Consider the following 55,970-nt stretch of genomic DNA (forward strand, 5'->3'; position numbering starts at 1 on the left):
TGTGCACGAGAACCAACTCATGCACCTGCCACGACACGGGTTCAATGGCAATTCCTTCCACGGCGCGATCGTCGTACATCAGCGTGACGTGAGGCGTGAAGCTGCTCTTCGCCCAGCGGTTCAGCGTGCTTCTCTTCATGGCTTCGCCGACCGTGCGCTGGAACGCGATGAGTGGCTCGACGCCCTCTCGCCCGCGCAGCACAAAGGGTCGGTTGCGAGGCTGGCTCGCAAAGCTTGACGCGTGATCGAACGTCACCTCGAAAGGCTCAGCTGCGATGCCAGCGGCCACCTCTGCGGCGGCCGTCACAATGTCTTGCCGCAGACCCACATGGTCGCCCAAGTGATGCAAGGTGACGTGCAACCGTTCCTTCTGGATCAGCTTGCCCTTCAGGCCCTGCTCACCGCGCAAACGCAACCCAAGTTGTGTGATCTTCTCGGCAGCCGCCTCGGTCGGAAAGACGGCCAAAAATAACCGATCCGTCGGCTCCACCGCGGGGTCAAAACCTTCGAGAGAGGCCTGTTCCATGACCGGGTTCATGCGTTCATTCCCACTCGATCGTGGCCGGTGGTTTGCTCGACACGTCGTAAGTCACACGGTTGATCCCGCGCACCTCGTTGATGATGCGGCCCGACACCTTCTTCAAGAGGCTGTAGGGCAGCTCGGCCCAATCAGCCGTCATGAAATCGCTGGTCTGCACCGCGCGCAGCGCCACCACATAGTCGTAAGTGCGGCCATCGCCCATCACGCCCACGCTCTTGACGGGCAAGAACACCGCAAAGGCCTGGCTGGTCAGGTCGTACCAGCTCTTGCCGCTGGCTTCGTCGCGCGTGTTGCGCAGCTCTTCGATGAAGATGGCGTCAGCACTGCGCAGCAGGTCGGCGTATTCCTGCTTCACCTCGCCCAAGATGCGCACGCCCAGGCCGGGGCCAGGGAACGGGTGGCGGTACACCATGTCATGTGGCAGGCCTAGCGCAATGCCCAGCTCGCGCACCTCATCTTTGAACAGCTCGCGCAGCGGCTCCAGAAGCTTGAGGCCCAGCGTCTCGGGCAGGCCACCCACGTTGTGGTGGCTCTTGATGGACGTGGCCTTCTTGGTCTTGGCACCGCCGCTTTCCACCACGTCGGGGTAGATCGTGCCCTGGGCCAGCCACTTGGCTTGCTTGAGCTTCTTGGCTTCGGCCTGGAAGATTTCAACGAACTCACGGCCAATGATCTTGCGCTTGGCTTCGGGGTCGGTCACGCCGGCCAGATGGCCGAGGAACTGTGCGCTGGCGTCCACACGAATTACCTTGGCATGCAGGCGCCCGGCAAACATGTCCATCACCATGTCGCCTTCGTTCAGACGCAGCAGGCCGTGGTCGACGAACACGCAGGTGAGCTGGTCGCCAATGGCGCGGTGAATGAGAGCCGCCGCCACGCTGGAGTCAACCCCGCCGCTCAAGCCCAGGATGACCTCTTCGCTGCCCACTTGCTCGCGAATGCGCGCCACCACCTCATCGACATAGTTGCCCATCACCCAGTCGGGCTTGGCGCCTGCGATGTCGAGCACGAAGCGGTTGAGCAGCTCGCGGCCCTTTACGGTGTGCGTGACCTCGGGGTGGAACTGCACCGCGTAGTAGCCGCGCGATTCGTCGGCCATGCCGGCGACGGGGCAGCTCGGCGTAGACGCCATCAGCTTGAAGCCTGGCGGCAGCTCGGTGACCTTGTCGCCGTGGCTCATCCAGACCTTGAGCATGCCGTGGCCTTCGGGCGTGGCGAAGTCTTCAATGCCTTTCAGCAGCTGGGTGTGCCCATGCGCCCTCACCTCGGCATAGCCAAATTCGCGGTGGGCGCTGGCCTCAACCTTGCCGCCCTGCTGCACGGCCATGGTGAACATGCCGTAGCAGATGCCCAGCACTGGCACGCCCAAGTCCCAAACCGCTTGCGGCGCGCGCAGGTCATGCTCCTCGTAGGTGCTGGCATGGCTGCCGGAAAGAATGATGCCCTTGGGCGCGAACTCGCGAATGAACGCATCGCTCACGTCATTGGGGTGGATCTCGCAGTACACATGGGCCTCGCGCACGCGGCGCGCAATCAGCTGGGTGACTTGGGAGCCGAAATCGAGAATGAGGATCTTGTCGTGCATGGTTCAGACTCTCGCGGCATCGGTGCCCGCGCCGGATTGAAGGGCAAGCCGCTCGTCGCGCTGCTTGCGGAAATGCGTCCAGGCCAGCGCCAGCGCGCACAGCTGCAACGCGGCACAGAAGTAGAACGGCGCGCCGATGCGCCAGTCGCCTTTGGGCAGGTTGGCCACCATGGCCAGCAGCGGCGCGCCAATCACCGGGGCCAGCACGGCCGCCATGCTGTTCACGCCGCTCACCGCGCCCATGGTCTGGCCCTGCGAGCTGGCGTCTGCCGCGCCGGAAATCAGGCTCTGGATGGCCGATGCAGCCGTGGAGCCGAGCAAACCGCAGATGATCACGGCGTACATCATCCAACCCTCGGTGACGGCGCCGAAAGCGAAGTACGACAGCGTGGAAGACGTGAGCCCTATCAGGGCCAGCCGCCTGGCGCCGAAGCGCTTGAGCAAGCGCCCCAGAAACACACCCTGCACCAACGCAGCCGACACGCCCACGGCAAACAATGACAGGCCGTTTTCCATTGGCCCCCAACCGAACTTGAAGGTGGTGTACAGCACCCAGCTCGTGTGCAACACGAACTGCGCAAGCCCAGAACATGCCACCACCGCCACCAGCCGACCCACACCGCGCAGCTGGCTCAACGCCGACAGCGCTGCCACCGGGTTGGCAGCGCGCCACCGAAAGGGCTTGCGGCGCTCAATGGGCAGCGATTCGGGCAGCACGAAGTAGCCGTAGAGCAGGTTTGCAATCGCCAACCCGCCGGCAACGAAGAACGGCAGGCGCAGATCGACGTGGCCCAACAGCCCACCCATCGACGGCCCGAGAATGAACCCCAGCCCGAACATTGCCCCCAGCATGCCAAAGCGCTTGGCGCGCATCTCAGGCTCGGTGATGTCGGCTACGTAGGCGTTGGCCACGGCCATGTTGGATTGCATCGCGCCGCTGAAGAGGCGCACCACGATCAGCATCCAGATGGCCGTGGCCAGGCCGGTGACGAAGAAGCTCAAAGCAAGGCCGCAAAAACCGACCAGCAGCACCGGCCTGCGCCCGTACTGGTCAGACAACGCGCCAATGATGGGCGAGCCGAAGAAGTTGGCAATGCCGAAGGCAAAACCGATGGCGCCCGTCCACAGCGCCTGCTCGGTCTGCGAACTCGTGAAGGTGCCGACCAGCACGGGCAGCACCGGGATGATCAAGCCTATCGACACCATGTCGATCAGCACCGTCAGCATGATGAAACGCATGGCGGCCTGACGCTCGGCCGGTGCTGCCACGGTGGTCACGACGGGCTCATTCGGCACGGTAGTTCGGCGCTTCCTTGGTGATCTGCACGTCGTGCACGTGGCTCTCGCGTATGCCGGCTGAGGTGATCTCGACGAACTCGGCCTTGTCGCGCATGTCGTCGATGCTGGCGCAGCCGCAGTAGCCCATGGAGGCGCGCAAGCCCCCCGCCATCTGGAACACGATGCTCACCAGCGAGCCCTTGTAAGGCACCCGACCTTCGATGCCTTCGGGTACCAGCTTGTCGGCGTTGGGGTTGGCGCCAGTGTTGTCTTGGAAATAGCGGTCAGCCGAGCCCTGCTGCATGGCACCAATCGACCCCATGCCGCGGTAGCTCTTGTAGCTGCGACCTTGGAACAACACGATCTCGCCAGGCGCCTCTTCGGTGCCGGCAAACATGCCGCCCATCATCACGGTGTTGGCACCCGCGGCGATGGCCTTGGCGATGTCGCCGGAGTAGCGCACGCCGCCATCAGCGATCAGGGGCACGCCGGTGCCGGCCAAGGCCTTGGCCACGTTGTCGATGGCGGTGATTTGAGGCACGCCCACGCCAGCCACGATGCGGGTGGTGCAGATCGAGCCGGGCCCGATGCCGACCTTCACGCCATCAGCGCCCACCTCGGCCAGTGCCAATGCTGCAGCGCCTGTGGCGATGTTGCCGCCGATCACGTCGACATGCGGGTAGTTTTGCTTGACCCAGCGCACACGCTCGATCACGCCGGCGCTGTGGCCGTGGGCCGTGTCGACCACCAGGGCGTCGACACCGGCTTTCACCAGCAAATCGACGCGCTCCTCGGTGCCTTCGCCCACGCCCACCGCCGCACCCACGCGCAGCTTGCCGTGAGCATCGCGTGCAGCGTTGGGGAAATTGGTTTGCTTGGTGATGTCTTTCACCGTGAACAGGCCGCGCAACTCGAAGGCCTCGTTGACGACGACCACGCGCTCCAGCTTGTGCTTGTGCATCAGCGCCTTGGCCTCAGCCAGCGTGGCGCCATCGCGCACGGTAATGAGCCGCTCGCGCGGTGTCATGATCTCGCGCACCGGGATGTCCATGCGCGTCTCAAAGCGCAGGTCTCGGCCTGTCACGATGCCCACCACCTTGCCGTCTTCCAGCACCGGGAAGCCCGAGATGCCGTGCTGGCGCGACAGGTTGATCACATCGCGCACCGGCACCCCGGGCGAGATGGTGATCGGGTCGCGCAGCACGCCCGACTCGTAGCGCTTGACGCGCGCCACCTCGGCAGCTTGCTGCTTGGGCGAGAGGTTTTTGTGGACGATCCCGATGCCACCCTCTTGCGCGATGGCGATGGCCAAGCGTGCCTCTGTGACCGTGTCCATGGCGGCAGACACCAGGGGCAGGTTCAGGCGGATGTTGCGGGAGAACTGGGTAGAAAGCGTGGTGTCGCGTGGCAACACCTGAGAGAAAGCCGGCACCAACAACACATCGTCGAAGGTGAGCGCTTTGCCTAGAAGGCGCATGAGAAAGCTCCTGACGCAAAAGCGAATTATACGGATGGCCGCGAAGTCGCCTTGTGCCTTCCTGACCCTCCGGGCCAGCCCTTTCAGAACACGCACTTGGTAACGTCTGCGGCAATAGTTCACGAAATGCGTTGGCGCATGCCCCCCAAGGGGCTCCAAAACCCCGACGAGCCCCTCTGGTGCTGCCCTGCAAGGCTCTCTCACGACTACACTTTCGGGATGAAATTCGCATGCAATCACCCCTCTGCGCGGCTGGCCGTTTTGGCACTCGGAGCCCTAGTGACATTCACCTTGAGCAACCCTGCGTTCGCTCAGTGGAAATGGAAGGACAAGAGCGGGCACGTGCAGTACAGCGACCTGCCACCGCCGCAAACGGTGAGCGATGCCGAAATCCTTCAGCGCCCAAGCGGAAGTTCTGGCAAGGCAGCCCCGGCATTCGCACCCAACAGTGCCCAGGCGGCGGCGGCCTCGATGGCAGCGTCTTCGGCTGCGGCAAGCGCCCCCTCTAAGGCCGCCGAGCCCGAGTTGGAAGCCAAACGCCGCAAAGCCGCAGATGAGGAAGGCGGCAAGCGCCGCGCAGACGAAGAGAAACAGAAGGCCGCCCAGGCTGACAATTGCCAACGTGCCAAGTCTCAGCTGCGCGCGCTCGAAGACGGCATGCGCATGGCGCGTGTCAACGCCAAGGGCGAGCGCGAAGTGCTCGACGACAAGGGTCGCGCCGACGAAAGCAAACGCGCTCGCGACATCATCGGCGCCGACTGCAAATAAGCTTCAGCGCCGGGCCTTGGCGCGGTGGCTTTGGTAGCGCTGGCGTCTGGCCTCTTTCGGGTCGACCAGCAGGGGGCGGTAGACCTCCACGCGGTCCTTGTTGCGCAGGGCGTCGCCCAGGGCGCACACCCTTCCCCACACCCCGACTGTCAGGCCCGGTAACGCCAAGCCTGGGTAAGCGGCTGCTAGCGCAGCCTGCACCGTGCTGCCCTGCGGCAGCTGCAACACCGCCTGATGGGTTACGCCCGGCGCCGGGCTGTACACCACCTCGACGCTCAGCTCAGCGGGCGCCATGCACTTGCTCGGCTCTCTTCACGAAGGCGTCGACAAAGGTGTTGGCAATGCGGTCGAACACGGGGCTCACCAGTACCTCAAGCGGCATGTTGGCAAACGCGTAACGCATTTCGAATTCGATCTTGCTGGCCGGCGCGTCGCCCGCGATTGCCAGCGGCAGGAAGCGCCATGAGCCCTCAAGCATGGAGAAGGGCCCGTCCACCAGCGAGACCAGCACGCTGCTGTCGGGCACATGGGTGTTGCGCGTGGTGAAGGCATGGCGCAGGCCGCCGTAGGCGAGCTGCAGCCGAGCCGTCATGCCCGATTCGTCCCGGCTCAGCACCTCGGCCCTTTCGCACCAGGGCAGGAACTGCGGATAGTCGGTCACCGCCGTGACCAAGGCGTACATCTCGTGCGCCGAATACGAGAGGAGAACTGACTTCTTGACGTGCTTCATACAATGCCCCAATTGTATTGAGCACTTTTCGCCTCATCTCCTTGACTATGTCGATTGCTGAAAACCGCCGCGCCCGCTTTGATTACCACCTCGAAGAGAAGTACGAGGCCGGCATGGTGCTGCAAGGCTGGGAGATCAAGGCCATACGCGCCGGCCAGGTGCAATTGACCGATGGCTACGTGGTGATCCGCAATGGCGAGCTGTATCTGATCGGCTGCCGCATCAACGCACTGCGCAGCGCCTCAACCCACATCAGCCCTGAAGCCGACCGCACCAAGAAGCTCTTGATGCACAAGGAAGAGATCAAGCGGCTGGTCGGCAAGGTGGAGCAGAAGGGCTTCACGCTGGTGCCCATCGACCTGCACTACAAGGACGGCCGCGTGAAGGCGGAAATCGCGCTCGCCAAGGGCAAGGCCGAACACGATAAGCGCAACACCGAAAAACAGCGCGATTGGGACCGGGAGAAAGGGCGACTGATGAGGCACAAGGTCTCATCAGGCCCCAAGGAATAGCTTACGGGCCTAGCGCGCTCAGGGCGTGCTGGCAATCGTGGATCAGATCAGCGGGAGCCTCAAGCCCCACCGAGAAGCGCACCACGGTGCCGCGGTACGCAGGCTCCGTCCGCATGCCGGCCAGGCTATACGGCACCACCAAGCTCACCGGCCCTGCCCATGAATAGCCAATTCGGAAGAGCTGCAACGCATCGATGAAGGCATACACCTGCTCAGCCGTGTAGCGCTCATTGAAAACGACCGAGAACAAGCCGGCCGCACGCGTGCACAGCTTCTTCCAGCACTCATGCCCTGGCGCGCCAGGCAGCGCAGGGTGCAGCACCTGGGTCACCTCGCGCCGCTGCGACCACCACGCGGCGAGCGTGCGCGCCGCAGCGTCGTGCGCGTCATAGCGCAAAGGAAGCGAGGGCAGCGAGCGCAGCACCAGCTCGGCATCGTTGGCACCTATGCCCCAGCCCATGCGCATGTGGCAAAACTTCAGCCTCAGGTGCAGCGCTTCATCTCTCGTGGTCACCGAGCCCATCAGCACGTCGGCGCCCCCCGAGGCGTACTTGGTCAGCGCCTGTACTGAGATGTCCACACCCAGTGAATCAGCACCCGGCGTCAGGTCGAAGGGGTTGAAGGCCAGCCCCGCTCCCCAGGTGTTGTCGAGCGCCGTGGTCACACCACGCTCGCGCGCCACCTTCACCAACGCCGGCAGGTTGGGAAACTCCATCGTCACCGAGCCTGCAGCCTCCAGCCACAGCAGCTTGGTCTGGGGGCCGATCAAGGCCGCCAGGCCGAGCGCGTCCATCGGGTCGTAAACCTTGTGGGTGATGCCCCAAGCGGCCAGCTCGTTGCGTGCGAACTCTTTGTTGGGGCCATAGGCGTTCTCGGGGATCAGCACCTCATCGCCCTGCTTCAGCAAGGCCATGTCGACCAGCGTGATGGTGGCCAGGCCGCTGGGCACCAGCAGGGTCTGCAGGCCGCCTTCGAGCGTGGCGATGCGCTCCTCAAGCGTGAACGACGTGGGCGTGCCGTGCAGCCCATAGGTGTAGCCGGCCTTGGACTTCCAACTGCGCGCCTGCAAGGCCGCCACCGTCGGAAACATGACCGTCGACGCCTTGTGCACCCCCGGCGCAACTGCGCCGAAACCGGCTGGCGGCACGTAGGCGTGATGGATCAGCTCGGTGCGCTTGTCGTGGCTCATAGATCAGATCGGTTGTGCCACCAGGTCGTGGCCTTGCGTGCCGACAATGCGCGCCTTGGTGAACTCGCCCACCTTCAGCGTCTTCGATGCTTTCTCGGGCGGCAGCAGCTTCACGCTGCCATCGATCTCGGGGGCATCAGCGTAGCTGCGCCCCACGCCGCCTTTGCGGCCAAGGGCGGGCGCTGAATCGATCAACACCTGCATGGTCGCGCCGATACGGCTGCGCAGCTTGGCGGCTGAGACCTCTTCGGCGACCGCCATGAAACGCGCCCTTCTCTCTTCGCGCAACTCGGCCGGCACCGGGTCGGCCAATGCATTGGCTGTCGCACCGTTCACCGGCGAGTAGGCGAAGCAGCCAGCACGGTCGATCTGCGCCTCGCGCATAAACCCGAGCAGATGCTCGAACTCGGTCTCGGTTTCGCCAGGGAAGCCCGCGATGAAGGTGCTGCGCACCACCAGCTCGGGGCAGATCTCGCGCCAGCGCTGCAGGCGGTCGAGGTTCTTCTCGCCATTGGCCGGGCGCTTCATGCGCTTGAGCACATCGGGGTGCGAGTGCTGGAAGGGCACATCGAGGTAAGGAAGAATCAAGCCCTGGGCCATCAACGGCAGCACCTCGTCCACATGCGGGTACGGGTAGACGTAGTGCATGCGAACCCAGGCACCATGCTGCGCGGCCAGCTCGCCCAGCTTCTCGCAGAGGTCGAGCATGCGGGTCTTGACGGGCTTGCCGTCCCAGAAACCGGTGCGGTACTTCACGTCAACGCCATAAGCGCTGGTGTCTTGACTGATCACGAGCAGCTCTTTCACGCCGGCCTCAAACAGGCGCTGTGCTTCGCTCAGCACGTCGCCAATCGGCCGCGAGACCAGATCACCGCGCATGCTGGGGATGATGCAAAAGCTGCAGCGGTGGTTGCAGCCTTCGCTGATCTTCAAATACGCGTAGTGGCGCGGCGTGAGCTTGACGCCTTGCGCAGGCACCAAGTCGACGAAGGGGTCATGCGGCTTGGGCACATGCAGGTGCACGGCGTCCATCACCTCTTGCGTGGCATGCGGACCAGTCACCGCGAGCACGCTGGGGTGCATCTGGCGCACCAGGTTGCCGCCGGCCTCGCCTGCCTTGGCGCCCAGGCAGCCGGTGACGATGACCTTGCCGTTTTCGGCCAGGGCTTCGCCGATGGTGTCCAGGCTTTCTTTCACCGCATCGTCGATGAAGCCGCAGGTGTTGACGATGACGAGGTCAGCGCCGGCAAAGGTCTTGGAGGTGTCGTAACCCTCGGCACGCAGCTGCGTGAGGATGAGTTCGGAGTCGGTCAGCGCCTTGGGACAACCCAGGGAGACGAAACCAATCTTGGGGGCCGAGCCCATGGTGGGGTTGGCCAGTGCGTCTTGTGTCATCCGGCGATTTTCGCCGGAAACGCTGCGCAGCCCTAACGTTTCGGCGGGCTGAAACCTGGCATGCCCGGAAACAGCGTCTCGGCCTGTTTGGCCATCTGCTCCTGCATCTGCGTGAACATGTTCCTCGACTGCTCCAGGTAGTTGCCCATCAAGCCTTGTACGGCCGGCGCCTGCCCGTTGAGGAACTGCGTCCACATCTCGGGGTTCATCACGTTCGGCTCCAGCAGCCCTTTGGACTGGTCGGCTAGCCGCTTCTGGATGTCGGTGAAGGTCTGGAGGTTCTTCTCAAGGTAAGAGCCCATCATGCCTTGCATGGCGTGGCCATAGAAGCGAATGATCTGCGCCAGCATTTGCGACGAAAACATCGGCCCGCCACCGGATTCTTCTTCCAGGATGATCTGAAGCAGGATGCTGCGCGTGAGGTCGTCACTGGTCTTGGCGTCGCGCACCACGAAGTCCTCGCCTTCGAGCACCATCTTCTTCACGTCGGCCAGCGTGATGTAGCTGCTGGTCTGGGTGTCGTACAGGCGCCGATTGGGGTACTTCTTGAGGATGCGCGTGCTGCTGTCGGCGCTGCCGTCGTCGGAAGTCGATGCGCGGCGGGTTTGTGCCATTCAGAAAGCTCCTGGTGAACCAGATGTGCAGGTGTACAAAAGATTCTAGAAGGCCACCCTGGCGTGCCGCGGAGGGTTTTCCCGCCTGCGCTCAAGCGTCGGGTGCACCGGAGGCTGGCGCCTCCGGGTCAAAGGGCTGCACCCCCAGGCGCTCAGCGGTTTGCGCGAGGTCCGCCGCCAGCTTGGCCACTTTTTTGCTCAAGCCTTGCCAGTTGCGTATGCATTCGTTGACCGGGTCCATCGGGTAGTAGACCTTGTGACCTTTGTCTTTGGCCGCCGACAGCGCGAAACGCACGAGGTCATTGAGCTCGAAGGCGTAGCCGGCCATCAGCGCATGCGTCTCGGCAACGTGGGCATCGATCATTTCCTGGCGACGCGGTGTCATGTGCATGTGAAAGCTCCCGAGCAATGAAAAAGAGCCTGCCCCTTGCGGGACAGGCTCTGGTTCGTCGACGTGTTTGGTGTGTAGCTGGTGGGCGGTGAGAGGGTCGAACTCCCGACATCCTCCACGTCAAAGAGGCGCTCTACCACTGAGCTAACCGCCCGAGCCCACGACTATAGCATCACCCGCCAACGGCAGGACCACATGCGAGCGCAGCGAAGCAGTCCTCGAGCAACGCCCTTGGATCTGGGTTTGCCGGTCCGATGGGCGGCGCCCTTGGGGGCCGAGCCAGGACAAGGCGGCAGCGAAGCGACTGAGGGGCCTCATTTCCGCCGCGCTCCGCGCACGCCGTCGATGCGTGACACGGCACTCAGCACCTGGCTCAGGCGCGCCGAGTCAGCCACTTCTATGGTGAAGGTCATCCAGGCGGTGCCGCCGCGAACATCTTTCACCGTCTGGGTGCTGACGCCGGTGACGTTCATCTTGTCCTTGGCAAACACTTCAGAGATGTCGCGCAACAGGCCCGACCGGTCGGCGGCTTCCACCAATACGTCGACCGGGTACAGCGCAGCCTTGTCGCCGCGTGGGGCACCCCAGGCCACGCCGATCACACGCTCAGCCGTGCGCGCAGCCATCTGCTTGAAGTTGCTGCAATCCACTCGGTGAATGGCCACCCCACGACCGCGCGTCACATAGCCGCCTATGGCATCGGGCGGCGCCGGGCGGCAGCAGCGTGACAAGCTCGTCAGCAGTGACTCCACGCCGACCACCAGCACGCCGCCCTTGGGCACGCCTTCATTGCTCGGCCGTCGCAGGGCAATGATGTCGTCGGGCTGCTGCACGGGCTCGGCCGGGCGCAGCAGTGTCTCGATGTTGCGCAGCGAAAACTCGTCTTTGCCCACCACCTCGAACAAAGCCTCGGCATTGCGAAAGCCCAGGCGCGTGGCCAGGTCGTCGAGCTTCAGAGCGGTCTTGCCTTCGCGCTGAAGCAGCTTCTCTACCGCCTCACGGCCTCGGGCGATGGTGTCTTGCTGCGCCAGCGCGTTGAACCACGCCCTCACCTTGGCCTTGGAACGCGCGCTCTGCAAGTAGCCCAGCTCCGGGTTCAGCCAATCGAGCGAGGGCCCGCCCTCCTTGATCGTGCTCACTTCAACGGTCTGGCCGCTCTTCAGCGGCGTGTTGAGCGGCACCATCGCGCCGTCGACCTTGGCGCCGCGACAGCGGTGGCCGAGCGTGGTGTGCACGGTGTAGGCGAAGTCGATGGGCGTGGCGCCCGCTGGCAGCTCGATCACCGCAGCCTGGGGCGTGAAGACATAGATGCGATCGTCGAACACGGGGCCGGCGGGTGCGGCCTCGTCATCTGACTCGACGAAGTCGCGCTCCCAGGCCAGCAGCTGGCGCAGCACGGCCTTGCGCGCTTCGGCCACCTGCGCATCGAAATCGCCTGCGGCGCTCACGCCGGCATAACCTTTGGTGCCCGCCTCTTTGTAGGCCCAGTGCGCCGCCACGCCGTGCTCCGCGTGCTCGTGCATCTGGCGCGTGCGTATCTGCACCTCGACAGGGCGTTCGTTGGCATCGAGCACCACCGTGTGCAGCGACTGGTAGCCATTGCCCTTGGGCCGCGCGATGTAGTCGTCGAACTCGCCGGGCACCGCTTGCCACAGCTCGTGCACGCGGCTGAGCACCGCATAGCACTCAGGCACGTCGCCCACGATGACCCGCACGGCGCGCACGTCGAACACGCGCGCAATGTCGATGCCCTTGCCGCGCATCTTTTTCCAGATGCTGTACAGGTGCTTGGGCCGACCTTGCACTTCAGCACGCACACTGCTGCGCGCTAGGTCATCGCTGAGCGCTTGGCGAAACGCCTCTACGCCCTGCTCTCGCTCGACACGTTTCTCGTCGAGCATGCGCGCGACAGTCTTGTATTGCTCAGGCTCCAGGAAGCGGAAGGCCAGGTCTTCCATCTCCCACTTCATCTGCCAGATGCCCAGGCGATTGGCCAGCGGCGCAAACACTTGCATCGACTCGCGCGCCAGCAAGGGCGGGCACGCCTGCTTGCTGGTGGCGTAGTGCCGCAACGTCTGCAGCCGCGAGGCCAGGCGCAACAGCACCACGCGCAGGTCGCGCGAGAACGCCAGCAGCATCTTGCGCACCCGCTCGGTCTGCTCGGCGCGCTTCTCGTCTTGCACCTGCGCTTCGCGCGCGGCACGCTGAATCTGCACCAGCTTGCGGGTGTGCATCACCAGCCCTGCATACGCCGGACCGAAAGCCTTGCTCACCACCTCGTCTGGCTTGCTGAGGTAGTCGCCTGCATAGACGAGGTAGGCCGCCGCACCCATCGACGGTGCTGCCCCTATGCCAAGAAGTATGTTGGCCACGCCCTCCGCATGGGCCAGGGCATGCTCGCCCGTGTCGAGCATCTGCCCCACCAGCAAGGGCTCGGCAAACGCACGGGCGCGCGCCAGCTGCGAGGCCTCGGCTTCGCGCGATTCTTCCGGGGCCACATCGGCCAGTTGGACTATGGCGGGAGCCGCAGAGCGGCTGTCCAGCGGGCCGGTCTTCATGCGCGCAGTAAAAACTCCCGCACCACTGCGATCTGGTCTGCGGAGGTGAGCATGGGCGCGTGGCCGACACCGGGGAACTGCCGCAGCTCAGCCTTGGGGCCGCGCGTCGTCATGGCCTGCGCGGTGTCGGGTGTCAGCAGGTCGGAGTCGGCACCGCGCAGCAGCAGTGTGGGGCAGCGCAGGCTGTCGTACATCGTCCACATGAGCGCTTCGCCCGCCTTGGCGACTTCGGGCGTGATGGCGCGGAATGGCGTGGCGATCTGCAAGTCATAGTGCGGAATGAAGCCGTCGCCATCGGGCTTGAGCATGGGCCGCGTGAGTGCCAACCACTGCTCGCGAGTGTGCGGGCCGAAGCCTTGCGAGATGGCCCACAACGCGTCGGCCGCTTCATCCACGCTCTTCCAGCGTGCAGGCAACCCGAGGTAGCTGCCGATGCGCACAAGCGAGCCGGGGTCGATGGCAGGCCCGACGTCGTTGAGCACCAGACGTTGCACCGGCGATTGCCTCAAAGCCGAGATCACGAGCCCGATCAAGCCGCCCATGGAAGTGCCCACCCAATGCACCGTGCTCGCGTGCAATCGCGCCAGCAGCGTCACCATGTCAGCCGCATAAGCCGGAATCTGGTAGCCCGCGGGGTCGGCCAGCCAGTCGGACTGGCCGCGGCCCACGACGTCGGGGCAAACCACGCGGTACTCGCCTTGCATGGCTTGAGCAAAGGTGTCGAAATCGCGACCCTGCCGCGAGAGGCCGTGCACGCACACCAGCACGCGCGGGTTCGCGGGGTCGCCCCACTCCCAGTAGGCCATGCGGTGCAAGCCTTGCGTGTCTAGGCATTGCACATGGTTCAGGCGTGGTTCGTGCATGGTCATTTCTCTCGTCGATAACGGACTGTATCAATCTGAAGCTTCGATCATGCTGAAAGGGAAACCCGCTCTCGTCACCGGCTCCACCAGTGGCATCGGCCATGGTGTGGCGCCATCTGCCCGGGCTGGGTGCTGACGCCGCTGGTGCAAAAGCAGATCGACGACCGCGCTACACGCGAGGGCATCACGTCGACCTGCTGAGCGAGAAGCAGCCTTCCCTTCAGTTCGTGACGCCCGAGCAGCCGGGCGAGTTGGCGGTCTTCATGTGCTCGCCGGCAGCAATGTGCGCGGCGTCGCCTGGAATGTCGACGGCGGCTGGGTCGCGCAGTAGTTCAAATGACCGCTCACCCTGAGCCTGTCGAACGGCCCCGTGCCCAGCGCCAGCTTCGACAGGCTCAGCCCGAACGGCGGAAATGCGGGCGCTCGATCACTTCGTCATCTGGACTGACCCGTTGACCGTCACGGTCACGGTTCCCTTGCCCAGCTCTACGGGCAACGACGATTCGGCATCAGCCGACTTGGTCGACATGCGCATCATCGGCGCCGAGGCGTAGGCCATAGGCTCGTTGCTGTTGATGTTGACCTCGCGCAGCGTGTAGCCGGTGAAGCCGAACTGCTTGGCGTAGTCGGCCGCCTTGGCGCGGTAGCGTGCAATGGCTTGCGCCGACACATCGCTCTCCACCTTCTCGCGCTGCTCGCGTGACAGGTTGGTGCCCACGCGGGCAATCGTCAGCGTGGTGATGCGGCCGGTGAGCTGCGCAATGCCAGGGATGTCACGGCCCTCCACCACCATTTCGGCCGTGCCTTGCCAGCCGGTGATCACGCCCTTGGTCGAGTAGCGGGGGAAGAGCGAGAAGTTGCCTGTCTGCACCTCGATCTGGTTGGGCTTGGCCACCTTCTTGGCTTCGACCAGCGCTGCGTCAAGCGCTTGCTTGAGGGCGGTCTGCACGCCGCCAGCATCAGTGCCGTCGCGGGTGGTTGACAGCGTCACGTTCAGCACGTCTTTCGTCACTTCGAGGCTGGCGCTGGCCTGCAGGCTCACCACGTTTTGCGGTGGCACATCAGCGGCCCACACCGGAGCGGCGGCAAGCAAAGTCAACAGGGCAAACGTGTTCTTCATTCGGTTCTCCTCAGGCATCAATAAAGGGCAGCAGGTCGAAGCGCCCCCGTACCACCGGCTCGGGGTCCAGCCCCCACCAGCGCCGGGCGATGGTCGCATAGACCTGTCGAAAATCGGCTGTATGCACAAGGTTCTGAGTGGCATCGAGGCGATCAAGTTCAGGCATGCTGCCGACGATGCCACCGCGCACCGCCCCGCCGAAAGCGAAGTGCGCTGCCGCCGTGCCGTGGTCGGTGCCACCACTCTGGTTCTGGCGCGCACGCCGGCCAAACTCGGAATAGGTGACGACGAGCGTGCGGTCCCACGCGCCCGCTTCCACCAAGCCTGCACGCAAGGCAGCCAGGCCTTCCGCCAGCTGCTTGAGCAGCGTGGCGTGCGTGCCGAGTTGCCCGCGGTGCGTGTCGAAGCTGCCATGCGTCAGGTGAAACACCGGCACGCCACCTCGGCCTTTCTGCCCGGCCACGATCTGGCAGGTAGCGCGCACAGCTTGGCCAAAGCCATGTGCAGGGAACTCTGTGGCGAGCGGCGAAGCGCCCTGCCCTCGCAAGCCTTCGGCGGCTTGCAGCACGCCGGCTTCCACACGCAACACATGCTCCAGCGCCGCGTTGCCACGCGCACTGGCCGGCTTCACCAGACGAGATTGGGTGACGAAGGCTTCGGTGTTGGTGAGCGACACCGCATTCGCACCGCTCAGCGCGCCCAAGCCGGCACTGCCGATCGCCACGCCCTCGGTGGTGAAGCGCGCGGCATCGCGCAGCCCGGCGGCCATGGCCCGCGCGACCCAGCCTTCGTCGAGGTATTCGGTGGAGCGAGAGGCCGTGTCCCAGATCTCGATGGAGCGAAAGTGCGACAGGTTGGGCTGCGGGTAGCCCAGCCCCAGCAGCAGCGCCATTTCGCGCCTCTCCCACAGCGGCAGCAGCGGCGCGAGCGAAGGGTGCAGGCCGATGGCCGAGTCGAGCTTCAGCACTTCGTCTGGCTTGATGGCAAGGCTGGGCCGCAGTTGCGCGTAAGCCGGGTTGGCAAAAGGCACAACGGTGTTGAGGCCATCGTTGCCACCCTTCAGCTCCACCAGCACGAGGATGCGGTCGGCCGCGCTGGCCGCACGCTGCGCCCAGGCCAGGGACGGAAGCCCAGGAAGAGCGAGGCCGCTCAGGCTCAACAGTTGACGACGGTCAATCATGGCGTTTCTCACTTGAGCTGAAAGGTAGGGTCTAGGCTCAGCGCCCGCAGGTACGACAGGCCAACCGTGCCGGCCGGCACCGGGTTCACAGGCGGCGCGGCCAGCACGGCTGCGACGATCTGGGCTTGTGCTGCGACATCGGGCTCGCGGTCAGGCCAGGCGCCTAGTGGCCGCAGCCAGGCTTCGGCGTCGAAGCGCATGCTGAAGCTCTGGCCGCCGCCTGCTTCCATGCGCGCCTGGCGCAATGCTCGGCGCTCGCGGCCACGGGCTTCCTGGATCATCTCGCGCACCATCGGCGTCGCGTTGGCCGCCATCGCACCGTCGTCGCCCACTTCGAGCGCTCGAAAGAGCCGCTCGGTGAAACGCTTGCGTTCAAGCAGGCTCGTGCTGTTGATCCAGTCGGTGTAGCCCGGCCAGCCTTTTACGTTGGGCGGCAGGAAGAGCATCTGGCCGAGGCGCGAAGTCACAGCAACCAGCGGCAAGGCGCCTTCGAGGCGTATGTCGAACTGCCGCAGCGTGCCCACGGTCAGCTCTACTGGCGACTTGATCAGCGCCGCACGCGATTCGGCCGCCCAGAACTCATCGCTCAGCAGCAGCTCGCGCAGCGCCGCGTCGGTGCGCCAGCCGCTGCTGCGCAAGCGTTGCGCGATGCGTTCAACGCTCTCGGCCTTCGGTGTAGGCGACACGAACTCGCGCCAAAGCTTGCCGGTGATGAAGCGCGCGGCCGCGGGTTGGTCGAGCATGGCGTCTAGCGCGCTCTCGGTGTCGAAACGCGCCGTGCGGCCAAACAGCGTCTTCGGCCCGTCATCGTGCTGACGCGGTCTCAGCTGGGCGCGCCAGCTTTCACGGTCGACCGACCATCCAGAGAAAGCGCGGGCCGCTTCCTTGATGTCGCGCTCACTGTATTGGCCCTCGCCCAAAGTGAACAGCTCCATCACCTCACGCGCAAAGTTTTCATTCGGCGCCTGCGCGCGGTTGGCCGCACCGTCGAGGTAGATCAGCATCGCCGGGTCACGCGCCACGCCGTGCAGCAGCTCGCGAAACGAGCCCGTTGCGTGCTGGCGAAACAGCTGGTGCTGGAAGAACATGCCCTGCGGCTGCTGCACCTTCTGCATCGAGGTGGCGAAGTGGTTGTGCCAGAAAAGCACCATGCGCTCGGCCAAGGGCGAGGGGCTTTCGCGCATCTCTTGCAGCCACCAGGCCGCGAGCGCGACGGTGTCGGCCCGCGCCTGCTGGCGCGCAGCCTTGCGGGCCTCGTCGTCGGCCAAGCGGCCATAGGGTGTTTGAATGGCGTCGCGGGTAAAGGCTGGCGCCGCATGCAACGGCGAGGCACGCCGGGCATCAGCCAGCAGCTTGTCGACAGCCGCCTGCGCCGACATGCCGACCCAGGGTGCTACTTCAGCAGGCGATGGTGCAAAGCCGGTGCGTGTGAGCAGGTGCCGCACATCAGGCGGTGTCAACGAAATGGGAGCGTTCATGGTGCCTGCGCCGAAGCGAAAGTCGATGCAAGCCTAACGGCTCGCCGCGCAAGGCCGCCGACACGACATCAGGGGCTTCACAAAGCTTCACCTGGACAGTTTTACCGTGAAGTCATAGATTTGTAACAAGTGGTCAGGTCTGCCGAAAACCCCGCTTGAACCTGCGCACAATCGCCGCTGTTACAAATGACGGAGAGGCCCGCATGACGCCCAACACCAACGCCCGCCCCGACCGAATCGTCGTGGTCGATGACGACGCCCGCATTCGCGACTTGCTGCGCCGCTACCTCACGCAAGAAGGCTTCGAGGTGCTGCTGGCAGAAGACTCGAAGGCATTGAACCGCGTGCTCACCCGCGAGACCGTCGACCTGATCGTGCTCGACCTGATGCTGCCCGGCGAAGACGGCCTGTCCATCTGCCGACGCCTGCGCGCTGCCAATGACGTGACGCCCATCATCATGCTCACCGCCAAGGTGGAAGACGTAGACCGCATCGTCGGCCTGGAAGTCGGCGCCGATGATTACCTGCCCAAGCCCTTTAACCCGCGTGAGCTGCTGGCGCGCATCCATGCCGTGCTGCGCCGCCGCCCGGCAATGGAAGCACCCGGCGCGCCGGCAAAAGACGCGCAGACCGTCACTTTCGGCCCTTTCGAATTCGACCTGGCGCTGCGCCGCCTCTCGAAAGACGGCGAGCAGATTGCGCTCACCACTGGTGAGTTTTCGATGTTGAAAGCCCTGGTGCGCCACCCGCGCCAGCCCCTGTCGCGCGACAAGCTGGCCCAGCTGGCCCGCGGCCGCGAGTTCGAGCCGTTCGACCGCAGCCTCGACGTGCAGATCTCGCGCCTGCGCAAGATGATCGAGCCCGACCCGGCACAGCCCCGCTACATCCAGACGGTATGGGGCGTCGGATACGTATTCGTACCTGATGGCGCGGCCTGATACCAAGAAACAGCGCAAGGGCCCCAAGCTGGGGCCTTTTTTTGCGCCGACGGTGCCCGACCCACTGCCCCCCGCCATGCCGCGCAAAGCCGTCGCGCTGAGTCTCTTTTGGCGTACCTTTTTTCTGCTGGCCATCTTGCTGGTCGGCGGTGTGTTCGCGTGGGTGCAGACCTTTCGCGCGCTCGAGTTCGAGCCGCGCGCCGTGCAGTCGGCCCAGCAGATCGCAAGCCTGGTGAACCTGTCGCGTGCGGCCATGAAGTACGCCGACGACATCAACCGCATCACGCTGGTGAAGACCATGGCGAACCAAGACACGGTGAAAGTGCTGCCGCGTGAGCCGGGCGACAAGTGGGAGCCGTTCGAGTCCGACCGCTTCTCTCGGGCCATCAGCGAAGAGCTGCACACACGCCTGGGCGCTGACACGCTGGTCGCCTCGGCGGTAAACGGGGTGCCGGGCTTGTGGGTGGGTTTCTCGGTCGAGAAAGACGCCTACTGGCTGCAAGCCGACCCCACCCGCGTGCGGCCCATGGCCGGCAGCAGCTGGCTGCTGTGGGTGACCATCGCATTGTTGGCCACCGTGATGGGCTCGGCCGCCATCGCGCGCCTGATCAACCAGCCGCTGCGCGACCTGTCGTTTGCCGCCAGCCGCATACGCGATGGCGAATATGAATCGCAGCTCGATGAAAACACGCTGACCAGCGAGATCCGCCAGGTCAACATGGGCTTCAACCGCATGGCGCGTGAGCTGGCCAAGGTGGAAGAAGACCGCGCCGTGATGCTGGCCGGCATCTCGCACGACCTGCGCACACCGCTCGCCCGCCTGCGGCTCGAAGCCGAGATGAGCGTGCACGATGAAGAGGCCAAGAAAAACATGGCGCTCGACATCGACCAGCTCGACGCCATCATCGACAAATTCATGGACTACGCCCGCCCCGGCGAGACCAAGCTGGTGCCCGTGCACGTGAGCAGCCTGGTCGAGCGCGAGATGCAGGGTTTTCGGGACCCGTCGCAAATTCGCATCAGCTCGCGCGTGGCCATAGACACCAAGGTCATGGCCGACGAGGTGGAGCTCGGCCGCGTATTTCAAAACCTGTTCGAAAATGCTCGCCGCTACGGCCGCTCTACCGACACCGGCATTGCGCGCGTGCAGGTGAGCTATGCGCGCACCGGGCCGTGGGTGATCTTGAGCGTGCGCGACTATGGCCAGGGCGTGGCGCCCGAGAAGCTCAAGCAGCTGACCACGCCATTCTTCCGCGGTGACGCGGCGCGCACGGCGGCCACCGGTGCCGGCCTGGGTCTGGCCATCGTCGAGAAATCAGTGCAGCGCATGGGTGGCAGCTTTGAGCTGGCCAACGCGATGGACGGTGGCCTGGTCGCGCATGTGCGACTAAAGAAAGCGCCGTGATCCGTTCGGGGCGAAGAAACACGCAAGACAACGCGCAAGACGACACCAGCGCGCCCCAGCGCGCGATGGTCGTCACTTTGTCGGCACTTGCCACGCTGTTCGCGCTGCTGGTCTGGAACGACACGCGCGAAGCCTGGTTCTCTCCGGGCTACGAGAAATACACCGTTGTCAGCCTGTGCATTTACTGGGGCTTGTGGACGGTGTGGCCTCTGATGGCTTGGCTGTCGTGGAAGGCGGCGCGCGCGCTGCGCGAGCGGCGGCTACTCGCCGGCATCACGATGCTCGTCGCACTTGCGCTGAGTGCTGCGCTGGCCTGGGCGCGCTTCATCGAGCCCACGCAATTGGTGGTGCGCGAAACCACTTTGGGCCAGCAGTGTGGCGTGCGTGTCGCGCTGATCTCTGACATTCACCTGGGTTTGTTCATGCGCGAGCCCGACCTGCAGCGACTGGTCGACCACCTCAATGCCTTGCCCGTCGATGCCGTACTGGTGGCCGGCGACTGGACCTACCAACCCCCACGCGACCTGGCCCGCGCTTTCGCCCCCTGGGCCGGGCTCAAGCACCCCACGCTCGCGGTCACCGGCAACCATGACGAAGAGATGCCGGGCCCGCCGCTCACCCAAGACCTGCGCGACGCCCTCACCGCCGTCGGCGTGAAGCTCATCGACGGTGAAGAATTGCCCCTGGGCCGGTGCGCGTTGATGGGTGCCGGCGACCTCTATGCCGGCTCGGCGCAGACCGATCTGGCCCACCTGCGCCTGCAGGCCTCTGCCCAGCCTGTGGCCAGGCGCGTGCTGCTGACCCACAACCCCGATGTGGCCAGCCTGCTGCCGCCTGGCACGGTTTCTTTCGTGCTCGCCGGCCACACGCATGGCGGGCAGGTGTGGCTGCCCTACTTCACAAAACTCATGCTGCGCAGAGCGACGCGCGGTGCTTTCGAGCAAGGCCTGTACACCCTGCCGCAGGTCAAACTCTTCGTCACGCCCGGAGTGGGCTTCAACCTGCTGCCGCTGCGCTTTCTGGTGCCGCCGACGATCGACGTGCTGACGCTCTGATCAGGCCTTCACCAACAGGCACACCGCCCGCGCCTCGATGGCCTCGCCGAGGCCAACCGGCCCCATGCCCTCGGCCGTCTTGGCCTTCACGTTGATCTGCTCCACCGGCACGCCCAGCGCAGTCGCCAAGCGCTGGCGCATGGCCGGAATGTGCGGCGCCATCTTCGGTGCCTGCGCCACGATCGTGCTGTCGACGTTGCCGATGATCCAGCCCGCCGCACGCACGCGCCGTGCCGTTTCGGTCAGCAGCGCCAAGGAGTCGGCTCCTTGGTACTGCGGGTCGGTGTCGGGAAAGTGGCGGCCGATGTCGCCCATGGCCGCAGCGCCAAACAGCGCATCGGTGATGGCATGGCACAGCGCATCGGCGTCCGAGTGACCTTTCAAACCATGCGTGTGGGCGATCTCTACACCACCCAGGATGAGCTTGCGCCCGGTCACCAGAGCGTGTGTGTCCCAGCCCTCGCCGATGCGCCAGCGTGGCACTTGCGGTTTCAACATGTGCGTGTCCTCAACAAACGCTCGGCGAGCGCAAAGTCACCGGGGTAGGTGACCTTGAAATTTTCAAGCCAGCCCGGCACGAGCCGAGGCGCACGGCCGGTGGCCTCGATGGCGCTCGCTTCATCGGTGACAGCACTGGCGCCCGCCAGCGCTTGCTGCAAGTCAGCCAGGCGAAACATCTGCGGCGTTTGCGCCTGCCACTTGTGCGCACGATCGACAGTGGCCGCCACACGCCCGCCGGCCTCATGCTTGAGCGTGTCGGCCAGCGGCAGCGCCAGCAGGCCGCCCACGTCGTCATTCAGGCAAGCGTCGATCAAGGCGTCGACCCACTCGGGGCGCAACAGGCAGCGCGCGGCATCGTGCACCAGCACCCAATCCTGCGGCTGCGCACCGCGGCGGGCGAGCTCGCCCAGGCCGTTGGCGACCGATTCGGCGCGGCTCGCGCCACCGACACGGGCCGCCCAACCGGTGAAACCGGCTGCATGCGATTCGAAGGCGTCGTCATTCGGGCTCAACACCACCAGGGTCTGCTGCAGCCGTTTCACCTGCGACAAGGCGAGCAAGGTGTGCGACACCAGGCTGCGGCCCGCCAGCGCGGCGTACTGCTTGGGCCCTTCGGCGCCCGCACGCTCACCCACACCGGCACAGGGCACAAGAGCGTAGAGGTGGGCGGGGAATGTGGCAGTCATCAGCGCGAACAGAGGGCCGAATTCTATAATTCAGCCAATTCATCGCCCCGGAGGAAAACGCCTCACCGGGGCTGTTTTATTTTTGCCTGCCCTCCATGCAACTGCCAGCCCTCGCTCCCGGTAAGCGCTACACCCTGCCGCGCCCCATCGGTTCTGCCGATGCCCTGCTGCTGGCGCGCTTCGCGCAGGCGCAGAAAGCGCAGAGCAGGCTCACTGCCATCATCAGCGCCGAGCCAGCCGACACGCAGCGCCTGGAAGGCGAGCTCGCCTTCTTTGCGCCCGAGCTGCGCATTGCCGTTTTCCCCGACTGGGAAACACTGCCCTACGACACCTTCTCGCCCCACCAAGACCTGATCTCTGAGCGGCTGGCCACGCTGTGGCGCATCCAGCAAGGCGAGGTCGACGTGGTGCTGATGCCCGCGTCAACCGCCCTGGTGCGCCTGGCACCGCCGAGCTTTCTTGCCGGCTACACCTTTCACTTCAAGCAAAAGGCCAAGCTCAACGAAGCCGCACTGAAAGCGCAGCTCACACTGGCCGGCTACACGCACGTCAGCCAAGTGGTGTCGCCCGGCGAATACGCGGTGCGCGGCGGGCTGATTGATCTCTTCCCCATGGGCTCGCTGGTGCCCTATCGGGTCGACCTGTTTGGCGACGAGGTCGACAGCATCCGCACCTTCGACCCCGACAGCCAGCGCAGCCTGTACCCTGTGCCCGAGGTGCGACTCTTGCCTGGCCGCGAATTTCCGATGGACGAAGAGGCTCGCACCGCCTTTCGCGCACGCTGGCGCGAGAAGATGGAAGGCGACCCGACCAAGGTGCGCTTGTACAAAGACATAGGCAGCGGCATCGCCACCGCCGGCATCGAGTACTACCTGCCGATGTTTTTCGACAGCACGGCCACGATCTTCGAATACCTGTCTCCCTCCCCCGTGGGTGCGGCTCTCGTCTTGCACGGTGACATCGACGAATCACTCAAGCGCTTCTGGACCGACACGCGCGAGCGCCACCGCTTCTTGCAGCACGACCGCGAGCGGCCCATCCTTCCACCGGAAGACCTGTTCCTGCGGCCCGAAGATTTCTTCACGCTTGCCAACGCGCATGCCACGCTGGTGGTGCGCGGCAAGGAGCCGGTCGAATGGGCCCGCCCCCTGCCCGACCTCAGCGTTGACCGCGGCGCACCCGACCCGCTGAAGCGGTTGCAGCTGCATCTTGGCGCCACACCGCACCGCGTGCTGGTCATGGCCGAGAGCCAGGGCCGCCGTGAAAGCCTGCTCGAACTTTTGCGCGACAACCGCATCGAGCCGCCGAGCGTGGCCAGCCTGGCCGAGTTCGAAGCCGGCGACGAGCGCTATGCCATTGCGGTAGCGCCCATGGCCGAAGGCTTCTTCTGGACCGAGCCCGAATCCGCCAAAGCGATCCAGTTCATCACCGAGACCGAGCTCTTCGCCACCAGCCCCACCGCGCGGCGCAGGCGCAAGCAAGAGCAGGTCAGCGACGTCAATTCGCTGATCAAAGACTTGTCGGAGCTGAAGGTCGGCGACCCGGTGGTGCATGTGAACCACGGCATCGGCCGCTATGTCGGCTTGAGGACGATAGACCTGGGGAATGACGAAGGGGGGCCATCAGAGTTCCTGCACCTCGAATACGCCGACAAGGCCACGCTTTACGTACCCGTGGCGCAGCTGCACCTGATCAGCCGCTACACCGGCGTGAGCGCCGAAGAAGCGCCGCTGCACCGCCTGGGCTCGGGCCAGTGGGACAAGGCCAAGCGCCGCGCCGCCGAGCAGGTGCGAGACACCGCCGCCGAGCTGCTCAACCTCTATGCCCGCCGTGCGGCGCGCGAAGGCTACGCTTTCCGTTTCTCGCCGCACGACTACGAGGCCTTTGCCGCGAGTTTCGGCTTCGAAGAAACACCCGACCAGAAGGCCGCCATCCACGCCGTCATTCAAGACATGGTGTCACCCAAGCCCATGGACCGCCTGGTGTGCGGCGACGTGGGCTTCGGCAAGACCGAAGTGGCCTTGCGCGCCGCTTTCGTGGCTGTCACCGGCGGCAAGCAAGTCGCCATCCTCGCGCCCACCACGCTCTTGGCCGAGCAACATTTCCAGAACATCTCTGACCGCTTCGGCAAGTGGCCGGTGAAGGTGGCCGAGCTGTCGCGCTTCCGTTCAGCCAAGGAAATCAAGGCCGCGCTCGAAGGCATAGAAGACGGCACGATAGACATCGTCGTCGGCACGCACAAGCTCATCAGCCAGACGGTGAAGTTCAAGCGACTGGGCTTGTTGGTGATCGACGAAGAGCACCGCTTCGGCGTGCGCCACAAAGAGGCGATCAAGGCCATGCGCGCCGAGGTCGACGTGCTCACGCTCACCGCCACGCCCATCCCGCGCACCCTGGGCATGGCCCTGGAGGGCCTGCGCGACCTGAGCGTGATCGCCACCGCACCGCAGCGGCGCCTGGCCATCAAGACCTTCGTGCGCAGCGAATCCAGCGGCACCATCCGCGAAGCGGCGCTGCGCGAGCTCAAACGCGGCGGGCAGGTCTACTTCCTGCACAACGAAGTCGAGACCATCGAAAACCGACGCGAAAAACTGCAAGAGCTTCTGCCCGAAGCGCGCATTGCCGTGGCCCACGGCCAGATGCCCGAGCGCCAGCTCGAATCGGTGATGCGCGACTTTGTGGCCCAGCGCCACAACGTGCTGCTGTGCTCGACCATCATCGAGACCGGCATCGACGTGCCCAGCGCCAACACCATCGTCATCAGCCGTGCCGACAAGTTCGGCCTGGCCCAACTGCACCAGCTGCGCGGCCGCGTGGGCCGTTCGCACCACCAGGCCTACGCCTACCTGCTGGTGCCCGACGTCGAGGGCCTCACCAAGCAGGCCGCCATGCGGCTAGAAGCGATTCAAAACATGGAAGAGCTGGGCTCAGGCTTCTATCTCGCCATGCATGACCTGGAGATTCGCGGCGCGGGCGAGGTGCTGGGCGAGAACCAGAGCGGCAACATGATGGAAGTGGGCTTCCAGCTCTACAACGACATGCTCAGCGAGGCGGTGAGTTCGCTGAGGGCGGGTCGTGAGCCCGATTTGCTGTCGCCGCTGAGCGTCACGACCGAAATCAACCTGCACGCGCCCGCCTTGCTGCCCAACGATTACTGCGGCGACGTGCACACCCGCCTCAACCTCTACAAGCGCCTGGCCACGGCCGACAAGGCCGAGCAGATCGACACCTTGCTCGAAGAGATCACCGACCGCTTCGGCAAACTGCCCACGCAAGGCCAGACGCTCTTCGACGTGCATCGCCTGCGCGTGCTTGCCAAGCCGTATGGCGTGGTGAAGATCGACGCGGCGCCGCAACTGATGATCGTGAGCTTCCGCCCCAATGCGCCGGTCGATGCCATGAAGATCATCGAGCTGGTGCAGAAGAACCGCCACATCAAATTGGCCGGCAACGACAAGCTGCGCATCGAGCGCGAAACCAAAGAGCCTAAAGACCGCGCGCAGCTGATACGCGACGTGCTGCGCTCGCTCGGCACGCCAAAGGCCACGGCCTGAAGGCGCATCAGGGCGCGGCGCGCAACACCAGCTGCACCGCGTGCGCGCGGGCCTCGCGAATCGGCTCGTAGCGCCACTGGCTGATCGCCTCGACCACTGGCGCATCCAGCAATTTCATCGGGCTCGATCGCACTGCCACGTCCGACACCGAGCCATCGGCGTTGACAGTGAAGCCCACCACCACTTCCACATCGGCGCGCAGCCGCCGCAACACATTGCCGGGCAGTGACGGCTCCACCATCTGCGCCAATTTCAGCGGCACCAAGGGCAAAGGCTCGGCCTTCGGTGGCAATGCCACCGCGGCGGATGTGGCTGGGTTCGCAGGCGGCGCCTCTGTCAGCTTGGCCACGGCCAGCTCGGGCGACGCGAGCGCCGCCGAAGCGGCTGGCCGCGCGAGCGGTGAGGCCGCCGCAGTGGCCGAGTTGGGTGCTGGTGCTGCGCCACGCGATGCAGCAGGCCGTGGTGCCACACGCTTCTCGGGCGCACGCCCGTCGATGGCCTCGCCATCGGGCTTGGTGCGCACCTTCAGCTTGCTGGCTTCGATGATGACCCGCAGCGGGCTGTCGGCTTCGCGCGCTGCCCGAGTGGCGGCAGCGGGGTCGCTGACTGACGGTGTCTGGGCCCATGCCCCCGGTTGGCCAACCACGCAAAGCGCGAGGGTGAATACGCTGAGGGCAAATATGAGCGAGGGGGTGGGGATGGAGAACCGATGGTTGTGCATGGTCTGAGCGCTTAGCCTTGTGAGCGGGTTGTCTCGTTTCGATGGAAACGCGCGGCCACCGGAATGGCCAGCCCATGGCGTCGCAAGCCACGTGCCCACCAGCAGCACAACAAGGCCGAGACTTTGGTCATTTTTCTCGCCAAAGTCGAGAGCGAATACGCCAACCTTGTCTCGCGGATCGCAAGCCCGCCTCACCGCATGCGGGACAATCCCACTTTTGTCACACTCCGCGCCTGCCCCATGACCGCTTCGCCGCCCGGCCTCGTCATCCAGACCCTCACGCCCCCGTTGCGCCTGAGCGACTTCAAGCTCATAGCTTTCGACATGGATTCGACGCTGATCAACATCGAGTGCGTGGACGAGATCGCCGATGCCGCCGGCCGCAAGGCCGAGGTGGCCGCCATCACCGAAGCCGCGATGCGCGGCGAAATCACCGACTACAAAGAGAGCCTGCGCCAGCGCGTGGCCCTGCTCAAGGGCGTGCCCGTGAGCGCGATGCAGCAGGTGTTAGACGAGCGCCTGCGGCTCAACCCCGGCGCGCAGACCCTGGTGCAAACCTGCCAGGCCGCCGGGTTGAAGACACTGCTGGTCTCGGGCGGCTTCACGTTCTTCACCGACCGCGTGCGTGACCAGCTGAAGATCGACTTCACCCGCAGCAACGTGCTCGAAGTGGCCCACGGCGCCCTCACCGGCCGCATGGTCGACCAGCCCTGGGGCGACATCTGCGACGGCGAAGAAAAGCGTCGCATGCTGCTCGCCACTTGCGCCCAACTGGGCATTGCGCCGCAGCAAGCCATTGCCATGGGCGACGGCGCCAACGACCTGCCGATGATGGGCGAAGCCGGCTTGAGCGTGGCTTATCACGCAAAGCCCAAAGTGCGCGAGCAGGCCATGGTGGCCATCAACGAAGGTGGGCTCGACCGGCTGCTGGAGGTCGTGCCACCCACCTGAGGCCCCGGCCAACGGCGACGGCTAGTGCAGCGCGCCGGCCGACAAGCGGATGTCGGCGTGGTGCATGAGCGCCGTCTCCACTGCAAGTTGAAGCCCGGCCGCGATCTGCTGCAATGGCAGTTGATCGAGCCCCGGCACATGCATGAAGCCGCCGCGCACACTGCTGAATGCGGGCTCGGTCGCCAGCATGTGCATCAAACCGTAGAAGGCATGGTTGCAGACGAAGGTGCCCGCTGTCTGCGACATCTCGGCCGGCAGGCCAGCCCTCTGCAACGCATCCAGCATGGCCTTGAGCGGCAAGCTGCTGAAGTACGCGGCGGGGCCGTCAGGCACCACAGGCGCATCGACCGGCCGCGCGCCTTGGTTGTCGGCCATGCGCGCATCGTCGATGTTGATCGCCACGCGTTCCAGCGACAGGGCCTGGCGGCCTTCAGCCACACCCACGCCGAGCACGAGCACCGGGCGGTGCTGCAGCAGCAAGGCTTTCAGACGCGTGACCGATGCGCCAAACACCGTGGGCAGGCAAGAGGCCACCACGCGGTGGCCCGCCACCTCTCGGCCCTGCAGGGCCTGCACGGCGAGCCAGCTGGGGTTGCTCGGGGCAGTGCCGAAGGCGTCGAAGCCGGTCAGCAGCACCACCGGGTTACGCAGGGCACGCGCGCGCTCTGCACTCACGCGGCAGGGCCGGCCATCACCACGATGCCGTCTCCATCGGCATACAGCCAATCACCGGGCCGCACCCACACGCCTTGAATCTGCACGGCCACGTCGCGCTGGCCTTCGTTGCGCTTCTCGGTGGGCAGGGGCATGAGCGCCAGGGCGCGTATGCCGAGGTCGCAGGCGGCGAGCTCGGCGCTGTCGCGCACACAGCCATCGACCACGATGCCGGCCCAGCCGTTCTTGGCGCCGGCCGCACCCAGGTTACCGCCCACCAGCGCGCGGCGCAGCGATGCGCCGCCATCGACCACCAGCACGCAGCCTTGGCCAGGCGTGTCGAGCGCAGCCTTGACCAGCGAGTTGTCTTCGAAGCATTTCACCGTGGTCACGGGGCCGGCAAACTTGATGCGCTTGCCGTAGCCGTGGAACACCGGTGGCAGCACGCGGAAGCTGCCGTCGCTGCTGTTCTTGTGGGCGTCACAGAGGTCGCAGGTGGCGAAGTCGGATGAGGTCATGGCGATTGCATCGTGTTGTTGAGTTTTTGATGGGCGGCGGCACGAATTGCACTCAGCGTGGTGCGGCTCGTGCTCACGTCGGCGTCCAGCTTGAGGTGCAGCAGCGCTGGCGTGCCAGTGCGCAATGCTTCGGCGAAAGCCGGCTCAAACTGCGCTGTGCTGTCAACTCGTTGCGCCTGCCAGCCATAGGCCCTTGCCAACGCGGCGAAGTCGGGGTTGAACAAATCGCTGCCGCTCACACGGCCCGGGTAGTCGCGCTCCTGGTGCATGCGGATGGTGCCGTAGGTGCCGTTGTCGACCACCACGCTGATGAGCCGCTTGGCACCGTAGCCGGTGGCGGTGGCCAGCTCTTGCCCCGTCATCAAAAAGTCACCGTCACCCGCAATGTTGACCACCGTGCGCTGCGGGTACAGCAGCGCCGCGGCCACGGCAGCCGGCACGCCGTAGCCCATCGCACCCGAGGTCGGGGCGAGCTGGGTGCGACCATGGTGCTGCAGGCCGCCGTAGCGGCAGTAGCGGTGCAACCAGCCGGCATAGTTGCCGGCGCCGTTGGTGTAGACCGTGTCGGCCGGCGCGAGGCGCTGAATGGTCTTGATGACCACGGCCATGTCTAGCGGTTCGACGGCAGGCGCAACCATGTTGGCTTCGTAGTCGGCGTGGGCCTGAGTCGTCCATTCCGACCAGGGCACGCTCAACGGTGCGGCCAGGGCTTCCAGCGCTTTGGCGGCACTGGCCATCGACGATTGAAGCAGCAAGTCGGCCGCATACACGCGGCCCAACTCTTCGGCACCGGCGTGCATGTGAATCAGCTTTTGCACCGGCCGCGGCGGCTGCAGCAGCGTGTAGCCGCTGGTCGTCATCTCGCCCAGCCGCGGCCCTACGGCGAGCACCAGGTCGGCTTGCTTGATGCGCTCGGCGAGCCTGGGGTTGATGCCTATGCCCACGTCACCGGCGTACTGCGGGTGGTGGTTGTCGAACAGGTCTTGAAAGCGAAAGGCACAGCCCACGGGCAGCTGCCAGTTCTCGGCAAAGCGCTGCATCGCGTTGCAGGCGGCGGCGTCCCAGCCGCTCCCGCCCACGATCACGAAGGGGCGCTGCGCGGCCATCAGCATTGCGCGCACATCGCGCAGGCCGCCGGGTGCAGGCCACGCCAGCGCCGGCTCGGCACGCGGCAGCACGGGCGCGGCGGTAAGCTTCGTCAGCATGTCTTCGGGCAGCACCAGCACCACTGGGCCGGGCCGGCCTTGCAGCGCGGTGTGAAAGGCACGCGAGATGTACTCGGGCAGGCGGTCGGCGTCTTGCACCTCGCCCACCCACTTGGCAAAGCCCAGCGTGCCGGGGCCGAACATCTGGCGATAGTCGACCTCTTGAAACGCCTCGCGGTCGCGCTGATCGCTGGCCACCTGGCCGATGAACAGCACCATCGGCGTGCTGTCTTGAAACGCAGTGTGCAGCCCGATGCTGGCGTTGGTAGCCCCCGGCCCGCGCGTCACAAAACACACACCCGGGCGGCCCGTCAACTTGCCTTGCGCTTCGGCCATGAAGGCCGCGCCACCCTCTTGTCGGCAGGCAATGAAGCGGATGCTTTCGCGGTGCTCGTGAAAACCGTCAAGCACCGCAAGATAGCTCTCGCCCGGCACACCAAAGACGGTGCTCACGCCCTGCGCGATGAGCGCCTCGACCAGCACATGGCCGGCAAGGCGTTGAGAGGAAAGGGCTGTGTCGGTGAGCGTCGTCGTCATGCGGCGACTTTACGGCCCCCGCGCATCTGCGCAACACCCATGCCCACCAGAGATGCCGACGCGACGCCCACCACCAGCGTGAGTGCCGCGCCATAGAACACGCCCCGTGCCGAGCCATGGTCGAGCAAGGCGCCGAACACCGGCGCCGCCACGGCAAAGCCCAAGTCAAGCCCGGAGTACACCGTGCCGTACACCCGACCCGTGGCGCCCGGGGGCGAAGCCTGCTTGATCAGCATGTCGCGCGACGGCCCGGCCAAGCCGGCACCGAAGCCCGCCAGAGCCGCCACCCCAGCCGCAAGCAGGCCAGGCAGCAGGCCGCTGCCCACCACGCACAGCAACACCGCCGCGCCCAGCAGGCAAGCGCCGATGATGCGTTCGAGCCGGTCGGTCTTGGCCGTGAGAAAGCCGCCCACCACCATGCCGGCAGCTCCGAAAAGCATGTAGCCCGTGACCACGAAGGCCGTGATCGACAGGGGCAGCCCATACATGTTTTGGAGCGCGGGGCTGGCAAAGCTCTGTATCGCGCTCAGTGCGCAGGTCGACCAGAAGAAAAACGAGAAGCACAGCCACACCGAGGGCAGGCGCAAGAAGGCCAGCGGGTGTTCGTTGATCGCCGCCGCGCCGCTCTTGGCGGCCGTCTCGTGCGCCCAGCTGCCGGCCTTGTCGTCGATGGCCTCGCGGTTGATCCACAGCACGGCCATGACGAAGAGCGCCCACACCCCCATGCCAACAGCCGCCATGCGCCAGGAGCCGGTGGCGGCCGTGAGCACGGTCAAGAAGACGGGCGCTGCCGCCCAGCCCAGGTTGCCGGTGATGCCGTGAACCGAAAAAGCATGGCCCAGGCGCGACTGTGAGACGCGCTTGTTGAGGATGGTGAAGTCAACCGGGTGGAAAGCCGAGTTGCCCAAGCCGGCCAGGCCTGCGGCCAACATCAGGCCGAGGTAGCCCTGCGCCGTGGCCGTGGCCACGGCCGCCAGCACGAAGCAGCTCAAGGCCACGAACAGCACCGGGCGTGCACCCACACGGTCGACCAGGAAACCGGCCATGGCCTGGCCCACGCCGGAGATGACGAAGAAGGTGGTGACGAGCAGGCCCAGCTCCGAGTAGCTGAAGCCGAACTCTTTGATGAAGAGCGGGAACAGCGGCGCCAGCAGCATGTGGAAGAAATGCGAAGTGCCATGCGCCAGGCCGATCAGGCCGATGGTCTTGGCGTCTTGCCGTAGGGGAACGGAAACAGCAGTCATGGGAGCCATGAGTCGAGGGAATGCCCGCACTCTAGGCGCGAGCAGAACGGCGGGGTTACGATAGTTTGTCAATTTCTATCGAGATCCAGCCATGCCGCGCCCCACCGCACCCCGACGCCACACCAGCCTGCCGCCGGTTGACCCCCAGCGCTACGCACCGACCGAGGCCTACCCCGTGCGCGCCAAATCGCGCCGGCTCGCCGCCGACACCCACATCGAGCCGCACAGCCACCCGTGGGGCCAATTGGCCTTCTCGGTGACAGGCGTGGTGCGCATGACGGCCGGCCGCGGCACCTACATCGTGCCGCCGTCGCGTGCGGTGTGGATCCCGCCCCACGTGGAGCATGTGGTGACCGTGGTCGAAGCCGCCGAGTTGCGCACGCTCTACCTGCACCAGGACGACACGCACTGCGGCCCTGAGGCCCATGCCGCCCCCGACTCACCGTGGCGCGAGTGCCGTGTGGTCGAGGTGTCCAGCCTGCTGCGTGAGCTGGTGACGCATTTGTCGATCGAGCCTGGCGCCCTGCTGCCGACAGAACGCGAGCGGCACCTGAGCGCTTTGGTGCTCGACGAGCTGTGCCGCGCGCAGCCGGTGCCCATCGGTGTCGACCTGCCCCAAGACAAGCGTCTGCGAGCACTCTGCGAGGCCGTGCTCGACGACCCCACGCGCTGGTCCACGCTGGAAGCCTGCGCACGCAACACGGGCGCCAGCCCCCGCACGGTGGCCCGGCTGTTTCGCAGCGAGCTCTCCACCACCTTTTTGCAATGGCGCCAGCAGGTGCTGCTGGCCAAGGCCCTGGCCATGGCAGCGCGCAAGATACCCATGGCCGTGATCTCGGCCGAGCTGGGCTACGCCAGTGCCAGCGCCTTCACCGCCATGGTGCGCCGCTCGGTGGGAGCGCCCCCCAGCCGCTTCTTCTCCTGATGGTCCTCTTGTGAGCGCATGCGCACCCCCTGAATCGATGCCCCTTTTCAACGAATGGTTGCATTCAACGGGATGGTGACTCTGCGGCGCCCGCCTAGACTTCCGCCCTAACAGCGCCGTTCGATGCGCATGGCAGGGGAAGAAAAAATGCTCACGTCACTCTTCGGAGATTTGCGAACCATCCGAGGTACCACACGCGACGGCCACCCCGCTCCAGAAGAGCGCGACCAGGGTTTTGCCGCCACGGCCATCCTGGAAAGTGTGGCCACAGAGGTCAACGACCGTGGCCAGATGGTCGACAGCCACCTGCGAGACCTGGTGGTGTCGGGCTCGCCGGCCCAGGCCATACGCGACCACTTTGCTTCCACCCGCGCCGACCTCGACACCGCGAGCCGGATGATCGCCCTCTTCGACCCCACGGGCGTGTGGGCGGCCTCGGTGATCAAGGCGCTTTCCGATGCGAGCGGGCGTCCCATTGAACGCCTGCACCTGCGCGAGCAAGGCACGCTGCGCACGCTGGCCATGATTGAGCGCACCACACTCGAACGCCGCCATGAAGACGCCCTGCGCATCTACCAGGCCGATGTGCGCGCCCCTGGCAACGACAACGCTGCCGTGCCGCTCGCCCTGATGGAGCGCAGCCACATGACGGCCGTGATCGTGGGCGCCATGCAACCCCACGCAATCGACGAGATGCTGACCACGCTGCAAACGGCCGTGGCCCACCCCAACTGGCGCTGCCCCACCCTGCTCTTCATGCTGCCGCCCAACGCGGTCTGGATCGCCAACAAGATCGGCATGACCGAGTGGCCGGCCAGGCTCAAGGTGCAAGTGCTCAACGAGGCGCTCACCAGCGCATCGGCGGTGTGGAATTCACTGCTGGGCATGTGGAACCGCGTGAAGAAAGAGCCCGTCTGGGCGCCGCCTCAGGCCCCCGCTGCTGGCGGCCTCGATGGCTTCCAGATCAAGGTGGCCGACCTGGCGGTGCCGTCGGCAGAGGCCTCTGGCGCCACGGTGACCATGCCGGTGGTGGCCTCGTCGGGGGTGGCCGCCGCCATGCGGCGCCACGCCCTGGACCCCGCATTGGCGTCACAGGCACTGACCGCCTTGGCCGGGCTGGACGGTGTGTTCGCCTGTGCCGTGGTCGACTCCGGCACCGGGCTCATCCTGGCGCGGTATTCGCGCGAAGACCAGCCGGTGCAGCTGGAGCTGGCCGCTGCCGCCAGCACGCAGGTGCTGCGCGCGCATCAGCAGGCAGCGCGCCATCTGGGGCTGACCACCGAGGTCGACGAGGTGATGACCAGTGCAGGCCCGCGGCACCACGTGATGCGCACCGTGGCACGCCACCCCGGCTTGTTCTTGTTTGCCGTGCTCGACAAGCAGCGGACCAATCTGGCCCTTGCGCGCTACAAGCTGATGGAGGCTGAGCAAGGGTTGGAGTAGTTCGGGCCCCCCAGTCGCTTCGCTGCCGCCTTGCAGGCCGCGCCGGGCCAGTGGCCCGGCTCCTCGCCAGACACAGACAGTCCGCTGGACTGTCTGTGTCCGGGCTCGGCCCCCACGGCGCGCCGCCTGGCGGCCCGGCAAAGCCAGTTCCGCGGGCGTTGCTTGATGGGCACTTTGCTCCGCTCGTGCGAGGCCATTGCGCAGCCGGTACCATCATCGGCATGAGGCCGCGATGGCCCCGCCACTATGCCAAGCCATGAGCCAAGTGTTGTTTGACTTCCCCCTGCAGGATGCCACCGGTGCGACCTGCACTTCACAGGCGTGGGCCAAGGTTCCCGAGCCACTCACGCCCGCAGGCCGACAGGAGTGGAAGGCGCGCGCCAAGGCCTTGCTGGCAAGGCACAACGCGGTGCTCGTCGCCCACTACTACGTCGATGGTGATCTGCAAGACCTGGCGCTGGAAACCGGCGGCTGCGTGGCCGACTCGTTGGAGATGGCGCGCTTCGGTCGTGACCATGCGGCCAAGACGCTGGTCGTCGCGGGGGTGCGTTTCATGGGTGAATCGGCCAAGATCCTGAGCCCCGAGAAGCGCGTGCTCATGCCCGACCTCGACGCCACCTGTTCGCTCGACCTCGGCTGCCCCGCCGACGACTTTGCCAAGTTCTGCGACACCCACCCCGACCGCAAGGTGGTGGTCTATGCCAACACCAGCGCCGCCGTCAAAGCGCGTGCCGACTGGATGGTGACGAGCTCTTGCGCGCTGGCCATCGTCAAGCACCTGAAAGACCAAGGCGAGAAGGTGCTGTGGGCGCCCGACCGCCACCTGGGTCGCTACATCCAGGAAGAAACGGGCGCCGACATGCTGATGTGGAATGGCGTGTGCATCGTGCACGATGAGTTCAAGGGCCTGGAGCTCGACCTGCTCAAAGCCCAGCACCCCGGTGCTTTGGTGCTGGTGCACCCCGAGTCACCGAAGAGCGTGATCGAACAGGCCGACGTGGTGGGCTCGACCTCGCAGATGCTGAACGCCGTGGTCAACATGGATGCGCAGACCTTCATCGTGGCCACCGACAACGGCATCCTGCACCGCATGCGCCAGATGGCACCCGGCAAGACGCTGATCGAAGCCCCCACCGCCGGCAACAGCGCCACCTGCAAGAGCTGCGCGCACTGCCCGTGGATGGCGATGAACGCGCTGCAAGGCGTGGTCGCCTGCCTTGAGCAAGGTGCAGGCGAGATCCATGTTGATGAGCCGATTCGCTCGCAAGCGTTGGGCTGCATTGATCGCATGCTCGATTTCGTGAAGCGCAACCCCACTGTCACCCAGAAGCCAGGGCTGGTGCCGAACGTCGGCGCGGCCTGAAAGAAAACATGTTTGATTTCAACGAATCACTGGAGCAAGCCCGCGAGCGCAACATTCGCGACGCCTTGATGGAAGACATGGGCCGCAACGACTGGACCGCCATGCTCGTGCCCGCCACCCAGCGCGTGAAAGCCCGCGTGCTGGTGCGAGAAGAGGCGGTGCTGTGCGGCCGCGAGTGGTTCGATGGCTGCGTCCATGCGCTCGACAAAGACGCACGCATTCAATGGCACGCCGATGAAGGCTCGATGATGGCCGCCGACACGCTGGCCTGCCACATAGAAGCCAACGCTCGCGCCTTGCTCAGCGCCGAGCGCCCTGCCCTCAACTTCCTGCAGCTGCTGTCGGCCACCGCAACCGCCACCCGCCGCCACGTTGACGCCATCGCTGGCGCCTCGCCCAACCCGCGCGGCTGCGCCGTGCTCGACACCCGCAAAACCTTGCCCGGCCTGCGCCAGGCGCAGAAGTACGCGGTGCGCACGGGTGGCGGGCAGAACCAGCGCCTCGCGCTGTGGCACGGCGTCCTCATCAAAGAGAACCACATCGCTGCGGCCGGTGGCGTGGGCCAGGCCTTGCGCAACGCGCAGGCGCTGAAGTCGGGCGTGGACATCCAGATCGAAGTCGAGAACCTGGCGCAGTTGCGCGAGGCGCTCGACGCCGGTGCCACCAGCGTGCTGCTCGACAACTTCACCGAACCGCTGATGCGCGAAGCCGTGGCGCTCAACGCGGGGCGGGCACTGCTCGAAGTCTCGGGCAATGTGCAACTGGGGCAAATGCGTGAAATTGCCGCTACTGGCGTCGACCGTATCTCCATTGGCCGCTTGACCAAAGACGTGAAGGCCGTCGACTATTCGATGCGGGTACTCGAACGCATTTGAGTCGAGCTCTTGCCACCATGAGCGCAGATTTCGAATCGATACACAACCACTACGAGCGGATCATCTTCGAGGCCGTCTCGACCTCGTCTTCAAGCTATCCGCAGGTGCCACACAAGCTGCTGGCCGACGTGGCCTGCGTTGCGCTGAACCGGCTGCCGCCACGCTACGTTCGCCACGATGTCGACCTGGTGTTTTACCTCACCGAGAACGAACGCGCCCACAACGAAGTGGCCATTGCCGAGGCGGTGAAGTACGCGTTTGAATTCGTGCAGGCACGCAGCGCCATGCGGGCACGCGGGTAGCCCATCACGGGCTCCAAACCGGTTCAGCGCCCCGTGAACTTGGCGGGTCGCTTCTCCACAAACGAGCGCACGCCTTCGGCCCAATCTTCACTGGCGAAAATCTTCTTGCTGATGGCGCCGAAGTCGGCCACCGCTGCCGCCGGCCCTTCTTCCACTGCCTTGATCGCGTTCAGGCGTGTGGCCGCCACCGCGAGTGGTGCCTGCTCGGCGATGCGTTGCGCGATGGCCAGCGCTTCGTCTAGCACCTGCGCATTCGGCACCACCTTCTGCACGAAGTTGAGACGGTACGCCGTGGCCGTGTCGAACTCGTCGCCGGTCAACAGGTACAGCATGGCGTTGCCCAGGCCGGCGCGCTCCGACATGCGCAGCGTCGCGCCCGCGCCGGGCATCAGGCCGCGCTGCACTTCTTTCTGGCTGAAGCGGCAGTCTTCACCGGCCACCACGATGTCGGCCCCGAACATCAGCTCAAGGCCCACCGTGAAGCAGATGCCCTTCACCGCGGCGATCACCGGCTTGGTGCGACGGCGGTAGCCGGGCTTGCCGAAGTCGTGAGGCTCGACCATGCCCTCAGGCACCAGCTTCTCGCCGCGCTCCAGGGCCGCTTGTACCGACGGCATGTCCAGCCCGGCGGTGAAGTGCTCGCCCATTGCATGCAGCACGCCCACGCGCAGCGCGGGCTCGTCGTCGAGCCGCGTGTAGGCCTCGCCGAGCTGGCGGAACATCTCGGGCGTCCAGCCGTTGCGCTTGGCCGGGCGGTTGATGCCGATCAGCAGCACGTCGCCCACGACCTGGGTGTCGATGCAGCCTTGGGGCGGAGGCGGTGTGGTGGTGTGAAGTTGCATGGGGTTTACCCGTCGTAGCGAGACCTCGAATGATCCGACATGCCACGCCGAAACCGTGACTCGCACGCGACTGCGGCGCGCATGTCTTGCGCCTATGCTTTCCTTCTTTCTGCCCGTAGCGAGAGGCCCGCAATGACTGCACCCTTCCCCGACACCCCCGAGCCTGCACTGTGCGGCCCGCTGCGCAAACCGCACCAGATGCTGGCCGAGCAATCCTACGACGGCCATCTGTCCATACACGACGACAAGACCGCCGAAGAACTGGGCCTGCGTGCCGGCCCGATCGAAGGGCCTACGCACTTCAGCCAGTTTGACCCGCTGCTGTTCAAGCTCTTCGGGCGAGCCTGGTTCGAGAGCGGCTGCATCAGCTCGCACTACCAGAACATGGTGGTCGAAGGCGAAGAGGTGCGCGCCTTCGTTCAGCCGCCTGCCGAGGGTGAGCGCGTGGTGCGCATCTGGGCCGAGAAGCGCGACGGCACGCCGGTGCTGACGGGCACTGCGTCGGTCGGTGACATGCCCGACACGGCGCACGAGATTCCACAGCGCATTGCCAAGCTGCGCCCCGCCACCGGCCTGGTGATCAACCGCGACCTGCAAGTGGGCCAACGCGGTGCGGCGAAAGAAACGATCGCCATGGGCTTCGAGCAGAACATGGGCCACCACTACCCATTCACGCTCGCCTCCAAGCTCAAGGCCATCACCGAGCCATCGCCCTGGTACACGCCCGAGGGTGGCAAATCATCGCCCTGGGGTCGCGCCATCATCCCGATCGAGATGATCAGCGTGCTGCTGGGCAGCACCGTCAACCAGGCGGGCTTTCGTGGCCAAGGGCCGGCCGTGGGGCTGTTTGCGGGGCAGCAGATTCGCCTGGTGCAGGGCCCGCTGTTCGTCGACCAAGCCTACGACCTGGAGCGAGAGATCATCGCGCTCAGCGAGAGTGCACGCACCGAGTCTTGCTGGATGCTCACACGCGTCTACGAAGCCGGCACGCGCAAGCTCGCGGCCGAGATGATCTTGAACAGCGCCACGCTGAAGGCGTCGTACGCCAACTACGACAAAGAGGCGCGCGAACTCGGCCTCGTGAAATGACCTCAGGAGACAAGCACATGAGCACACTCGACACCGGCACCCCCGACCTGCAAGCCACTCTGGCCGACGGCGTGTTGACGCTCACAATGAACCGCCCCGATGCACGCAATGCGCTGTCGCGCCCGATGGTGCAAGCGCTGCAACAGCAGCTCACCGCCGCCGAGTTCGACCCGGCCGTGCGCTGCATCGTGCTCACAGGCGCTGGCAAGGCCTTCTGCGCCGGCGGTGACGTGAAGAGCATGGCCGCGGCCGGTGACGGCACCGTGGGCCAGCGCACCATCGACGAGGCCATCCACCAGCAGCGCCACAACCAGCGCGAAACCGCGGGCCGCCTCTTCAAGATGCCCAAGCCAACGGTCGCGCTGATCCCAGGCCCCGCGGCAGGTGCCGGCCTGGCACTGGCACTGGCTTGCGACCTGCGGCTGATGGCCAGCACCGCCTTCATGACCACCGCCTTCGCACGCGTGGGCTTCTCGGGCGACTATGGCGGCACCTACTTCATGACACAGCTCGTGGGTGCAGCGAAGGCGCGCGAGCTGTTCTTGCTCAGTGACCGCGTCTCGGCAGATGAAGCACTGCGCCTTGGGCTCACCAACTGGGTGTGCCCGCCTGAAGCCCTGGCCGAGCGCGCAACTGAGATCACTCATCGCCTGGCCCACGGCCCCACGGTGGCCTACCGCTACATGAAGGAAAACCTCAACCGCGCCATGGCCGGCGAGGTCGATGAGTGCCTTGATCTCGAAGCCACGCACCAGATTCACACCGGCCAGACCGAAGACCATCGCGAGGCCGCGAAAGCCTTCGTCGAAAAACGCGAGCCGGTGTTCAAGGGGCGCTGACAGCCATGCAACCCATGATGACCCGGCAGGAGGCCATCGCCGCCCTCACCGCCCCCGGCCAGCCGCACGAGTTCGAGCACGTCGTCGCCCACGGCCGCCGCGTGCGCGCCTTCAAAAATGCACCGCCTACGCTGCGTGCCTACTACGAGGCTTGCATCACCGAGCTGCCCTTCCTCGTCTACGAAGACGAGCGGCTCACCTTTGCGCAAGCCTGGCAGCAGGCCTCGCGCATAGGGCACGTGCTGGTGCACCAGTGCGGCGTAAAGCCCGGCGACCGCGTGGCCCTCTCGATGCGCAACTACCCCGAGTGGATGCTGGCCTTCAGCGCCATCACTTCCATAGGCGCAGTGGCCGTCGCCATGAACGCGCACTGGCAAGCCGACGAGATGGCCTATGGTCTGGTCGATTGCGGTGCCAAGGCCTTGCTGGCCGACCAAGAGCGGCTGGATCGCGTGGCCCAACGCCCTGCCATCGAGGGCCTGCACGTGCTCGCAGTGCGCGCAACAAAGCTGCCGCCCGGTGCCCGTGATCTGAAGCTGATGACCGAGGCGCTCGGCGAGGTGCCCATGCCGCCGGTCGACATGCAGCCCGATGACCTGGCCATCATGCTGTACACCTCGGGCAGCAGCGGGCGGCCGAAAGGCGTGCCGTCGACGCACCGCATGGTGTTGTCGGCACTGCTCTCGTGGGAGCTCGACTACGCCATCCTCGACAAAGTGAGCGGCGTTGAGCGCCCCGCGCCCACCGAGCAAGGTGGCACGCTGCTGGCCGTGCCGTTGTTCCACGTGACGGGGCTGCATTCGTCCTACCTGGGCAGCTACCGCACGCAGCGCCGCATCGTCAGCATGTACCGCTGGGATGCCGACAAGGCAGCCGAGCTGATCGACCGCGAACGGCTTACCTCGCTCACCGGACCCGCCGCCGTCACCGGTGACCTGCTGCGCGCGGCACAGTCGGGCCGCTACAGCCTGGCCACGCTGGCCTCGCTGGGCGGCGGCGGCGCGCCGCGTGCGCCCGAGCAGGTGCGCCAGATCGACGCCACCTTTGAGCAAGCCGCACCCAACATCGGCTGGGGCATGACCGAGACCAACGCCATCGGCGCCGGCATCGTCGGCGACGACTACGTGGCCCACCCCAGCAGCTCGGGCCATTGCTCGCAGGTGCTCGAGCTGCGCGTCACCGACGAAACCGGCCGTGTACTGCCCGCGGGTGAGCGGGGCGAGCTGTGGGTACGCGGCACGTCTGTTTTCACCGGCTACTGGAACCTGCCCGAGGCCAACGCGCAGTCTTTCGATGGCGATTGGTTTCGCACCGGCGACGGTGCTTATCTCGATGACCAGGGCTACCTCTACATCGTCGATCGCATCAAAGACCTGATCATCCGTGGTGGCGAGAACATCGGCTGCGGTCATGTGGAGGCTGCAATCCTCATGCATCCCGAGGTGCACGAAGCCTCTGTCTACGCGGTGCCCGACGAGCGGCTGGGCGAAGAGGTCGGGGCCACCGTCCACGGCAGTGCAGCGCTAGACCTCGACGCACTGCGCCAATTCCTCCAAGGCCACCTTGCGCGCTTCGAAATGCCGCGCTACCTGGTCAAGTCAACCGACCCGCTGCCGCGCACGCCCTCGGGCAAGATTCTCAAGCGCCAGATCCGCCAGGCCGCTCTCGCCGACATGCAAATCTCAAGTCAACAGAAGGACCATTCATGAAGACACGCATCACCGAACTGTTCGGCATCGAGCACCCCATCATTCAGGGCGGCATGCACTACGTCGGCTTTGCCGAGATGGCCGCTGCGGTATCGAACGCCGGTGGCCTGGGGCTCATCACCGGCCTCACGCAGCGCACGCCGGAGCTGCTGGCGAAAGAGATTGCGCGCTGCCGCGAGATGACCGACAAGCCTTTCGGCGTGAACCTCACCTTCCTGCCTTCGCTCACGCCGCCCGACTACCCCGGCTATGTAAAGGCCATCATCGAAGGCGGTGTGAAGACCGTCGAGACCGCTGGCAACAACCCGCAAAAGTGGATGCCGCAGTTGAAGGAAGCCGGCATCAAGGTGATCCACAAGTGCACCTCGGTGCGCCATGCACTGAAGGCCGAAGCCATAGGCTGCGACGCGGTGAGCGTCGACGGCTTTGAGTGCGGCGGCCACCCTGGTGAAGACGACGTGCCCAACTTCATCCTGCTGCCGCGCGCGGCCGAAGAGCTGAAGATCCCGTTCGTCGCTTCGGGCGGCATGGCCGATGGCCGCTCGCTGGTGGCCGCGTTGGCGCTGGGCGCCGAGGGCATGAACATGGGCACCCGCTTCATCGCGACGAAAGAGGCGCCCGTGCACCAAAACGTCAAGGACGCACTCGTCGCGGCGAGCGAGCTCGACACGCGTCTGGTGATGCGCCCGCTGCGCAACACCGAGCGCGTGCTGAAGAACGCCGCCGTCGACCGGCTGCTGGAGAAAGAGCGCGAACTGGGGTCGGCGCTGAAGTTCGAAGACATCGCGGCCGAGGTCGGCGGCGTCTACCCGCGCATCATGAAAGAGGGCCTGATGGACGCCGGTGCGTGGTCGTGCGGCATGGTGGCCGGGCTGATACACGACGTGCCGACCGTCAAGGAGCTGATCGACCGCATCATGGCCGAGGCAGAGGCGATCATCGGCCAGCGGCTTGCCCGCATCAACGCAAGCGGAGTGAGATGAAGCAGTGAAGAGGACGCAGAGGTCGCGAAGGAAGACGCAAAGGACGCAATGAAGTCCGAAGGTGTTTCTCTCTTTGCGATCTTTGCGTCTTGCTTCGCGCCCTTTGCGTCCAAAAACCGGCTTCGCGCAGCTCAGCCTCGCGCTCTATCGCCAAAGCCCCGTCGGGCCCGCGCCCTGCGGTTGCGGCTCGCCCCGCGCGCGCCCAGCGGGGCGCATCAGGATCGTTGGAAAGCTCACCGGCAGCGTCTGCGGGAAGTCTCGGCTGTAGTGCAGCCCGCGGCTCTCGTGGCGCATGAGCGCCGAGCGCACGATGAGCTCGGCGCAGTCAACCAGGTTGCGCAACTCCAGCAGGTCGCGCGTGACGCGGAAACTGCCGTAGTAGTCGTCGATCTCGCTGCGCAAGAGGCTGATGCGGTGCAGTGCCCGCTCCAGGCGCTTGGTGGTGCGCACGATGCCCACGTAGTTCCACATCACGAGCCTCAGCTCGTCCCAGTTGTGCGAAATGACGACCTGCTCGTCGGCGTTTTCAACCTTGCTTTCGTCCCACGCCGGCAGCACCGGGTGCGGGCCGGTGTCTCGGCTCAGCACGTCGTCGGCGCAGGTCTTGCCCAGCACCACACATTCAAGCAGTGAATTGCTGGCCAACCGGTTGGCGCCGTGCAGGCCGGTGTAGGTGGTCTCACCCACCGCATACAAGCCTGGCAGGTCGCTGCGGCCTTTCAGGTCAGTGACCACGCCGCCGCAGGTGTAGTGAGCCGCCGGCACCACGGGGATGGGCTGCTGGGTGATGTCGATGCCGAGCTTCAGGCATCGCGCGTAGATGGTGGGGAAGTGCTCTTTCAGGAAGTCAGAGCCCAAGTGCGTGGCGTCGAGCAGCACGTTGTCGACACCATGCTTCTTCATCTCGAAGTCGATGGCGCGGGCCACGATGTCGCGCGGCGCCAGCTCGCCGCGCTCGTCGTGGGCCTGCATGAAGCGGGTGCCGTCGGGCAACAACAGGCGCCCACCCTCGCCGCGTAAGGCTTCGGTGATCAGGAAGCTGCGCTCTTGCGGGTGGTACAGGCAGGTCGGGTGGAACTGTATGAACTCCATGTTGCCCACCCGTGCACCCGCCCGCCAGGCCATGGCAATGCCGTCGCCGGTCGAGGTATCGGGGTTGGTGGTGTAGCGGTACACCTTGCCGGCGCCGCCGGTGGCCATCACCACCGCCGCAGCGGCCAGGGTCTCGACGCGCTGCTTGTCGATGTCAAGCACATACACGCCGTAGCAACGCGCTGGCTCTTCGCGCTTCAGGTGGCGCGAGGTGATCACGTCGACCGCCATCCAGCGCTCTAGCAGGCGAATGTTGGGGTGGGCCGCCGCTTCTTTCAACAGCACGTCGTGAATCGCCTTGCCGGTGGCATCGGCCGCATGGGCGATGCGGCGCACGGCATGGCCACCTTCGCGGGTGAGGTGCAGGCCCAGCGGGCCGCTCGGGTCGGGAGAGAAAGGCACGCCGCGCGCCACCAGCCACTCGATGGCCTCAGCGCTACGCTCAGCAATGAATCGGGCGGTGTGTTCGTCGACCAAGCCGGCACCGGCGTCCTGGGTGTCGCGCACATGCGAGTCGATGCTGTCGTCGGTGCCCAGCACGCCGACGATGCCGCCCTGCGCCCAAGCGGTGGCACCTTCGTCCAGGTTGCGCTTGGCCAGCACGACCACTGGGCGGTGCTGGGCCAGGTGCAAGGCGACCGTCAGGCCTGCCAGGCCGGCCCCCACGATCACCACGGGGAGCGTCGACAAAACGGGCTGGCTGGCTGGCATGAGGGTACGGCGGGCGTGAAAGCGGCAGATTCTATCGACCGCCCCGCAACGGAGCTCGCATGGTCTAGGGATTCCCGCTTGCCGTGGCGTGTGAAATCATCCCGCAGCGCCGCGTCACGTCTTGAAACAACAACCCTACACTGCGGCGTAGCCAGGGACACCATGTCGACTTCTTCACCCAACCAGCCCTCAGACCCTGCCGACGACGACGGCTGGCAAGCCACACGCTCCCAGACCACGGTCGCCACGCAGATACAGCCGCGCGAGGAAGACGAGGTCGACGCCGAGAGCCCCAATGACATCGGTCGCCAGATCAACGCTTCGCAGCGCGAGCTGTTTGTTTCGTGCGACCCGGCCGAGGCCATGCAGCAGCAGTTCGATCACCTGCGGCCTGAGTACATCGCGTTGCATGACGTGGGTACCTCGTCTTCACGCAAGCTGCTGGCCGGTGTGGCCGCTGCCAGTGGGCGCGGTGTTCAAAAACTGGTGATTCGCCGCCAGGGCTATGGCACGCCGCTGGCCACGCTCGAGTTCATCGACTTCCCCGCGGGCAAACAGTCTCTTCGCATCTACACCACCGAAGCCGATGCCGACACCGTGGCGCGGCAAGAGCTGGCGCGCGTGCTGCTGAGCTACAGCCGACTGGGCGTGCTGATGGTGGGCGACATGCCGCCGCACCTGATGAACTCGTCGTTCGAGCCATTGCACCAGGCCATGATCAAGAACAACTGGCAAAACCGGCACATGCTGCTGCTGCCCTTGGCGGCCTCCAGCGCGCTGAGCGGCCACGGCACCGAGCTGGGCCGCGGCACCGGGGTCAATGTGCGCACCACGCCGCAGGTCACGCGCCCGGCCGATGCCTGGTCGTTCATCAGCGGCACCTGGAATCGCCTGCGCGACCAGATTCACACCGAAGCGGGCCAAGACCTGCCCGCCCTGCCGGGGGCGAACAGCCGCTCCAGCGGTGCGGTGGTTTCGGCGCCTATGCCGCTCTCGCCTTCAGGCCCTGTTTCGAGCCCGGCACCACTTGCGATGAAGCCCATGCCCGCTGTGCGCAGCGCCGAGCCGCGCCCTGCCGATGCGTCACCCATGGGCCGCTACGTCAACCAGCTGATCGAGCTCACAGGCATGGTCAGCGTGTGCATCTTTGACACCGCCACCGGCCAGGGCCTGCTGCACGCCGGTGCCCGGCCGAGCGCCGAAGAGCTGGGCCAGCACGGCGCGGCCTTGCTCGCAGCCATGACGCAGGCCAGCCGCACGCTCGGCATGGGCCACACCCTGCCCGAAGCCGCCATCACCCTGGGTACCCACCATCTGCTGCTGCGCGCCTTGCCCCACCACCCGGGCCTCGCCCTGCATGCCGTGCTCGACAAGACGCACGCCAACCTGACCCTGGCCCGCTTGCAAATCATGCGCATGGACAGCGTGCTCGATGCATCGCCCGCGCAGTAACTGAGCCTTGCCCTAAGGCCGCGTGAGCCGCCCCGTGCTGAGCGCGTTCACGGGCTACGGCAAGTAGGCGGGCTCGTCATTCCGGCGCAGGCGGGAATGACGCAGGTCAGTGCACCACCCGCTCGAACACGAACTCGCCCGCCTCTACACCCACCGGCACCACGTCCTTAGGGCCAAACTTGCCTTCAAGGATCAGCTTGGCCACCGGGTTTTCAATGCGCTGCTGTATGGCCCGCTTGAGCGGCCGAGCACCGAACACCGGGTCGAAACCCACCTTGGCCAGCTCGGCCAGCGCCTGTGGTGACACCACGAGCTTCAGGTCCATTTTTTCCATGCGCGCTTCCAGCACCTTGAGCTGGATCTTGGCAATGGCTTCGATGTTGCTGCGGTCTAGCGCATGGAACACCACCGTCTCGTCAATGCGGTTCAAGAACTCGGGGCGGAAGTGCTGCTTCACCTCGACCATCACCGCGTCACGAATATCCTCGATGTCTTGCCCCGCCATCTGCATGATCTGGTGCGAGCCCAGGTTGCTGGTCATCACGATGACGGTGTTTTTGAAGTCGACCGTACGGCCTTGTCCATCGGTCAGGCGGCCGTCGTCCAGCACTTGCAGCAGCACGTTGAACACATCGGGGTGGGCTTTCTCCACCTCGTCGAGCAAGAGCACGCTATAGGGCTTGCGGCGCACGGCTTCGGTCAGGGCGCCGCCTTCGTCATAGCCCACGTAGCCGGGCGGCGCGCCGATCAGGCGCGAGACCGAATGCTTCTCCATGTACTCGCTCATGTCGACGCGAATCATGTGATCTTCACTGTCGAACAGAAAGCCAGCCAGTGCCTTGCACAGCTCGGTTTTTCCCACGCCGGTGGGGCCGAGAAAGAGGAAGGAGCCGGTCGGGCGGTTCGGGTCGCTCAGGCCCGAGCGTGAGCGGCGAATGGCGTTGGACACCGCAGCGATGGCCTCGTCTTGCCCGATCACGCGGTCGTGCAGCTTGGCCTCCATCTGCAGCAGCTTGTCGCGCTCGCCCTGCATCAGCTTGGCCACCGGGATGCCGGTGGCGCGGGCCACCACCTCGGCGATCTCTTCAACGCCGACCAGGGTGCGCAGCAGCTGCGGGCGGCCCGTCGCAACGCCCTTCTTCACTTCCTTGTCCTGCGCGTCTTTCAGCGTCTTTTCCAGCTCAGGCAGCTTGCCGTACTGCAGCTCGGCGACCTTGTTGAAGTCGCCCTTGCGCTTGAACTCTTCGATCTGCGTGCGGATGCGGTCTATCTCTTCCTTCACGTGGGCCGAGCCCTGCGCGGCAGCCTTCTCGGCCTTCCAGATGTCTTCGAGGTCGGCAGCCTCGCGCTGCAAGCGGGTGATCTCCTCCTCGATCAAGCCAAAGCGCTTCTGCGAAGACTCGTCTTTCTCGCGGCGCACCGCCTCCCGCTCAATCTGCAGCTGGATCAACCGGCGGTCTAGCCTGTCCATCACCTCGGGCTTGGAGTCGATCTCGATCTTGACCTTGGCCGCGGCCTCGTCGATCAGGTCGATGGCCTTGTCGGGCAAAAAGCGGTCGGTGATGTAGCGGTGGCTCAGCTCGGCCGCGGCCACGATGGCCGGGTCGGTGATCTCCACACCGTGGTGCACTTCGTACTTCTCTTGCAGGCCGCGCAGGATGGCGATGGTGGCTTCCACCGTCGGCTCGCCAACCAGAACCTTCTGGAAGCGGCGCTCCAGCGCGGCGTCTTTCTCCACGTACTTTCGGTATTCGTTGAGCGTGGTCGCGCCTATGCAATGGAGCTCGCCGCGCGCCAGCGCAGGCTTCAACATGTTGCCTGCGTCAATCGCACCTTCGGCCTTGCCCGCACCGACCATGGTGTGGATCTCGTCGATGAAGACGATGGTCTGGCCTTCGTCTTGCGCCACTTCCTTGAGCACGCTCTTGAGCCGCTCTTCGAACTCGCCGCGAAACTTTGCGCCCGCCAGCAGCAAGGCCATGTCGAGCACCAGCACGCGCTTGTTCTTGAGCGAATCGGGCACCTCGCCGGCCACGATGCGCTGGGCCAGGCCTTCGACGATGGCGGTCTTGCCGACACCCGGCTCGCCGATCAGCACGGGGTTGTTCTTGGTGCGGCGCTGCAGCACCTGGATGGCGCGGCGGATCTCGTCATCGCGGCCTATCACCGGGTCTAGCTTGCCTTTGCGAGCCCGCTCGGTCAGGTCAATGGTGTATTTCTTCAGGGCTTCGCGCTGGCCTTCGGCCTCGGCGCTGTCGACCTTCTGGCCGCCGCGCACGGCGTCGATGGCGGTGTCTAGCGCCTTGCGGGTCAGGCCGTGTTCTTTCACCAACGGGCCGATGCTGTTCTTGATGTCGGCTGCGGCCAGCAAGAACATCTCGCTGGAGATGAACTGGTCACCGCGCTTGCTGGCCTCCTTCTCGGCCCCTTGCATCAGCGAGGCCGTGTCGCGGCTGGCCTGCACCTGCTCGCCGCCCTGCACCTGCGGCAGCTTTTTGATGTCGGCGTCTAGCGCGGCCTGCAGCTTGACGGTGTTGACGCCAGCGCGCTCCAACAAGGCCTTCGGCCCATCGGTCTGCGCCAGCATGGCGGCCAGTACGTGGACGGGTTCGATGTACGGGTTGTCGCCAATGACGGCCAGGCTCTGGGCTTCAGCCAGCGCTTCCTGGAACTTGGTGGTGAGCTTGTCGAGACGCATGGATCAATCCTCCGATAGCAGGTGATCTGAGGCGCATCGGCCCAAAATCAAGCCAAAAACATCAAACCAAGAAACTGCGCGCCAGACGAAAACCGAGGCCCGCGCATGCCAATGCGCCGAGTACATGGGCCAGAGTGTGAGCGACGGCCCAAGCCCACTCGTTGCGCTGCATCAAGGCCAGCGACTCGCCAGAGAATGCCGAGAAGGTGGTGAGGCCACCCAGAAAGCCGGTGATCAGCAGCAAGCGCAGCAGCTCGTTGGGGCTGCGGTCGAACCAAAACAAGGCCACGCCGATCAGCAGGCCGCCCAAGCAGTTGACGAGCAAGGTCCCGAGCGGAAAGCCGCTCCACTGCGCGTTGAGCCACAAGCCGGCGCCCCAGCGCAGCAGCGCCCCCACAGCCGCCCCCACCGACACCGCCAGCACCTGGGCCCACGGCACGGCCGAGCTCATGCTGCGTTGCCACTGGCAATGCCCCAGCGGGCCAGGGCGTCGTCATCTTGCACGCGGGCATCGACCCAGTGGGCGCCTTCTGGCGTGTGCTCTTTCTTCCAGAACGGGGCTTGGGTCTTCAGGTAGTCCATCAGGAACTCGCAGGCCTTGAAAGCTTGTTCGCGGTGAACCGAGCTCACGGCCACCAGCACGATCTGGTCTTGCAGCTGCAGCGGGCCCACGCGGTGGATGACCCGCACGCCGCGTATGTCGAATCGCGCCTGGGTGGCATCGATCATGGCCTCGATCGCGCGCTCGGTCATGCCGGGGTAGTGCTCCAACTCCATGCCCGTGACCCCCTTGCCATCGCTGCGGTCACGCACGGTGCCGATGAAGCTGACCACCGCGCCCACGCCGGCATCTTGGCTGCGTAGCGCAGCAAGCTCGGCACTGAGGTCGAAGTCTTTTGTCTGGATGGCCACGCGCGCTGCACTCATCGCTCGAATTGTGGCACCGGCTCCGGCACAATCGCCGCCATGCTTGCGCTGCAAACCACTGCCCTCGCCCTTCGCGGCACCGGTGCGGCCGCGCTCAAAGCCAAAAAACAAACGCTCATCTGACCGGAGCGCTTGCGGTTCCGTCCTCAGATGAGCGACGGAACCAGACCAGGCTCGGGCACCTTCCTCGCCCTCTACCTGCTCCTACGCTCCTCTGACCGGCACCCTTCATCGGTCTTGTCGTCAAAGGAGAAGCTCGTGGGTCAATTCTATTTTTCAGGTTTGTGGATTCCGCTCGTCACGCCGTTTCGCGATGGGCGTGTAGACGAGGTCGGCCTGCGCCGCCTGGTGCGCCATTTGGGTGAAGCGGGTGTCAGCGGCTTCGTGGTGTGCGGCAGCACGGGCGAGGCCGCCTCGCTGACGCACGCCGAGCAGCTGGGCACGCTCGATGCGGTACTCGCGGCCGGCAGCGGCAAGCCCGTACTCATGGGGCTGTCGGGCACGCAGGCAGGCGAGATGCTGGGGCGTTTGCGCGAGGTCGCGCAGCGGCCGGTGGCCGGCGTGCTGGTCTCGGCACCGTATTACCTGCGCCCGTCGCAGGCGGGAATCGTGACGCATTTTCGCGCGCTGGCTGACGCTTCGCCGATGCCCATCGTGCTCTACGACATCCCCTCACGCACAGGCGCAGAAATGACGTTGAGCACCCTGCTTACCCTTGCCACGCACCCGAACATCAGCGCGCTCAAGGACAGCGCCAACAACACCGAAAAGACCCGTGCGGTGATCGCCGATGGCCGCCTGGCCGTGCTGGCAGGCAACGACGACAGCATCTTCGCCACTTTGTGCATGGGCGGCGCAGGTGCCATCGCGGCGTCAGCCCATTTGCTGCCGCAGCACTTCGTGGCCATGGTGGCAGCGCTGCGGGCCGGCCGGCTGGCCGAGGCGCGCCCGCTGTACCACGCGCTCGCGCCGCTTTCGCACGCGCTGTTTGCCGAGCCCAACCCCTGCGTCATCAAGGCGCTGCTGGCACAGCAAGGGTGGATGACGGATGAGCTTCGCGCCCCGCACAGCCCCGCCACGCGCGAGGGCGTGCAGCGCGCCGTGATGGCGCTGGAGGCAGTGGCTAGCCGCCTGTGACCGGCGGAAAGAACGCCAGCTCGGCACCTTCGTGCAAGGGCTGGGCCTCGTCGCACAGCGTCTGGTCGAGCGCCGTGCGTACCGCCCGCCCGCGTGCCAGCGAATGGGCGTGCGGCGCACCGCGCGCGATCAAGGCATCGCGCAACTGGCCGACGGTGGCGCCCTCGGCGGCATCCACCGTCTCACCGCTGCCCAGGGCTTCGCGCAGAGACGCGAAGTAGCGCACGCCGATCTTCATGCGACCCACTCCGCCAGCGAGATGAAGCGCACGCTGTCACCCGCGCGAATGGGGGTGCTGGGCGGGTTGTCCACCAGCCCGTCGGCCCAGACGGTGGATGTGAGCACGCCCGAGCCCTGGTTCTGGAACAGGTCTAGCCCACCGTTGGCATTGCGCTTCACGCGCAAAAACTCGCGGCGGGTGTCGGCACGCGGCCAGTCGAAGTCGGCACGCAGGCTCAGCCCCAGGGGCGGCTGGGGCGCAGCACCTTGCAGTTGGAGCAGCACGGGCCGCACCGCAAGCAAGAAGGTGACGAAGCTCGACACCGGGTTGCCTGGCAGGCCGATGAACCAGGCGCTGCCGCTGTCTTCGCGGCGCACGCTGCCGAAGGCCAGGGGCTTGCCCGGTTTGATGGCCATCTGCCACAGGTCTAGCGAGCCTTCGGCTTGCACAGCAGGTTTCAGGTGGTCTTCTTCCCCCACCGACACACCACCGCTGGTGACGATGAGGTCGTTGCCTTGCGCCGCTTGCCGCAAAGCCGCGCGGGTGGCGTCGAGCCGGTCGGGCACGATGCCCAGGTCTATGCACTCACAGCCCAGCGACTGGATCAGCGCGCGCAGGGTAAAGCGGTTGGAGTTGTAGATGGCGCCGGGTTTGAGCACCTCGCCTGGCATGGCCAGCTCGTCACCAGTAGAAAACAAGGCCACCCGTGGGCGACGTGCGACTTGCAGCGTGGCGGCGCCCGCTGCGGCGGCAAGGCCGAGTGCCTGTGGCGTGAGGCGCAGGCCGCGCCGCAGCACCTGGGCACCGCGCGCCAGGTCTTCGCCACGGCGTCGGATGGCCAGGCCGGCGGTGGGCACGGTGTTCACCCGCACCGCACCGTCCAAAGCCTCGCATTGCTCTTGCATCACCACCGCATCACTGCCATCGGGCACGGGCGCGCCGGTGAAGACGCGGGCAGCGGTGCCGAGCTTCAGTGCCGACCCCACGCTGCCGGCGGCCACGCGCTGGCTCACGGGCAGCACGGCGCCTGCCGCGGGCACATCAGCGCAGCGCATGGCGTAGCCGTCCATGGCGCTGTTGTCGGCCGGCGGCACGTCGACCAGCGAATTCACGTCGCGCGCGAGCACGCGACCCAGCGCGTCAAAGGTCGACACCGCCTCGCTGCCCGCCAGAGGCTGCACCGCACCGAGCAAGCGGGCGAGTGCCTCGTCAAGCGTCAGCAGTGTCGTAGGGCGAGATGTAGTCATAGCGGCTCGGGTTGGCCAGCAGGAAATCGGCGATGGCCTGCGCGTCGCTGAGCAGGAAGACCGGCAGCCCCGTGGGCGTGGGCAAATTCTGCGGCAGGTCGGTGGCCACCGCGACGATGAAGGGGTCGTTGGGGTAGTTGGCCGCGTTGCCCGTCTCGGCGCGCCAGACCTCGATCTTCAACAGGTCGGCGTGGCGAAAGCCTTCGATCAACGCCCAGTCGCATACGCTCAGCTCGGCCAGCAGCTGATGCGGCGTGGGGTCACCAGGCACTTCGTACTCGCGAATCTTCGCCAGGCGGCGATCCGAGGCCACCACGACCTCGAAGGCACCCGCCTTGCGGTGGCGCCAAGAGTCTTTGCCTTCCTGGTCGATCTCGAAGCTGTGGTGGGCGTGCTTGACCACCGACACGCGCTGGCCCGCCGCCTTCAGGCAGCCAATCAGCTGCTCGATAAGCGTCGTCTTGCCCGAGCCCGAGTAGCCGCTGAAGCCTATGACTTTCATGGCGTCAGGCGTGCGCTGTCGCGTGCTCGCTGATGTATCGCTTGACCACAGCCGCATCTGCCTTCATGACCGTGAAGCGCTTGGGCAAGGCCTCGATGCCTTGCAGCGCAGCCGGCCGCTCGGGTTCGCGGCCCAGGGCTTCGACGATGGTCTCGGCGAACTTCGCCGGCAGCGCCGTTTCGAGCACGATCATCGGCACGTGGGGCTCTAGGTACTCGCGTGCCACCTTCAGGCCGTCGGCGGTGTGGGTGTCGATCATCACGCCCTTGTCTTGCCACATCTGACGGATGGTGGCGAGGCGGTCGGCATGCGTGCTATGGCCCGACAGGAAACCATAGACGCCGATGCGCTCGAACTCGGCGGGGCTGAGCTGGAAGTGGCCTTGGGTCTCTAGCTGCGCCTTGAACATGTCGCGGGTGCGATCACCGTCACGGCCCAGCAGGTCGAACACGAAACGCTCGAAGTTCGAGGCCTTGGAAATGTCCATCGACGGGCTGGAGGTTTCGAAGGTTTCGGCGCTGGCACGCGGCCGGTAGGCGCCGGTGCGGAAGAACTCGTCGAGCACACGGTTTTCATTGGTCGCGAGCACCAGGCGCTTGATCGGCAGGCCCATCATCCGCGCGACGTGGCCGGCGCAGATGTTGCCGAAATTGCCCGAGGGCACAGCAAAACTCACACGCTCGTCGAGAGGCGCGCGGTCTGGGTCCAGCCCCATGAGCCGGGAGTCGAGGGCCATGCGCCTTGAATCGGCACCCGCCCGCCCCGGGGCATCGGGCGACGTGGCCTGGAAGTACCCGGCGAAGTAATACACCACCTGAGCCAGCAAGCGCGCCCAGTTGATGGAGTTGACGGTGCCGATCTTGTGGCGGCGCTTGAACTCAAGATCGTTTGAGGTGGCCTTGACGATGTCTTGGCAGTCGTCGAACACGCCTTCGATGGCGATGTTGTGGATGTTGGCGTCTTGCAGGCTGAACATCTGCGCCTGCTGGAACGGGCTCATGCGGCCCTTGGGCGACAGCATGAACACGTTCACGCCCTTCTTGCCGCGCATGGCGTACTCGGCGGCGCTGCCGGTATCACCCGAGGTGGCGCCCAGGATGTTGAGCGTCTCGCCGCGGCGGCCGAGCTCGTACTCGAAGAGGTTGCCCAGCAGCTGCATGGCCATGTCTTTGAAGGCCAGCGTGGGGCCGTTGGACAGGGCTTGGAGGTAAAGGCCGGGTTGCAGCACCTTCAGCGGCGTGATCTCGGGCGTGCCGAAGATGGCCGGCGTGTAGGTGCGATGCACGATGTCGTAAAGATCGGCCGCAGGGATGTCGTCGATGAAGAGCGACAACACCTCGAACGCCAGGTCGGCATACGACAGCTTGCGCCACTGCGCGAGCGTGGCGCGCGGCACGATGGGGTAATGCGTGGGCAGGTACAGGCCGCCGTCGGGTGCCAGGCCTTCGAGCAGGATGTCGGAGAAGCCTCGCGGTGCGCTCGTGCCAAGAGAAGAGTCCCCGCGGGTAGAGATGTACTTCAACTGAGTTCTTCTTTCCGAATGCGAACGATGGGGGCCAACACCGTGGGCAAGGCTTGCATCTGCGCGATGGCCTTGTTCATCTCGCCTTCTACGGTGTTGTGCGTGAGGATGATCACGTCGGTCTGGGCTTCGCCCTCGGCCGACTCGCGCTGCAGCAGCGCGTCGATCGAGATGCCTCGCTCGGCCAGGATGCCGGTGATGCGCGCCAGCACGCCCGCCTGGTCGGCCACCTGCAAACGCAGGTAGAAGGCCGTCACGACCTCGTCGATGCTCAGGATGGGCGTGTTGGCCAGCTCGTTGGGCTGGAAGGCCAGGTGCGGCACGCGGTGGTCGGGGTCGGCGGTGTGCAGGCGGGTGATGTCGACCAGGTCGGCCACCACGGCCGAGGCGGTGGGCTCGGCGCCTGCGCCCTTGCCGTAGTACAAGGTCGTGCCCACGGCATCACCATGCACAACCACGGCGTTCATCGCGCCTTCTACGTTGGCAATGAGGCGCTTGGCTGGCACCAGTGTCGGGTGCACGCGCAGCTCGATGCCGCCAACACCGCCAGCCGTTGTCGTCAGGTCATCGCGCCGCTTGGTGATACCCAAAAGCTTGATGCGGTAGCCCAGCTGCTCGGCGTAGTTGATGTCGGCCGCTTGCAGCTGTGTGATGCCCTCTACGTGCGCCTTGTCAAACTGCACCGGGATACCGAAGGCAATGGCGCTCATGAGGGTGACCTTGTGGCCCGCGTCCACGCCTTCGATGTCGAAGGTGGGGTCGGTCTCGGCATAACCAAGTTTCTGCGCTTCTTTCAGCACCACGCCAAAATCGAGCCCCTTGGCACGCATCTCAGACAAGATGAAGTTGGTGGTGCCGTTGATGATGCCGGCGATCCACTCGATGCGGTTCGCGGTGAGGCCTTCACGCAGCGCCTTGATGATCGGGATGCCCCCCGCAACGGCCGCCTCGAAGGCCACGATCACGCCCTTGGCGTGGGCGGCGGCAAAGATCTCGGTGCCGTGCACGGCCAGCAAGGCCTTGTTGGCCGTGACCACATGCTTGCCTGCGGCAATGGCTTCCATCACCAGCGTTTTTGCAATGCCGTAGCCGCCGATGAGCTCGATGACGATGTCGATCTCGGGGTTGGCGATCACCTGGCGTGCATCTGCCACCACTTCGACCGAGTCGCCCACCGTGGCTTTGGCGCGTGCGGTGTCTAGGTCGGCCACCATGGTGATCTGAATGCCGCGGCCGGCGCGGCGGCGGATTTCTTCCTGGTTGCGCTTGAGCACGGCGAAGGTGCCGCTGCCGACGGTGCCGATGCCCAGAAGGCCGACTTGGATAGGCTTCATGTGATGTCTCAGTGGTGACGCTTGGCGTAGTGGTGAAGGAAGCGCGCGATGCGGCCGATGGCGTCTGTCAGGTCGTCGGAGTTGGGCAGGAAGACCACCCGAAAGTGATCCGGCTGCGTCCAGTTGAAGCCCGTGCCCTGCACGATCAGCACCTTCTCTTCGGCCAACAGCTCGTAGGCGAACTGCCTGTCGTCGGTGATGGGGTAGAGCTTGGGGTCTAGCCGCGGAAACATGTACAGCGCGGCCTTGGGTTTGACGCAGGTCACACCCGGAATCTCGGTGAGCAGCTTGTGCGCGAGGTCACGCTGGCGACCCAGCCGGCCGGTGGGCGCCACCAGGTCCTTGATGCTCTGGTACCCGCCCAGCGCCGTCTGGATCGCAAGCTGCCCCGGCGTGTTGGCACACAGGCGCAGCGAGGCCAGCATGTTCAGGCCTTCGATGTAATCCTTGGCATGGCGCTTTTCGCCTGACACCACCATCCAGCCGGCGCGGTAGCCGCAGGCGCGGTAGTTTTTGCTCAGGCCGTTGAAGGTGACGAACAGCACGTCATCGGCCAGCGAGGCCATGCTGGTGTGGGTGTGACCGTCGTACAGTGTTTTGTCGTAAATCTCGTCGACGAAGATGGTCAGCTCGTGCTGGCGCGCGACCTCGATGATGTCGAGCAACACGCTGTCGGGGTACAGCGCGCCAGTCGGGTTGTTGGGGTTGATGACAACGATGGCGCGCGTGTGGGGCGTGATCTTGCGCTTGATGTCGGCCACGTCGGGCATCCAGTCGGCCTGCTCGTCGCACATGTAGTGCACCGGCGTGCCGCCCGAGAGGCCGGTCACGGCCGTCCACAGGGGGTAGTCGGGGGCGGGGATCAGCACTTCGTCGCCGTTGTCGAGCAGGGCGTTGAGGCTCATCGCAATCAGCTCGGAGGCGCCGTTGCCCAGGTACACGTCATCAACATGCACACCGGCGATGCGCTTTTCTTGCGTGTAGTGCACCACCGCCTTGCGCGGGGCGAAGAGGCCCTTGCTGTCGGTATAGCCCGCGGCCACCTGCGAGGGCAGGTTGCGGATCATGTCTTGCACGATCTCGTCGGGTGGCTCCAGCCCAAACGCGGCC

Annotated in this window: 51 protein-coding genes, 1 tRNA gene and 1 pseudogene (2 of these 53 running past the window's edge); 19 read left to right on the top strand and 34 right to left on the bottom strand. The window is 65.6% G+C overall.

Annotated features, from left to right (window positions below):
• The 4 genes in view from thpR to guaB are tightly spaced (at most 16 nt apart) and all read right to left on the bottom strand, a layout consistent with a single transcriptional unit that may run on beyond the window.
• Window positions 1-526, bottom strand: the 5' portion of a protein-coding gene (gene thpR / locus AC30QB_RS04585) for an RNA 2',3'-cyclic phosphodiesterase (protein WP_489545005.1). 62 nt of this gene lie to the left of the window's left edge; only the first 526 of its 588 coding nucleotides appear in the window; the start codon lies at window positions 524-526; the stop codon falls past the left edge of the window.
• A gap of 16 nt (window positions 527-542) precedes the next feature.
• On the bottom strand, window positions 543-2,126 hold the full coding sequence (guaA, locus tag AC30QB_RS04590) for a glutamine-hydrolyzing GMP synthase (protein ID WP_489545006.1): 1,584 nt from the start codon (window positions 2,124-2,126) through the stop codon (window positions 543-545).
• A 3-nt stretch (window positions 2,127-2,129) separates the two neighbouring features.
• Window positions 2,130-3,404: an MFS transporter gene (locus AC30QB_RS04595; protein ID WP_489545007.1), complete on the bottom strand. Its 1,275-nt coding sequence runs from the start codon at window positions 3,402-3,404 to the stop codon at window positions 2,130-2,132.
• A gap of 7 nt (window positions 3,405-3,411) precedes the next feature.
• A complete protein-coding gene (guaB, locus tag AC30QB_RS04600; RefSeq protein ID WP_489545008.1) occupies window positions 3,412-4,881 on the bottom strand; it encodes an IMP dehydrogenase in 1,470 nt (489 codons plus the stop codon).
• A gap of 279 nt (window positions 4,882-5,160) precedes the next feature.
• On the opposite strand from guaB, the gene AC30QB_RS04605 reads away from it, so the two are divergent.
• A complete protein-coding gene (locus AC30QB_RS04605) occupies window positions 5,161-5,649 on the top strand; it encodes a DUF4124 domain-containing protein (protein WP_489545009.1) in 489 nt (162 codons plus the stop codon).
• 3 nt (window positions 5,650-5,652) lie between these two features.
• Here the strand turns inward: AC30QB_RS04605 and AC30QB_RS04610 are convergent, their stop codons facing one another.
• Complete coding sequence (locus AC30QB_RS04610) at window positions 5,653-5,943, bottom strand: RnfH family protein (RefSeq protein ID WP_489545010.1); 291 nt, start codon at window positions 5,941-5,943, stop codon at window positions 5,653-5,655.
• Window positions 5,930-6,379, bottom strand: a complete 450-nt coding sequence (locus AC30QB_RS04615; protein WP_489545011.1) for a type II toxin-antitoxin system RatA family toxin — start codon at window positions 6,377-6,379, stop codon at window positions 5,930-5,932. The genes AC30QB_RS04610 and AC30QB_RS04615 overlap by 14 nt, the downstream gene beginning before the upstream one ends.
• Window positions 6,380-6,426: 47 nt before the next feature.
• Here AC30QB_RS04615 and smpB point away from each other — a divergent pair, with 47 nt between their 5' ends.
• Window positions 6,427-6,891 (top strand): SsrA-binding protein SmpB, encoded by a 465-nt coding sequence (smpB, locus tag AC30QB_RS04620; protein WP_489545012.1) that lies wholly within the window; start codon window positions 6,427-6,429, stop codon window positions 6,889-6,891.
• Window position 6,892: 1 nt separating this feature from the next.
• Here smpB and AC30QB_RS04625 read toward each other — a convergent pair whose 3' ends face one another.
• The 7 genes from AC30QB_RS04625 to AC30QB_RS04655 all read right to left on the bottom strand — a co-directional run bounded on the left by AC30QB_RS04625 (window position 6,893) and on the right by AC30QB_RS04655 (window position 13,901).
• Window positions 6,893-8,080, bottom strand: coding sequence for a cystathionine beta-lyase (locus AC30QB_RS04625; RefSeq protein ID WP_489545013.1), 1,188 nt, complete (start codon window positions 8,078-8,080; stop codon window positions 6,893-6,895).
• 3 nt (window positions 8,081-8,083) lie between these two features.
• Window positions 8,084-9,475 (bottom strand): 30S ribosomal protein S12 methylthiotransferase RimO, encoded by a 1,392-nt coding sequence (gene rimO, locus AC30QB_RS04630; RefSeq protein ID WP_489545014.1) that lies wholly within the window; start codon window positions 9,473-9,475, stop codon window positions 8,084-8,086.
• A gap of 32 nt (window positions 9,476-9,507) precedes the next feature.
• Window positions 9,508-10,089, bottom strand: a complete 582-nt coding sequence (gene phaR / locus AC30QB_RS04635; protein ID WP_489545015.1) for a polyhydroxyalkanoate synthesis repressor PhaR — start codon at window positions 10,087-10,089, stop codon at window positions 9,508-9,510.
• Window positions 10,090-10,180: 91 nt separating this feature from the next.
• Window positions 10,181-10,480 carry a hypothetical protein gene (locus AC30QB_RS04640; protein WP_489545016.1) on the bottom strand — a complete coding sequence of 100 codons (300 nt, stop codon included), beginning with the start codon at window positions 10,478-10,480 and terminating at the stop codon, window positions 10,181-10,183.
• Window positions 10,481-10,559: 79 nt separating this feature from the next.
• Window positions 10,560-10,634: transfer RNA gene (locus AC30QB_RS04645), tRNA-Val, on the bottom strand.
• 160 nt (window positions 10,635-10,794) lie between these two features.
• Window positions 10,795-13,038 (bottom strand): RelA/SpoT family protein, encoded by a 2,244-nt coding sequence (locus tag AC30QB_RS04650; protein WP_489545017.1) that lies wholly within the window; start codon window positions 13,036-13,038, stop codon window positions 10,795-10,797.
• Window positions 13,035-13,901 (bottom strand): alpha/beta fold hydrolase, encoded by an 867-nt coding sequence (locus AC30QB_RS04655; protein ID WP_489545018.1) that lies wholly within the window; start codon window positions 13,899-13,901, stop codon window positions 13,035-13,037. The genes AC30QB_RS04650 and AC30QB_RS04655 overlap by 4 nt, the downstream gene beginning before the upstream one ends.
• 105 nt (window positions 13,902-14,006) lie before the next feature.
• Between AC30QB_RS04655 and AC30QB_RS04660 the strand changes: the two are divergent.
• A pseudogene (locus AC30QB_RS04660) lies at window positions 14,007-14,232 on the top strand (SDR family oxidoreductase); the annotation flags it as partial.
• 96 nt (window positions 14,233-14,328) lie between these two features.
• On the opposite strand, the gene AC30QB_RS04665 reads toward AC30QB_RS04660, so the two are convergent.
• From AC30QB_RS04665 to AC30QB_RS04675, 3 genes are read right to left on the bottom strand one after another with little or no spacing between them, the layout of a single operon-like run.
• Entirely contained in the window at window positions 14,329-15,021 is a 693-nt protein-coding gene (locus tag AC30QB_RS04665; protein WP_489545019.1) for an SIMPL domain-containing protein, read from the bottom strand.
• 10 nt (window positions 15,022-15,031) lie between these two features.
• Window positions 15,032-16,198, bottom strand: a complete 1,167-nt coding sequence (locus tag AC30QB_RS04670) for a DUF1501 domain-containing protein (RefSeq protein WP_489545067.1) — start codon at window positions 16,196-16,198, stop codon at window positions 15,032-15,034.
• Window positions 16,199-16,209: 11 nt separating this feature from the next.
• Window positions 16,210-17,679 (bottom strand): DUF1800 domain-containing protein, encoded by a 1,470-nt coding sequence (locus tag AC30QB_RS04675; protein WP_489545020.1) that lies wholly within the window; start codon window positions 17,677-17,679, stop codon window positions 16,210-16,212.
• A 203-nt stretch (window positions 17,680-17,882) separates the two neighbouring features.
• Between AC30QB_RS04675 and ompR the strand changes: the two genes are divergently transcribed.
• The 3 genes from ompR to AC30QB_RS04690 all read left to right on the top strand — a co-directional run bounded on the left by ompR (window position 17,883) and on the right by AC30QB_RS04690 (window position 21,077).
• A complete protein-coding gene (gene ompR / locus AC30QB_RS04680) occupies window positions 17,883-18,617 on the top strand; it encodes an osmolarity response regulator transcription factor OmpR (protein ID WP_296685334.1) in 735 nt (244 codons plus the stop codon).
• A gap of 76 nt (window positions 18,618-18,693) precedes the next feature.
• On the top strand, window positions 18,694-20,022 hold the full coding sequence (locus AC30QB_RS04685; RefSeq protein ID WP_489545021.1) for a sensor histidine kinase: 1,329 nt from the start codon (window positions 18,694-18,696) through the stop codon (window positions 20,020-20,022).
• Complete coding sequence (locus AC30QB_RS04690; RefSeq protein WP_489545022.1) at window positions 20,019-21,077, top strand: metallophosphoesterase; 1,059 nt, start codon at window positions 20,019-20,021, stop codon at window positions 21,075-21,077. Before AC30QB_RS04685 ends, AC30QB_RS04690 begins: the two co-directional genes overlap by 4 nt.
• Here AC30QB_RS04690 and ispF read toward each other — a convergent pair whose 3' ends face one another.
• Both ispF and ispD read right to left on the bottom strand, forming a co-directional pair.
• Window positions 21,078-21,575: a 2-C-methyl-D-erythritol 2,4-cyclodiphosphate synthase gene (gene ispF, locus AC30QB_RS04695; protein ID WP_489545023.1), complete on the bottom strand. Its 498-nt coding sequence runs from the start codon at window positions 21,573-21,575 to the stop codon at window positions 21,078-21,080. It lies immediately after the preceding gene.
• Complete coding sequence (gene ispD, locus AC30QB_RS04700) at window positions 21,569-22,264, bottom strand: 2-C-methyl-D-erythritol 4-phosphate cytidylyltransferase (RefSeq protein ID WP_489545024.1); 696 nt, start codon at window positions 22,262-22,264, stop codon at window positions 21,569-21,571. The genes ispF and ispD overlap by 7 nt, the downstream gene beginning before the upstream one ends.
• A gap of 95 nt (window positions 22,265-22,359) precedes the next feature.
• On the opposite strand from ispD, the gene mfd reads away from it, so the two are divergent.
• A complete protein-coding gene (gene mfd, locus AC30QB_RS04705) occupies window positions 22,360-25,818 on the top strand; it encodes a transcription-repair coupling factor (protein ID WP_489545025.1) in 3,459 nt (1,152 codons plus the stop codon).
• Window positions 25,819-25,825: 7 nt separating this feature from the next.
• Here mfd and AC30QB_RS04710 read toward each other — a convergent pair whose 3' ends face one another.
• Window positions 25,826-26,539: an energy transducer TonB gene (locus AC30QB_RS04710; RefSeq protein ID WP_489545026.1), complete on the bottom strand. Its 714-nt coding sequence runs from the start codon at window positions 26,537-26,539 to the stop codon at window positions 25,826-25,828.
• 240 nt (window positions 26,540-26,779) lie between these two features.
• Between AC30QB_RS04710 and serB the strand changes: the two genes are divergently transcribed.
• Window positions 26,780-27,490, top strand: coding sequence for a phosphoserine phosphatase SerB (gene serB, locus AC30QB_RS04715; protein WP_489545027.1), 711 nt, complete (start codon window positions 26,780-26,782; stop codon window positions 27,488-27,490).
• 21 nt (window positions 27,491-27,511) lie between these two features.
• On the opposite strand, the gene pcp is transcribed toward serB, so the two are convergent.
• The 4 genes from pcp to AC30QB_RS04735 are packed head-to-tail and all read right to left on the bottom strand — an operon-like array spanning window position 27,512 to window position 31,648.
• Window positions 27,512-28,165 (bottom strand): pyroglutamyl-peptidase I, encoded by a 654-nt coding sequence (gene pcp / locus AC30QB_RS04720; protein WP_489545028.1) that lies wholly within the window; start codon window positions 28,163-28,165, stop codon window positions 27,512-27,514.
• Window positions 28,162-28,662: a ribonuclease E activity regulator RraA gene (gene rraA, locus AC30QB_RS04725; protein WP_489545029.1), complete on the bottom strand. Its 501-nt coding sequence runs from the start codon at window positions 28,660-28,662 to the stop codon at window positions 28,162-28,164. The genes pcp and rraA overlap by 4 nt, the downstream gene beginning before the upstream one ends.
• Window positions 28,659-30,404 carry a thiamine pyrophosphate-binding protein gene (locus AC30QB_RS04730; RefSeq protein WP_489545030.1) on the bottom strand — a complete coding sequence of 582 codons (1,746 nt, stop codon included), beginning with the start codon at window positions 30,402-30,404 and terminating at the stop codon, window positions 28,659-28,661. Before AC30QB_RS04730 ends, rraA begins: the two co-directional genes overlap by 4 nt.
• The gene (locus AC30QB_RS04735) at window positions 30,401-31,648 is read right to left on the bottom strand and encodes an MFS transporter (RefSeq protein WP_489545031.1); all 1,248 of its coding nucleotides are present in this window, start codon (window positions 31,646-31,648) and stop codon (window positions 30,401-30,403) included. The genes AC30QB_RS04730 and AC30QB_RS04735 overlap by 4 nt, the downstream gene beginning before the upstream one ends.
• 91 nt (window positions 31,649-31,739) lie before the next feature.
• Here AC30QB_RS04735 and AC30QB_RS04740 point away from each other — a divergent pair, with 91 nt between their 5' ends.
• The 5 genes from AC30QB_RS04740 (at window position 31,740) to AC30QB_RS04760 (ending at window position 36,556) form a co-directional block, all read left to right on the top strand.
• The gene (locus AC30QB_RS04740) at window positions 31,740-32,573 is read left to right on the top strand and encodes a helix-turn-helix domain-containing protein (protein WP_489545032.1); all 834 of its coding nucleotides are present in this window, start codon (window positions 31,740-31,742) and stop codon (window positions 32,571-32,573) included.
• Window positions 32,574-32,720: 147 nt separating this feature from the next.
• Window positions 32,721-34,016, top strand: a complete 1,296-nt coding sequence (locus tag AC30QB_RS04745) for a roadblock/LC7 domain-containing protein (RefSeq protein WP_489545033.1) — start codon at window positions 32,721-32,723, stop codon at window positions 34,014-34,016.
• 256 nt (window positions 34,017-34,272) lie between these two features.
• Window positions 34,273-35,379: a quinolinate synthase NadA gene (nadA, locus tag AC30QB_RS04750; protein WP_489545034.1), complete on the top strand. Its 1,107-nt coding sequence runs from the start codon at window positions 34,273-34,275 to the stop codon at window positions 35,377-35,379.
• 8 nt (window positions 35,380-35,387) lie between these two features.
• Window positions 35,388-36,254 (top strand): carboxylating nicotinate-nucleotide diphosphorylase, encoded by an 867-nt coding sequence (gene nadC / locus AC30QB_RS04755; protein WP_489545035.1) that lies wholly within the window; start codon window positions 35,388-35,390, stop codon window positions 36,252-36,254.
• 17 nt (window positions 36,255-36,271) lie between these two features.
• A complete protein-coding gene (locus AC30QB_RS04760) occupies window positions 36,272-36,556 on the top strand; it encodes a late competence development ComFB family protein (RefSeq protein WP_489545036.1) in 285 nt (94 codons plus the stop codon).
• A 23-nt stretch (window positions 36,557-36,579) separates the two neighbouring features.
• On the opposite strand, the gene AC30QB_RS04765 is transcribed toward AC30QB_RS04760, so the two are convergent.
• Window positions 36,580-37,398, bottom strand: a complete 819-nt coding sequence (locus AC30QB_RS04765; RefSeq protein WP_489545037.1) for a crotonase/enoyl-CoA hydratase family protein — start codon at window positions 37,396-37,398, stop codon at window positions 36,580-36,582.
• A gap of 132 nt (window positions 37,399-37,530) precedes the next feature.
• Here AC30QB_RS04765 and AC30QB_RS04770 point away from each other — a divergent pair, with 132 nt between their 5' ends.
• The 4 genes from AC30QB_RS04770 to AC30QB_RS04785 are packed head-to-tail and all read left to right on the top strand — an operon-like array spanning window position 37,531 to window position 42,018.
• Window positions 37,531-38,487, top strand: a complete 957-nt coding sequence (locus AC30QB_RS04770; RefSeq protein WP_489545038.1) for a hypothetical protein — start codon at window positions 37,531-37,533, stop codon at window positions 38,485-38,487.
• Between the two features lie 17 nt (window positions 38,488-38,504).
• Window positions 38,505-39,326, top strand: a complete 822-nt coding sequence (locus tag AC30QB_RS04775) for an enoyl-CoA hydratase (RefSeq protein ID WP_489545039.1) — start codon at window positions 38,505-38,507, stop codon at window positions 39,324-39,326.
• A 5-nt stretch (window positions 39,327-39,331) separates the two neighbouring features.
• Complete coding sequence (locus AC30QB_RS04780; protein WP_489545040.1) at window positions 39,332-41,035, top strand: class I adenylate-forming enzyme family protein; 1,704 nt, start codon at window positions 39,332-39,334, stop codon at window positions 41,033-41,035.
• Window positions 41,032-42,018, top strand: coding sequence for an NAD(P)H-dependent flavin oxidoreductase (locus AC30QB_RS04785; RefSeq protein WP_489545041.1), 987 nt, complete (start codon window positions 41,032-41,034; stop codon window positions 42,016-42,018). Before AC30QB_RS04780 ends, AC30QB_RS04785 begins: the two co-directional genes overlap by 4 nt.
• 144 nt (window positions 42,019-42,162) lie before the next feature.
• Here the strand turns inward: AC30QB_RS04785 and nadB are convergent, their stop codons facing one another.
• The gene (gene nadB, locus AC30QB_RS04790) at window positions 42,163-43,821 is read right to left on the bottom strand and encodes an L-aspartate oxidase (protein WP_489545042.1); all 1,659 of its coding nucleotides are present in this window, start codon (window positions 43,819-43,821) and stop codon (window positions 42,163-42,165) included.
• A gap of 162 nt (window positions 43,822-43,983) precedes the next feature.
• Between nadB and AC30QB_RS04795 the strand changes: the two genes are divergently transcribed.
• On the top strand, window positions 43,984-45,273 hold the full coding sequence (locus AC30QB_RS04795) for a hypothetical protein (protein ID WP_489545043.1): 1,290 nt from the start codon (window positions 43,984-43,986) through the stop codon (window positions 45,271-45,273).
• A 106-nt stretch (window positions 45,274-45,379) separates the two neighbouring features.
• On the opposite strand, the gene clpB is transcribed toward AC30QB_RS04795, so the two are convergent.
• The 3 genes from clpB to AC30QB_RS04810 all read right to left on the bottom strand — a co-directional run bounded on the left by clpB (window position 45,380) and on the right by AC30QB_RS04810 (window position 48,898).
• Complete coding sequence (gene clpB / locus AC30QB_RS04800; protein WP_489545044.1) at window positions 45,380-47,971, bottom strand: ATP-dependent chaperone ClpB; 2,592 nt, start codon at window positions 47,969-47,971, stop codon at window positions 45,380-45,382.
• Between the two features lie 61 nt (window positions 47,972-48,032).
• A complete protein-coding gene (gene crcB, locus AC30QB_RS04805; RefSeq protein WP_489545045.1) occupies window positions 48,033-48,422 on the bottom strand; it encodes a fluoride efflux transporter CrcB in 390 nt (129 codons plus the stop codon).
• On the bottom strand, window positions 48,419-48,898 hold the full coding sequence (locus AC30QB_RS04810) for a molybdenum cofactor biosynthesis protein MoaE (RefSeq protein ID WP_489545046.1): 480 nt from the start codon (window positions 48,896-48,898) through the stop codon (window positions 48,419-48,421). The genes crcB and AC30QB_RS04810 overlap by 4 nt, the downstream gene beginning before the upstream one ends.
• A gap of 258 nt (window positions 48,899-49,156) precedes the next feature.
• Between AC30QB_RS04810 and dapA the strand changes: the two genes are divergently transcribed.
• Complete coding sequence (dapA, locus tag AC30QB_RS04815; protein WP_489545047.1) at window positions 49,157-50,035, top strand: 4-hydroxy-tetrahydrodipicolinate synthase; 879 nt, start codon at window positions 49,157-49,159, stop codon at window positions 50,033-50,035.
• Here dapA and AC30QB_RS04820 read toward each other — a convergent pair.
• The 6 genes in view from AC30QB_RS04820 to AC30QB_RS04845 are tightly spaced (at most 8 nt apart) and all read right to left on the bottom strand, a layout consistent with a single transcriptional unit that may run on beyond the window.
• On the bottom strand, window positions 50,022-50,273 hold the full coding sequence (locus AC30QB_RS04820) for a MoaD/ThiS family protein (protein ID WP_489545048.1): 252 nt from the start codon (window positions 50,271-50,273) through the stop codon (window positions 50,022-50,024). The genes dapA and AC30QB_RS04820 overlap by 14 nt on opposite strands.
• On the bottom strand, window positions 50,270-51,502 hold the full coding sequence (locus tag AC30QB_RS04825; protein ID WP_489545049.1) for a molybdopterin molybdotransferase MoeA: 1,233 nt from the start codon (window positions 51,500-51,502) through the stop codon (window positions 50,270-50,272). Before AC30QB_RS04825 ends, AC30QB_RS04820 begins: the two co-directional genes overlap by 4 nt.
• Window positions 51,465-52,004 carry a molybdopterin-guanine dinucleotide biosynthesis protein B gene (mobB, locus tag AC30QB_RS04830; protein WP_489545050.1) on the bottom strand — a complete coding sequence of 180 codons (540 nt, stop codon included), beginning with the start codon at window positions 52,002-52,004 and terminating at the stop codon, window positions 51,465-51,467. The genes AC30QB_RS04825 and mobB overlap by 38 nt, the downstream gene beginning before the upstream one ends.
• A 4-nt stretch (window positions 52,005-52,008) precedes the next feature.
• Entirely contained in the window at window positions 52,009-53,526 is a 1,518-nt protein-coding gene (locus AC30QB_RS04835; RefSeq protein WP_489545051.1) for a threonine synthase, read from the bottom strand.
• Window positions 53,523-54,860: a homoserine dehydrogenase gene (locus AC30QB_RS04840; protein WP_489545052.1), complete on the bottom strand. Its 1,338-nt coding sequence runs from the start codon at window positions 54,858-54,860 to the stop codon at window positions 53,523-53,525. Before AC30QB_RS04840 ends, AC30QB_RS04835 begins: the two co-directional genes overlap by 4 nt.
• Window positions 54,861-54,868: 8 nt before the next feature.
• Window positions 54,869-55,970, bottom strand: partial view of a pyridoxal phosphate-dependent aminotransferase gene (locus tag AC30QB_RS04845; protein WP_489545053.1) — the 3' portion only. The gene runs 128 nt beyond the window's last position; only the last 1,102 of its 1,230 coding nucleotides appear in the window; the start codon falls outside the window, past its right edge — the gene reads right to left on this strand; its stop codon occupies window positions 54,869-54,871.

Origin of the sequence: Rhizobacter sp., assembly GCF_046595475.1 — a bacterium.
Lineage (GTDB): Bacteria > Pseudomonadota > Gammaproteobacteria > Burkholderiales > Burkholderiaceae_C > Rhizobacter.

Excerpts from the sequence above, each read along its gene's own strand:
- AC30QB_RS04780 (WP_489545040.1), top strand. The coding sequence starts at position 39,332 with ATGCAACCCATGATGACCCGGCAGGAGGCCATCGCCGCCCTCACCGCC.
- AC30QB_RS04745 (WP_489545033.1), top strand. The coding sequence starts at position 32,721 with ATGCTCACGTCACTCTTCGGAGATTTGCGAACCATCCGAGGTACCACA.
- AC30QB_RS04710 (WP_489545026.1), bottom strand. The coding sequence starts at position 26,539 with ATGCACAACCATCGGTTCTCCATCCCCACCCCCTCGCTCATATTTGCC.
- AC30QB_RS04735 (WP_489545031.1), bottom strand. The coding sequence starts at position 31,648 with ATGACTGCTGTTTCCGTTCCCCTACGGCAAGACGCCAAGACCATCGGC.
- guaA (WP_489545006.1), bottom strand. The coding sequence starts at position 2,126 with ATGCACGACAAGATCCTCATTCTCGATTTCGGCTCCCAAGTCACCCAG.
- AC30QB_RS04685 (WP_489545021.1), top strand. The coding sequence starts at position 18,694 with ATGCCGCGCAAAGCCGTCGCGCTGAGTCTCTTTTGGCGTACCTTTTTT.
- ompR (WP_296685334.1), top strand. The coding sequence starts at position 17,883 with ATGACGCCCAACACCAACGCCCGCCCCGACCGAATCGTCGTGGTCGAT.
- phaR (WP_489545015.1), bottom strand. The coding sequence starts at position 10,089 with ATGGCACAAACCCGCCGCGCATCGACTTCCGACGACGGCAGCGCCGAC.
- AC30QB_RS04650 (WP_489545017.1), bottom strand. The coding sequence starts at position 13,038 with ATGAAGACCGGCCCGCTGGACAGCCGCTCTGCGGCTCCCGCCATAGTC.
- rraA (WP_489545029.1), bottom strand. The coding sequence starts at position 28,662 with ATGACCTCATCCGACTTCGCCACCTGCGACCTCTGTGACGCCCACAAG.
- AC30QB_RS04810 (WP_489545046.1), bottom strand. The coding sequence starts at position 48,898 with ATGAGTGCAGCGCGCGTGGCCATCCAGACAAAAGACTTCGACCTCAGT.
- mfd (WP_489545025.1), top strand. The coding sequence starts at position 22,360 with ATGCAACTGCCAGCCCTCGCTCCCGGTAAGCGCTACACCCTGCCGCGC.
- AC30QB_RS04775 (WP_489545039.1), top strand. The coding sequence starts at position 38,505 with ATGAGCACACTCGACACCGGCACCCCCGACCTGCAAGCCACTCTGGCC.
- guaB (WP_489545008.1), bottom strand. The coding sequence starts at position 4,881 with ATGCGCCTTCTAGGCAAAGCGCTCACCTTCGACGATGTGTTGTTGGTG.
- serB (WP_489545027.1), top strand. The coding sequence starts at position 26,780 with ATGACCGCTTCGCCGCCCGGCCTCGTCATCCAGACCCTCACGCCCCCG.
- AC30QB_RS04610 (WP_489545010.1), bottom strand. The coding sequence starts at position 5,943 with ATGGCGCCCGCTGAGCTGAGCGTCGAGGTGGTGTACAGCCCGGCGCCG.
- mobB (WP_489545050.1), bottom strand. The coding sequence starts at position 52,004 with ATGAAAGTCATAGGCTTCAGCGGCTACTCGGGCTCGGGCAAGACGACG.
- AC30QB_RS04615 (WP_489545011.1), bottom strand. The coding sequence starts at position 6,379 with ATGAAGCACGTCAAGAAGTCAGTTCTCCTCTCGTATTCGGCGCACGAG.
- AC30QB_RS04665 (WP_489545019.1), bottom strand. The coding sequence starts at position 15,021 with ATGAAGAACACGTTTGCCCTGTTGACTTTGCTTGCCGCCGCTCCGGTG.
- AC30QB_RS04820 (WP_489545048.1), bottom strand. The coding sequence starts at position 50,273 with ATGAAGATCGGCGTGCGCTACTTCGCGTCTCTGCGCGAAGCCCTGGGC.
- clpB (WP_489545044.1), bottom strand. The coding sequence starts at position 47,971 with ATGCGTCTCGACAAGCTCACCACCAAGTTCCAGGAAGCGCTGGCTGAA.
- rimO (WP_489545014.1), bottom strand. The coding sequence starts at position 9,475 with ATGACACAAGACGCACTGGCCAACCCCACCATGGGCTCGGCCCCCAAG.
- crcB (WP_489545045.1), bottom strand. The coding sequence starts at position 48,422 with ATGAGCTCGGCCGTGCCGTGGGCCCAGGTGCTGGCGGTGTCGGTGGGG.
- AC30QB_RS04765 (WP_489545037.1), bottom strand. The coding sequence starts at position 37,398 with ATGCAACTTCACACCACCACACCGCCTCCGCCCCAAGGCTGCATCGAC.
- AC30QB_RS04740 (WP_489545032.1), top strand. The coding sequence starts at position 31,740 with ATGCCGCGCCCCACCGCACCCCGACGCCACACCAGCCTGCCGCCGGTT.
- AC30QB_RS04640 (WP_489545016.1), bottom strand. The coding sequence starts at position 10,480 with ATGCACATGACACCGCGTCGCCAGGAAATGATCGATGCCCACGTTGCC.
- AC30QB_RS04675 (WP_489545020.1), bottom strand. The coding sequence starts at position 17,679 with ATGAACGCTCCCATTTCGTTGACACCGCCTGATGTGCGGCACCTGCTC.
- ispF (WP_489545023.1), bottom strand. The coding sequence starts at position 21,575 with ATGTTGAAACCGCAAGTGCCACGCTGGCGCATCGGCGAGGGCTGGGAC.
- AC30QB_RS04770 (WP_489545038.1), top strand. The coding sequence starts at position 37,531 with ATGACTGCACCCTTCCCCGACACCCCCGAGCCTGCACTGTGCGGCCCG.
- smpB (WP_489545012.1), top strand. The coding sequence starts at position 6,427 with ATGTCGATTGCTGAAAACCGCCGCGCCCGCTTTGATTACCACCTCGAA.
- AC30QB_RS04795 (WP_489545043.1), top strand. The coding sequence starts at position 43,984 with ATGTCGACTTCTTCACCCAACCAGCCCTCAGACCCTGCCGACGACGAC.
- AC30QB_RS04785 (WP_489545041.1), top strand. The coding sequence starts at position 41,032 with ATGAAGACACGCATCACCGAACTGTTCGGCATCGAGCACCCCATCATT.
- nadB (WP_489545042.1), bottom strand. The coding sequence starts at position 43,821 with ATGCCAGCCAGCCAGCCCGTTTTGTCGACGCTCCCCGTGGTGATCGTG.
- AC30QB_RS04655 (WP_489545018.1), bottom strand. The coding sequence starts at position 13,901 with ATGCACGAACCACGCCTGAACCATGTGCAATGCCTAGACACGCAAGGC.
- ispD (WP_489545024.1), bottom strand. The coding sequence starts at position 22,264 with ATGACTGCCACATTCCCCGCCCACCTCTACGCTCTTGTGCCCTGTGCC.
- AC30QB_RS04825 (WP_489545049.1), bottom strand. The coding sequence starts at position 51,502 with ATGACTACATCTCGCCCTACGACACTGCTGACGCTTGACGAGGCACTC.
- nadC (WP_489545035.1), top strand. The coding sequence starts at position 35,388 with ATGTTTGATTTCAACGAATCACTGGAGCAAGCCCGCGAGCGCAACATT.
- nadA (WP_489545034.1), top strand. The coding sequence starts at position 34,273 with ATGAGCCAAGTGTTGTTTGACTTCCCCCTGCAGGATGCCACCGGTGCG.
- AC30QB_RS04625 (WP_489545013.1), bottom strand. The coding sequence starts at position 8,080 with ATGAGCCACGACAAGCGCACCGAGCTGATCCATCACGCCTACGTGCCG.
- AC30QB_RS04760 (WP_489545036.1), top strand. The coding sequence starts at position 36,272 with ATGAGCGCAGATTTCGAATCGATACACAACCACTACGAGCGGATCATC.
- AC30QB_RS04730 (WP_489545030.1), bottom strand. The coding sequence starts at position 30,404 with ATGACGACGACGCTCACCGACACAGCCCTTTCCTCTCAACGCCTTGCC.
- AC30QB_RS04840 (WP_489545052.1), bottom strand. The coding sequence starts at position 54,860 with ATGAAGCCTATCCAAGTCGGCCTTCTGGGCATCGGCACCGTCGGCAGC.